Here is a 56,387-nt window from a genome sequence, read left to right on the forward strand (position 1 = left end):
GGCCATGCCGTGAATCTCGCCGGAGGTCACGGTCAGCCCCTGGCTGAGCACGGTCTTCGCCAGCAGGGTGGTGGCGGTCAGGGTGCCCTGGCCGCCGACGCCGGTCATGAATATGCGGATTTTCTTGGTATCGCCCATGATTAGCTGCCTCTCTTCTTGGCTTTGATGTGTCCGCAGACCTGGAGGCAGAGCATACAGCCGTTGCACAGGATGGGGTTGACCGCGGCCTTGCCGCCTTCCTTGTACATGGCCGGGCACGCCAGCTTGTCCAGGCAATCGAAACGGCCGGTGCAGGATTCGGACACGTAGGCCACCTGCGGAGCGACCTTCTTGTAGACCCGGCGGGTGTAGAGCGGACAGGGCTCCTTGGCGATGAGCACGCGCACGCCGGACATTTCCTTGAGTTCTTCCATGGCGGCCATGGTCTTCTTCTGGTTGAACGGATTGACCGTGCGGACTTCGGTGACGCCCAGGCCGCGCACAGCGGACTCGATGTCCAGCGGATGGTCGTTGTCGCCGAGAACGGTGCGGTCCACGCCGGGGTTCGGCTGGTGGCCGGTCATGGCCGTGGTCCGGTTGTCCAGAATGACGATGAGCACGTCATGGGAGTTGAAGACGGCGTTGGCTATGCCGGTCAGGCCGGAATGGAAGAAGGTGGAGTCGCCGATGAATGCGACCACGGTCTGTCCTGAGGCCTTGGCCAGTCCGCCGCCCGCCGAGATGGAGGAACCCATGCACACCAGGAAGTCGGCGGTCTGCAACGGGGGCAGCAGGCCGAGGGTGTAGCAGCCGATGTCCGAGGAATAGACCGCCTCGTCGCCGAAGACCTTGCGGGCGGCGAAGTAGGTGCCGCGGTGCGGGCAGCCCGCGCACAGGTTCGGCGGACGGCCGGGCAGATCGGGCAGACCGCATTCACAGGTGGGCACTGGCGCTTCGCCGAGGGCCTCGCGGATGACGTTCTCCACCATGGTGACGGTGAATTCGCCGTTGCGGGGCAGGACGTCCTTGCCCTTGATCTCGACGGACAGCCCGTTCTTCTGGGCCAGGACGCGGAGATCGTTCTCCAGGACCGGCTCCAGTTCCTCGACCACCAGGACCGTTTTCACGGACTTGAGGAAGTCGAGACACAGGCGTTCGGGCAGGGGGTTGGTGAACCCGAGCTCCAGGACCTTGACCTTGTCGGCCAGGCCGGAATTCTCCAGGGCGTCGGCCACGTAGGCGCGGCTGATGCCGGAGCAGACGATGCCGAAGCCGCCGGTGCCGGTCACGGTGTTGTACGGGGAGTTCTCGGCTTCCTCGCGCAGTGCTTCCATGCGTTCCATGAGGCGGATGTGCATGGGCCGGGAAAAGGCCGGAATGGGCACGAAATGGGACGGGTTGCGCTTGAAGCCCTCGGGCTTGGCCGGGGCCGGGGCCGGGCCGAATTCCACCGGGCCGCGCAGATGGTTCACGCGGGTGGTGGTGCGCAGAAGCAGCGGCGCGCCGTGCTTTTTGGAAATGCGCAGGCCGTCGCGGGCCATGTCCTTGGCTTCCTGCGCCGAAGCGGGCTCCAGCACCGGCATACCGCCCAGCCGGGCGTAGATGCGGTTGTCCTGCTCGTTCTGGCTGGAGTGGCAGCCGGGATCGTCGGCGGACAGAAGCATGAGGCCGCCGGGCGCGCCGACGTAGCACAGGGTCATGAGGGGGTCGGCGGCCACGTTTACGCCCACGTGCTTCATGGTGCACATGGTCATGGCTCCGGCCAGAGTCGCGCCGCCCGCGACTTCCAGGGCGACCTTCTCGTTGACCGAGTATTCGAAGTAGTAGTTGCCGTCGGGCGAAATGCGATAGAACGTGTCGGGCACTTCACTGGAGGGGGTGCCGGGGTAGCAGGTCACCACCTGGATGCCCGCTTCCACGGCGCCGCGCACGATGGCTTCGTTGCCGAGGAGCAGATGGGTGTCGCCGGGGGTGTCACCCAAGAGCGGATTTGCCATTTTGCCTCTCCTGCGGCCGGACGCTTGCGCGCTCGGCCTCTTTGTTGATTGAAGATTGGTTATTCGTTTTCCAGCTGGGAAATCTTGTACTCGATGAACGGCTTGTCGCCGATGTTCTCGGCGTCCAGCTTCTTGTAGGCGGCCAGGGCTTCGGCCTTGTCTCCGGCGGCCTCGGCGGCCAGGGCGAGCTGGCGGTAGACCGGGACGGTGTAGGCTTCGGTGGCCTCCTGGGCCAATCCCTTCATTTCCTTGAGGGCGTCGGCGCCGTGTCCGGCCAGGGTCATGGCCTTGGCCTTGCCGAGGCGGGCGACGAAGCGCATCTCGCCGTCGGTCATGCCGATCAGGTCGTTCCAGTAGCCTTCGGCCTTGGCGTAGTCGCCTACGGTCATGGCGGTCTGGGCCGCTTCAAGGGTGACGGCGGGCAGAACGGAGGACGGAACGCCGCCGAGCATGGCTTCGAGTTTGGCCAGTCTGTCGGCTCCGGTGGAGGAAACCATGATGTCGCCGAGCTGTTCCTGGGCGGTAGCGGCGGCGCTGGAGTTGTAAGCCTTGAAGCCCGCGTAGGCGACGGTCACGACCAGGATGACGCAGACCGCGGCGATGAGCTGCTTGCGGTACTTGAATGCGGCTTCGAGAACGGGGTGCAGGGATACGGGCGTGCGCGCCTCGATATCGGCCAGCACGTCGGGTTGGACGGGATTGGTTGCAGCCATGTTTTTTTCATGCCTCCATGAGGGTGATTTTCTAGATGGGCGGGCCGGGAGTCTAGGCCCGGCAACGCAGAGGGCTTGATAAGCAAAATTGTAAAAAAGGTCAAAGCCTATTTTGGAAATAGGACGGAATTACGCCAAATAACAGGTAGTGGAAACGGACCGTTTTCGTAAAAAATAACAAAAAATGTAAATTGATCTGGCGTAGTCGAACCAAAGCGTATTCGGCGCATGAAGACGGGAATTGACTTTGGCCCCCGGGCGAGGTTAGCAAAATGAGCCTGCCGGTGCTGAATTTCATTCGTCGGCGGACGTATTTTTCAAGGAGATCAACATGGACATTCGCGAACAGATGGTGGAGATGGGCAAGCGCGCCAAGGCGGCGTCGCGCAAGCTTTCCGCGTCCTCGGGCAAGGCCCGGCAGGACGCCTTGCTGATTCTGGCCGACCTGCTGGAATCCGAGGCCCCGGCCATCGGTGAGGCCAACCGGCTCGATCTCGACGCGGCGGCGGAGCGCGGACTGGACAAGGCGCGCGTACAGCGGCTGACCATTTCCGAGAAGGTCCTCAATTCCATGATAAAGGGATGCCGCGACGTGGCGGCCATGGCGGACCCCGTGGGCGAGATCGAGTCCATGGTCAAGCGGCCCAACGGAATGCTCGTGGGCCGTATGCGCGTGCCCCTCGGCGTGGTGGCCATGATCTACGAATCCCGGCCCAACGCCACGGTTGACGCGGGCATCCTCTGCCTCAAAGCGGGCAACGCGGTCATCCTGCGCGGCGGTTCCGAGGCCTTCCACTCCAACACCTGCCTCGCCGGGCTCATGCATCGCGCCTTGGAGCAGGCCGGACTGCCTCGCGACGCGGTTCAGGTGCCGTCCACCACGGATCGCGAGGCCGTGACCGAATTGCTCAAACTGGAAGAGTACATCGACGTGGTCATCCCGCGCGGCGGCGAAGGGCTCATCCGCGCCGTGACCAGCCAGGCGACCATGCCGGTTCTCAAGCACTACAAGGGCGTGTGCCACATATTTGCCGATGCCGGGTGCGACGTGGCCAAGGCCGTGCCCATTGTCGAGAACGCCAAGATGCAGTACCCGAGCGGCTGCAACGCCCTGGAATGCCTGCTCGTCCACAAGGACGCGGCCGGGGAGTTGCTGCCCAGGGTGGCCGAGGCCATCGGCCCCAAGGGCGTGAAGTTCAAGGCGTGTCCCGGTTCACTGCCCCTGCTCGGGAAATACGCCGAGCCCGCGGTGGATGCGGATTGGGGTTTCGAGTTCCTGGATCTGGTTTTGGCGGTCAAGATCGTGGACGGACTGGACGAGGCCATGGACCACATCGCCCGGTACGGCTCCAACCACACGGAAGCCATCCTGTCCGAGGACTACGCCCACTGTATGCGTTTCATCCGCGAGGTGGACGCCTCCCTGGTAGTGGCCAACGCGACCACCAGGTTCAACGACGGAGCCCAGCTCGGCCTCGGCGCGGAGATCGGCATTTCCACTTCCAAGCTCCACGCCTATGGTCCCATGGGCATCAAGGAGCTGACCAGCGCCAAGTTCGTTCTGCTGGGCGAAGGGCAAATCCGCGAATAGCCGGACCGACACATATTGTTGCATTGAACGGGCCGTCCTCGGGGGCGGCCCGTTTTTGTGCGCCCGCTGCGCCGCGCGGCGTATTCCCGGCTTCGGCTTGCGGGCTCGGCCCATCAGGGCTATCGTTATGTCATAAAGGAGACAGGCAGTGAAGATCGGCATACTCGGCGGCAGTTTCAACCCGGTGCATACCGGCCATGTGCGCATGGCGGTGGAGGTTCACGAGCAGCTCGGCCTGGACCGGGTCGAGTTGGTTCCGGCCGCCGAACCGCCCCATAAGCCAAGCGGGGGGCTGCTGCCCTTCGAGCTGCGGCTGGATTTGGTGCGCCGGGCCATCGAAGGCATTCCCGGGTTGGGAGCCAATCCGCTGGAGGCGGAGCGGTCCGGCCCGTCGTTCACCTGCGACACCCTGACATGCTACCGCACCGAGCGGCCTGACAATGAGCTGTATTTCATCCTGGGCGCGTCCACCTTTCTGGAGCTGCGCAATTGGCGTCGCGGGTTGGAAATACCGACTCTGGCGTCACTCGTGGTGGTCAACCGATGGGAGGCCGCGGAGGCGGTGGCCGGATTCGTGGCCGAGCAGTGGCCCGAGGCGACGCTTGAGGGCGAGGGCGTTTGGCGGATGCCCGGGGGCAACGAGATCAGGTTGCTGGACATACCCCGTCTGGACATCAAGGGCGGGCATATCCGACGCCGCTGGTTGGACCGCCGCAACTTGAGCCTGCTTGTCCCGGATGGCGTGCGGGCGTTGCTTGAGGACCGTGCCGAAGAAATCGCGCGATGCTGGGGAGAACGCCGGACGATCTGACCGTCCGCCGAACCGTCCCGTTTCCTTCCTTTTGCGGGCGATGCCCCGCTTTTATCGAAGATATTTGCCGAGCGAGGCGTGGACCGCGTCGAAGACCGACTCCGGCGTGGTTTGGGTCATGCACTCGAAGCCCCTGGGGCATTGCCTGGCCCCGTGCAGGGAGCAGGGGCGGCAGGGCAGCTCCCGTTCCAGGACGACGTCCTCGGGTCCGGCCGGGTAGAATCCCCAGACTTTGGCCGTGGGACCGAAAATGGCGACAACCGGCGTGGATACGCCGCAGGCCAGGTGCATGGGGCCGGAATCGCCCGTGACCAGCAGATCGGCCTCGTGAAGCAGCCCGCAGGTCTCGCGCAGGTTCGTGGCGTTTGTCAGGTCGCGGTCGTGCCCTTTGCGGAGCGGATTTTCGCTTCTGCCCACCACGAACCAGTTGACGTCCGCTGCGTCGAGCAGGGCGCACAGCCGCAGCCAGTTCTCGGCGGGCCACTGTTTGGCCGGGTGGGTGGCGTAAGGGTGCAGGGCGACCAGAGGTCTGTTCTTCGCGATGGGGGCGAGCCGCCGGGCCGCGTCTGACTTTTCGGTCTCGGTCAGGTAAATGCGCGGGAGCAGGGCTTCGCGCGGGGGCGCGGTTTCGTCCAGCGCCAGGGCGTATCTCTGGGGGACGTTGAGGGCTTCGAGCCTGCGCCGGAACCGTTCGGCGCGGGTGCGCTCGAACAGGCGGCGGGTCAGGCTGAATTTGGGGTAGCGGCGCACCTCTCCATGCCAGCGCAGGGCGAGCAGGCGGGAACGCAATGTGCCGTGCAGGTCCACAAGGACGTTTCCGGCATATTGCCGGGCCAGTTCGCCGGTGCGGCGAAACCACCCCGCGTCGGTCAGGTCGGCTTTGGAAAGGCCCACGGTTCCGGCCACGGCGGGATGGTTTTCCAGCAGGGGCAGGTTGGCCTCCCTGGTCACGAAAATGAAGGAGGTTCCGGCCGTTTCATGCCAGTGGGCCAGGACGCCCGTGGCCAGCGCCACGTCGCCCATGTGCCCGAGGCGGAAGGCCACGGCGGGTTGCTCTGCTGCGCGTGAATCCATGCCCGTCCTGTTCGCCTCAATCGTCTTGGAAGTCAAGCCTGTTGCGTGTTGCGCAGGTCCGTGGCATCTGGTACATCCATCGGTAAGGTACAGTGTTCGATCCTCTCTTTTCCAGGAAGTGACAAGATCCATGGTTGAACTAATTCTCGCCGTCGGCGTGGCCGTCTTCGTGTCTGCGTTTTGTTCCGTGGCCGAAGCGGCTCTTTACTCCATGAGTTGGGCCGACATTCAGAAGCTCAAGGACAGCGGCCGCAAGTCCGCGCTTTTGCTTCATAGTCTCCGTTCGAAAATCGATGAGCCCATCACGGCCATCCTGACGCTGAACACCTGCGCGCACACCGCGGGAGCCGCCGTGGCCGGGTGGGCCTGGGCCAAATTGTACGGCGACGACACGCTTTGGCTCTTTACACTTTGCTTTACAGTAATTATTCTCATCTTCACGGAGATCATGCCGAAGACCATCGGTGTGCTCTATTCGGATGTGATCGCTCCCATTTTGGCTCGTCCCCTCAAGGGGATGGTCTGGGTGTTCAAGCCGATCATCGCGGTCATGGGGCTGTTGTCCAAGGCCGTGAAGCATCGGGAGTCCAAGCCGGACCACACCGAGGACGACATCAGGGCCATCGTCAGCCTGACGCGGCGTTCCGGGGTGATAAAGCCGTATGAGGAGACGTCCATTCGGAACATCCTCTCCCTGGACTGCAAGACGGTCCGGCAGATCATGACCCCGAGGACCGTGGTTTTTTCCCTGTCGTCGGACATGACCGTGGCCCAGGCCCGGGAGGAACATCCGAACTGGCCCCACAGCCGCATCCCGGTCTTTGACGAGGACCCGGAGGACATTGTGGGCGTGGTCTATCGGCGGGTGGTGCTCGAAGCCCTCGCCGACGACAAGGACGAGCTCAAGCTGGCCGACATCATGCGTCCGGTGCGGTTCGTTCTGGAGACCGTCACCCTGGACAAGCTCCTGGTGCAGTTTCTGGGCAGCCGGATGCATCTGGCCGTGGTCCTGGACGAATACGGCGGGGTGGCCGGGGTGGTCACGCTGGAAGATGTCCTCGAAGAGATCCTCGGCAGCGAAATTGTTGACGAGACCGACCAGGTGGTGGATATGCGGGAACTTGCCCGCACGCAGCGCGACGAATTGACCCGCGCCCGCAACGGTTCGGCGGATAAGAAATAGCATCAGCCGCGCTCCGCGCAAGGAAACATATGGCCAAGAGTTCCAACAAGATCGTGTACGCCGTCGCCCTGGCGCTGTTCCTGGGCGGCCTTTCCTATCTCATCTTCTCGGGCCTGACCCAGGATTCGGTGTATTTTCTCAACGTGACCGAGGCCCTGGCGCAGGATCGGGCCGAGATCGGCAACGCACGCCTGTTCGGCAAGGTGTCGCCCGCCGGGCTGTCCATCGCCGACGGCAAGCTCGGAGCCGATTTCGATCTGGTGGACAAGATGCAGGGAGACAAGGCGTTGCGGGTGCAGTACAAGGGCGCCTTGCCGGACACCTTCAAGGCGGATGTCGAGGTCATCGTGGAGGGGAAGTTCTCCCCGGACGGCCGTGTCTTCGTGGCCAGGACCCTTGTGACCAAGTGCCCTTCAAAGTATGAAGAACAGAGCAAAGAGATGGAGATGCAGAAGGGGCAGGCTGGTTAGTGAAATCTTTTTCACATGATTGCGTCCCGGTTTATTCCTCTCTATTCCCGTTGAACTCTCCGAAGGAAGCCGAGGGCCGGAGGGGTGTCCTTCCCTCGGCTCGCTTGTCGAACTTGTCGTAAGGAGCCTCTATGCATCTGACCGGATACGTCGGTTTACTCTTTTCCCTGCTCGCCTTTCTCTTTCTCGCCGGGTTTTCCGGTTTCGCCGCTTGGTCCAGAAAAGAGGGAGCCCTGAACGTCATCGAGCGGGGCCAGTTCATCGCCGCCTGCGGCGTCATCTTTTCCACGCTTATCCTGCTGGTGGCCCTGACCTCCAGGGACTACTCCTTCCGCTACGTCTACAACAACGTGGATAATGCGCTGTCCTTCGTCTACACCCTGACGGCTTTGTGGGGCGGGCGTGAAGGATCGCTTCTGAGCTGGGAGCTGATTATCGCCATATCCGGCATGATTTTCGTGGCGACGCCCGGCTACAAGTCGTTCAGCTCCGAAACCAAGCTCTATTTCTGGATGTTCTTCCTGACCGTGCAGGGCTTCTTCCTGCTCCTGCTCACCGGCTGGTCCAATCCGTTCATCGAGATCATTCCGGCTCCCGGCGACGGGCGCGGCCTCAACCCGCTCCTGCGCAACCCCGGTATGATCTTCCATCCGCCGCTTCTGTTCATGGGCTTCGCCCTCTACACCATTCCCGCCTGCGCGGCGTTGGCCTCGTCCATAGCCAGCGAGAAAAAATCGTGGATCAAGGTGGTCCGCAATTGGAACATCCTTTCCTGGGTCTTCCTGACTGCGGGCATCATCCTGGGCGGCTGGTGGTCCTACATGGAACTCGGATGGGGCGGCTACTGGGCCTGGGACCCGGTCGAAAACGCCTCCCTGATCCCCTGGTTCGCTGGAACCGCCGTGCTGCATACGGCCATCATCGAGTCCAGGCGCAACGCCTTGCAGCGGACAAACGTCTTCCTGATGTCCCTGACCTTCATCCTGTGCATCTTTTCCACCTATCTGACCCGGTCCGGAGTCATCGACTCGCTGCACACCTTCGGCGAGTCAGGCGTGGCCCAGCCCCTGTTCTGGTCCATGATCTTCTTCCTGGTCCTTACCCTGATGGTCGTCTTCCTGTCCGAGCGTCTGACCCACCGCTCCCTGTCCGACTTTGTCAGCCGTCAGGGGATGCTGGTCATTGCGGCCTGGTTCCTGCTCGCGCTTGGCATGGTTGTCGCCCTGGGAACCATGTGGCCTGTCATCAGCAGGTTGTGGACCTCGTCGCCCATGGGGCTCGACGCCCATTTCTACAACCGCGTCTGCCTGCCGTTCATGGGGCTGCTGGTGCTCATCTTCTGCTTCTGCCCCTGGCTGGGCTGGAAGGGCGGCGTCCGCAACATGAAGGGGCTTGGCGCGGTGGGCGCGGTGCTTGTCGCCGCCTTTGCCGGGTTCTACTTCTCGGGCATGACCAACGTGCTGGCGGCCCTGACCGCCGCCGCCTCTGTGGCCGCCGTCGTCGGCATCGTCCTGCTCTTCATCCTGTATCCGACCATGCGCGCCTCGCGCCACGCCTGGGGCGCTTACGGCGTCCACCTCGGCCTGGTGCTTCTTGCGCTCGGCGTGGCCTTCTCCGGGCCGTACAAGACCGAGCGCGAGGTTGTTCTGGCGCAGGGCGAGTCCGTGGAAATAGGCGATTTCACCGTGACCTATTCCGGTCTGCACGAGGACCGCAACGTGGGCGATATCCTGGCCCGGGCCACGGCGACACTCGCCGTGTCCAAGGACGGCCGGGAGATCGGCGTGCTCAAGCCCGACAAGCGCATCTACAAGAACTTCACCAACCAGCAGTTCGCCGAGGCGTCCATCATTCCGAGTTTCGGCGATGAGCTGTACGCCACGCTGCTCGGCCTCACCGAGGACGACAAGGCCAGCTTCAAGATCAGCGTCAACCCGCTGGTCAACTGGATCTGGATCGGCGGCACCCTCATGTGTCTGCTTGGTTTCCTTCTGCTCCGGCGTATTCCCCGACCCGGCGAGGTCAGCTAGATGAGCGATTCGGGCAAGTCGCTGCTCGCAGTGAAGCGGGCGGCAAAGTTCTACGGAAACAAGCTCGTCTTCAAGGAGGTCTCCTTCGAGGTCCTGCCCGGCAGGATTCTCCTGGTGGCCGGTCCCAACGGGGCGGGCAAATCCACGCTCATGCGCATCATGGCCGGGTTGAGCAAGCCGTCGGCGGGCGAGGTGACGCTCAATCTCGAACCCGAGGATGTGGCCTATCTCGGTCACGCCACCTTCATCTATCCCGGCCTGACCGCGCTGGAGAACCTGCGGTTTTGGGGAGCCATGTACGGCCTGACGCCTTCCCGCGACGAACTCATGGCCCTGCTGGCGAGGGTCGGGCTTGAACGGGCGGCAGAGGAAAAGGCCGGATCGTTCTCGCGCGGCATGGCTCAGCGGCTCAATCTGGCGCGCATCTATCAGGCCGACCCCAAGCTCATCTTTCTCGATGAACCGGGCACCGGCCTCGACCCGGCCTCCCTGCGAAGACTGCGCCAGGAGATAACCTCCCTGCGCGACCGGGGCGTGTCCGTGGTCTGGATCAGCCACCATGTGACCGAGGACGCGGCCCTGGCCGACGACGTCCTCGCCCTCGGCGGGCGCAAGGTGGAATATTTCGGCCCGGCTTCGGGCTTCACTCCGGAGGGCGCATGTTGAGGCGTACGGTTCTCATCGCGAAGAAGGACCTTCGGCTTTCCCTGTCCGGAGGGCAGGGGTTGGTCCAGGCGGTCCTGCTCGGCCTGTTGCTTATCTTTCTGTTTTCCCTCTCCAAGCCGCTCGACGGAGCCATTTCGCCTCAGGCAGCGGGCGCGATTTTCTGGCTGGCCTCGGCTTTCGGACTGGTCCTGGTCTTCAACGACCTGTTCGCCATCGAGGAGGCCAACGGGGCGCGCATCGGCATTCTGGCCTCGCCAGCGCCGGTGCACTCCGTCTGGTTGGGCAAGGGATTGGCCGGTTTCGGCCTTCTGTTCGTTTCCCAGCTCGTGTTTCTTCCGGCCACGGCGGCCTTTCTCGGCCAGTCGGTCCACGGGCCGTGGTGGCTGCTGGCGGTCACGCTGCTCGGCGCCGATCTCGGGCTGGTCATCATAGGGGCGCTGCTCGGGGCGTTGTCCCAGGGGCAGGCGGCCCGGGAGTCCCTGCTCTCGGTCATCGTGTTCCCGCTTCTGCTGCCCGTGCTTCTGGCCGGGATAACCCTGTTCGGCCTGTGTTTCTCGCCTGAGCACACCATGGGGTACGACAAGTGGCTCGACCTGATATTCGCCTTTGACTGCCTGTTCGGCGGGGCCGGGTTGTTTCTGTTCCCGTTCGTCTACAGTGGGGAAGAGTAGTTATGAAAGTTTCCATTTTGGCGGCCCTGGCGGGCATCGCCCTGGCCGTCCATCAGACGATGATCTGGTTCTACGCGCCCATCGCCCAATCCGGGCCTGTGCAGAAAATTTTCTACATGCACCTGCCATGTTCCTGGTGGGCGCTGGTCTCCTTTTTCGTGGTATTCGCGTCTTCCATTCTCTACCTGTTCACCCGCAAGGCGGCGTATGACCGGGTGGCCGGCGGGGCCGCCGAGCTCGGCGTGCTGCTCGCCACCCTGACCTTGATTTCCGGGTCCACGTGGGCCAGGGCCGAGTGGGGCCATTGGTGGCTGTGGGACCCGAAGCTGACCACCGCCCTTATCATGTGGTATGTCTACGCGGGCTATCTGGTCCTGCGGAACACGCCCATGGGCCGCGACCGCAAGGCGCTCGTCTGCGCCGTGCTCGGCATCGTGGCTTTCCTGGACGTCCCGCTGGTCTTTTTCGCGGCCAAGCTCTGGGGCAGTGCGCACCCCGACGGGTTGGCGCGTCAGGGATCGGGCATGGAGGCGCGCATGTGGCACACGGTCTTCGCCGGGCTATTCGCCTTCGGCCTGCTCTGGGGGGCCATGCTCATGGCCCGCATCCGTCAGCTCGGCCAGCAGGCGCGGCTCGAAGCCATGCTCGTTTGGGACGAGGAATAACCAACACGCAACCAGCCTGAGGATACAGCATGTCTGCAACCACCTACATTTTCATCGCCAACGTGGCCATCTGGCTCGGCGTGGCCGGATATCTGGTCTTTCTGGCCTCGCGCTCGGCCGATCTGGAAAAGCGCATCCGTCAACTGGAACTCCTGGGAGGCGACCATGACGGATAACCGCGTCCCGTTTGGCAGGAAAGCCGTCATCCTGGCTGTGTTCCTGTCTCTGGCGGCCATGTTCGCCACCAGTTTCGTCTATCGCCTGAATCACCCCAACCTGTTCGTGAAGTCGCAGGCTTCGCGCAACGTCGCGCCCGACGATCACGGGGAGGCCGGTCCCGGTCCCATGGGCGGAGCCATGAGCGGGGCCATGTCCCGCGTCAAGGAGTTCATGGACAGGGTGGACAAGAACCCCGAGGACGTGGACGCCCTTGTCGGGTTGGGCAATTCGTTTTTGATGATGCGCGCCTGGGACCGCGCCCTGGAGCCCCTGGAAAAGGCCCGGCAGATCAAGCCGGAAGACGCCAATGTGCTCAAGGCCGTGGGCATCGCCTATTTCAACAAACAGGAATACGACAAGGCGAGCGCCGCCTATGAAGAGATTCTCAAGATCGACCCCGAAGACACCCTGGCGCTGTTCAATCAGGGAGTGATTTACAAGCATTTTCTCAACAAACCCGACGAGTCCCGGGCCTATTTCGAAAAGGTCCTTGCTCTGGAAAAAGGGGATGCGGAAATGCTGAAGCTGGCCCGCGAGGAGCTTGCTAAATAGATTGGGCAATGATTATGGGGTGTTGATGGCATCTCCCCCCGGGCGGATAAGATTGACAAGAGCCTGAAAATAACTACAATATCACATTCCGTGGCTTTATCCGCCGAAGACGGCGTTTTCGGCGGGCGTCTGTAGTTTTATACATTGAATGGTAACGAACCCTTATACATCTTGAGGAGAGGAAGCATGAGAGTCAAACTGAGTCTGATTGCCCTGTGTTTCGTCCTGGCTGCCATGCTGGCTGCTTGCGGCGGCGAAGCGAAGAAGGATGAGAAGAAAGATGCCAAGGCCGATGTCGAGACCGGCGAAGTCGCCGCTCCCACCAAGATTGTCCTCGGCGTGGCCGGCGCCCATTCCGGCGACCTGGCTTCCTACGGTCTGCCCAGCGCCAACGCAGCCAAACTTGTTGCCAAGAAAATCAACGCCGCCGGCGGCGTGAACGGCGCCATGGTCGAAGTGGTTCCCCAGGACGACCAGTGCAAGCCCGAACTGGCCACCAACGTCGCCACCAAGCTGCTCTCCGACGGCGTGAAGATTGTGCTCGGCCACATCTGCTCCGGCGCCACCAAGGCCGCGCTGCCCATCTACGTGGACGGCAAGATCGTGGTCATGTCCCCCTCCGCCACCAACCCGCCTCTGACCCAGTCCGGCGAGTACCCGAATTTCTTCCGGACCATCGCGCCGGATGATGCCCAGGCCGCTTTGGAAGTCGCTTTCGCCAAGAGCCTCGGCCTGAAGAAAATCGCCATCATTCACGACAAGGGCGACTACGGCAAGGGCTTCGCCTCCTTCTGCCAGCAGTTCATCGATGCCGATCCCGAGATCGAAGTGGTCCTCTTCGAGGGCGTGACCCCCGGCGCGGTCGACTATTCCGCCGTGGTCCAGAAGATCAAGAGCTCCGGCGCGGAAGGCGTCATCTTCGGCGGCTACCACCCCGAAGCTTCCAAGATCGTTACCGGTATGCGCAAGAAGGATATGAACATCCCGTTCATGTCCGATGACGGCGTGAAGGACGATACCTTCATCAAGGTCGCCGGCAAGTACGCCGAAGGCGTCTACGCCACCGGTCCCATGGATTTCTCCAGCAATCCCCTCTACACCGAGGCGGTCGAGGCTCACAGGGCTGAGTTCGGGAGCGATCCCGGTCCGTTCTTCCCCGAAGCGTATTCCGCCGCCCTTGCTCTGCTGAACGCGGTCAAGGTCGCGGGCGGCACCGATTACAACAAGCTGATCGACGCCCTGCACAGCTCCTACGTCGACACCCCGGTCGGCAAGATCAAGTTCGATGCCAAGGGTGACGCCGAGGGCGTCGGCTTCGCCGTCTACCAGGTGAAAGACGGCAAGTACATGGAAGTTAAGTAATTGTAAGCTTCCGAAAGGATTAGACCAGGGGACGGGCCAAAGCCCGTCCCCTGGATTTATTTAATGAACAGGAATCACGACAATGGAATATTTCCTTGAGCTGTTCATGGGTGGCCTCACCCGGGGCAGCATCTATGCTCTGATCGCCCTCGGCTACACCATGGTCTACGGCATCATCGAGCTGATCAACTTTGCCCACGGCGAAATCTACATGATCGGCGCCTTCACGGGGCTCATCGTGGCCGGCTTGCTGACCATGCTCGGGTTCCCCGGTCCCGCCATCCTGGTCATCGCCATCGTTTGCGCGATCATCTGGGCGGCCGCATACGGATTCACCATAGAAAAAATGGCCTACAAGCCGCTGCGGAACGCTCCCCGGCTGTCTCCGCTCATTTCCGCCATCGGAATGTCCATTTTCCTGCAGAACTATGTCATGCTCGCCCAGACCTCGGACTTTTTGCCTTTCCCCGAGCTGATTCCGCATTTCGCCTTCATTGACAACATGGGCAGCATTTTGAGCTCGGCCGAACTGGTCATCATCCTGGCGACCGTCGCTTCCTGCGTCGGCCTGACGCTGTTCATCAAATTCACCAAGCTGGGCAAGGCCATGCGGGCCACCGCCCAGAACCGCAAGATGGCCATGCTGGTGGGCGTCAACGTCGACATGGTCATTTCGGCCACGTTCATCATCGGCTCCAGCCTCGCGGCCGTGGGCGGCGTGCTGATCGCTTCGCACATCGGCCAGATCAACTACTACATAGGCTTCATCGCGGGCATCAAGGCGTTCACCGCCGCGGTGCTCGGCGGCATCGGTTCCCTTCCCGGGGCCATGCTCGGAGGTCTGGTCCTCGGTCTGACCGAGGCGTTCGCCACCGGATACGTTTCCTCGGATTACGAGGACGTGTTCGCCTTCCTGCTGCTCGTCCTCATCCTGATTTTCAGGCCGTCGGGCATCATGGGCAGGGAAAAGACCCAGAAGGTCTAACAGAGATCATCGCGGCCCCCGTGGCCGCCCACCGCGCAAGGAATATATCGTGAGCAACGAAAGCAACACCATGAACCAGAGCTTCATCAGGTTCTTCATGACCGCCGGGTGCGACAATTTCGCCCATGCGGTCCGGAAGTCCTTTCTGGCGGCGCTGTGGTTCGTCTTCCTTACCTTTCCGATCATGGTCATCCGGGTGAATACCATCGAGAAGACCGTGGTCTGGAACTGGCACAGAATCGGCTACGTGGCCCTGGCCGTGTTTTTCGGTTCCTTCGTCTGGCGCTGGCTGCTGGCGCGCAAGGAACTCAAGAAGGACGACTCCCGAAACGAGAGCAGGGTGGAATCCCTGCTGACCAAGTTGCAGTCCCATCCGGTCATGAAGTATGCCGCCCTCGGACTGCTGGCCCTGGCCGCTATCGCCTATCCCCAGGTCTTCGACCTGTATCAGACCAACATCATGATTTCCTGCCTGGTCTATATCGTGCTCGGCCTCGGGCTGAACATCGTGGTCGGCCTGGCCGGTCTGCTCGATCTGGGCTATGTCGCCTTCTACGCCGTGGGCGCATACGCCTACGCGCTGTGCAACATGCATTGGGACATCGGCTTCTGGTACATGCTGCCCATAGGCGCGGTTCTCGGCGCGGTTCTCGGCATTCTCCTCGGTTTTCCGGTCCTGCGGCTGCGGGGCGACTACCTGGCCATCGTCACCCTGGGCTTCGGTGAAATCATCCGTCTCGTGCTTGAGAACTGGGGCGATGTCACCATGGGCCCGTCCGGCATTTCCTCGATCGCCAGGCCCGGCCTGTTCGGCATCAAGCTCGGCGTCGTCGGCTCCACCCAATACATGTATTACATCATGTTCGGCGTGCTGGTCTTGACCATTTTCTGCGTCAACCGGCTTCAGAACTCCCGCATCGGTCGCGCATGGCTGGCCCTGCGCGAGGACGAGATAGCCTGTCAGGCCATGGGCATCGACAAGATGAAGACCAAGCTCATGGCCTTCGCCCTGGGCGCGACCTGGGCCGGTATGGCTGGCGTGGTCTTCGCGGCCAAGACGACCTTCATCAACCCGGCTTCCTTCACCTTCTGGGAATCGGCCATCATCCTGTCCATCGTGGTCATCGGCGGCATGGGTTCCATACGCGGCGTCATAGCCGGAGCCATCATCCTCATCCTGGTGCCCGAATACCTGCGCGAGTTCGCGCAGTTCAGGATGCTTCTGTTCGGGGCCATCATGGTCCTGGTGATGGTCTTCAGGCCCCAGGGCCTGATAAGCGCCAAGCGCAAGGTCTACGAATACAAGGTTGCCGCGACGGGGGCCGCCAATGACTAATCCAGTTTTGAACGTCAGCGCCGTGAGCAAGGACTTCGGGGGCATCCGCGCCCTGGACGATGTCGATCTCGTGGTCAACGACAGGGAAATCGTGGCCCTCATCGGCCCCAACGGCGCAGGGAAGACCACCTTCTTCAACTGCATCACCGGCATTTACACGCCCACGTCCGGAGACGTCATCATCGATCCCGTCGCGGACGGCCATTCCCGCCGGATCAACGGCAAAAAACCCAATATCGTGACTGAGCTGGGCATGGCCCGGACCTTTCAGAACATCCGTCTGTTCCCGTCCATGACCGCGCTCGAAAACGTCATGATCGGCACCCATTGCCGGACCAAGTCCTCCATATGGGGTGCCATTTCGCGCAACCGGGCGACACGCCGCGAGGAGCAGGCCGTCATCCAGAAGGCTTACGAATTGCTGGAACTGGTCGGCCTGGCCGAGTTCGTCAACGAGCTGGCCATGAATATGCCCTACGGCAAGCAGCGTCGTCTGGAAATCGCCCGGGCGCTGGCCACTGACCCGTTCCTCCTGCTTCTCGACGAGCCCGCCGCGGGCATGAACCCGCAGGAGACCCGGGACCTGGAAGAACTCATCGTCGGCATACGCGAGCAGTTCAACATCTCCATCATGCTCATCGAGCACGACATGAAGATGGTCATGTCCATGTCCGACCGCATTTACGTCCTGGATTACGGGCGGATGATCGCGGACGGCACGCCCCGGGAGATCGCGGCGAATCCGGAGGTCATCAAGGCCTACCTCGGGGAGGAACACGATGACTAGGATGCTGGAACTCAAAAAGGTCAACAGTTTTTACGGCAACATTCAGGCCTTGTACGACGTCGATCTTCACGTCGACAGGGGCGAGATAATCACCCTGATCGGGGCCAACGGCGCGGGCAAGTCCACCACCCTGATGACCATTTGCGGCGTGGTTCAGGCCCGTAGCGGACAGGTCCTGTATCAGGACGACGACATCACCAGGCTCGCGCCCAACGCCATCGTCAGCCAGGGCATATGCCAGGTGCCGGAAGGCCGCCTGATTTTTCCCGAGCTGACCGTCCAGGAAAATCTCGACATGGGCGCGTTCATGCGCAACAACAAGGCCGAGATCAAACGGGACATCGAATACTGCTTCGATCTTTTCCCGATCCTGGCCCGGCGGCGCAGGCAGCAGGGCGGCACCCTGTCCGGGGGCGAGCAGCAGATGCTTGCCATCGGCCGCGCTCTTATGGCACGTCCCGCGCTGCTGCTCCTGGACGAACCGTCCATGGGGTTGGCCCCGTTGGTGGTCAAGCAGATCTTCGAGATCATCAAGAAGGTCAACAGCGAGAACAATACGACCATCTTCCTGGTGGAGCAGAACGCAAACCTGGCTCTGAAAATAGGCCATCGGGGGTATGTAATGGAAAACGGGAGAGTAGTGCTCTCGGACACCTGCGACAAGCTCCTCGCGAACGAGCAGGTGAAACGGGCTTACCTGGGTCTATAATGGATCACACCGGGGCCGGGCGATACGCTCGGCCTTGTCATATACAGTCATTAAAACGCTCTGGAGGAATGACATGAGCAAAATACTAGATAAAGCATTAACCTTTGACGATGTCCTGTTGTTGCCGGGATATTCCAATGTCCTGCCCAACGCGGTGGACGTTACCTCCTACCTCACGCCAGAGATCAAACTGAACATTCCGCTGATCTCCGCGGCAATGGATACCGTCACCGAGTCCCGCATGGCCATCTCCATGGCCCGTCACGGCGGCGCGGGTGTCATCCACAAGAACATGTCCGTGCGCGAACAGGCCCGCGAAATCGACCGGGTCAAGAAGTCCGAGTCCGGCATGATCTCCGACCCCATCACCGTCCATCCCGACGACGATCTGGGCAAGGTCAAGGCCATCATGACCGAGTACCGCATTTCCGGCCTGCCTGTCGTCAAGGGCGACCACCTCGTGGGTATCATCACCAACCGCGACATCCGTTTCGTCCAGGACGACAAGCCGCTGGTTTCCGAACTGATGACGTCCCGCAACCTGGTCACCGTGCCCGAAGGCATCGACAAGGAAGAGGCCAAGCGCAAGCTGCACCAGCACCGCATCGAGAAGCTGCTTGTCGTGGACGAGGAGAATCGCCTGAAAGGTCTCATCACCATCAAGGACATCGACAAGCACAACAAGTACCCCGACGCTGTCAAGGACGGCCGCGGGCGGCTGCTCGTCGGCGCGGCCATCGGCGTCGGCAAGGAATGCCTGACCCGCTCCGAGGCCCTGCTGCACGCGGGCGCCGACTTCCTGGTCCTCGATTCGGCTCACGGCCACTCCGAGAATATCCTCAAGTCCGCACGCGAGCTCCGCGCCGCCTTCCCCGAGCTGCAGCTTGTGGGCGGCAACGTCGCCACCTACGAGGGAGCCAAAGCCCTCATCGAGGCGGGCGTCGACACCGTCAAGGTGGGCATCGGCCCCGGCTCCATCTGCACCACCCGCATCGTCGCCGGTGTGGGCGTGCCGCAGATCACCGCGGTCATGGAGGCCAGCAGGGCCGCCCGCGAGGCCGGAAAGTGCATCATCGCCGACGGCGGCATCAAGTATTCCGGCGACGTGGTCAAGGCGTTGGCCGTGGGCGCCAACTCCTGCATGATGGGTTCCGTCCTGGCCGGCACCGAGGAGTCCCCGGGCGAAACCATTCTGTACCAGGGCCGCACCTACAAGCAGTACCGTGGCATGGGCTCCATCGACGCCATGAAGAAGGGCAGCTCCGACCGTTACTTCCAGGAGAAGTCCAAGAAGCTCGTGCCCGAGGGCATCGTCGGGCGGGTTCCCTATCGCGGCAAGGTGGGCGAGTCCCTGTACCAGTTCATCGGCGGCCTGCGTTCCGGCATGGGTTACACCGGATCGGCCAATATCGACGAACTGTTCGAGAAGGCGCAGTTGGTCCAGATATCCTCGGCCGGTCTGCGCGAGTCCCACGTCCACGACGTGACCATCACCAAGGAATCTCCGAACTACCGGGGCGACGGCTAACCGCCGCCCCCCGGCGGTGGAGCGTTAATTCGCCTTTTCATTTTTCCCATTGTGAATTAGAGAGAAACTCATGCACGACAATAGAGTACTTATCCTTGATTTTGGCAGTCAGTTCACTCAGCTGATCGCGCGCCGAGTGCGCGAAGCCGGGGTGTATTCCGAGATTCACCCCTGCAACGTGGACCCCGAGCGGGTCAAGGCCTTCAAGCCCTCGGCGTTGATCCTGTCCGGCGGCCCGTCCAGTGTTCTGGAAGGCGGCTGCCCCGATCTGAACATGGAATATCTCCAGATGGGCATTCCCGTGCTGGGCATCTGCTATGGAATGCAGCTTTTGGCCCACAAGCTCGGCGGCAAGGTGGTTGCGTCCACCGACCGCGAGTACGGCCGCGCCCAGTTTACCGCCCAGAACGATTGCGTCCTGTTCGACGGTGTCGACGAGAAGGACGATCTGACCGTCTGGATGTCCCACGGTGACCGGGTCGAGGCCCTGCCCGAGGGCTTCCTGCCCATGGGCAAGACCGATTCCATCGAGTTCGCCGCCATGGGCGATCCCGCGCGGAAATATTACGCCCTTCAGTTCCACCCCGAAGTGGCCCATACCACGGACGGCGCTCTGATCATTCAGAACTTCCTGTTCAAGGTCGCCGGTCTCAAGGCCACCTGGTCCATGGCGTCCTTCGTCGACACGACCATCGAGGCCCTCAAGGAGCAGGTCGGCGACGCCAAGGTCGTGCTCGGCCTGTCCGGCGGCATCGATTCCACCGTGGCCGCCGTCATGCTGCACAGGGCCATCGGCAAGAATCTGCACTGCATTTTCGTGGACAACGGGCTGCTGCGCATGGGCGAACGAGAGGAAGTCATCGGCTTCCTGGCAGAGCATTTCGACCTCAACGTCAAGATGGTCGACGCCTCCGACGAATTCCTCGCCGACCTCAAGGGCGTGGAAGACCCGGAAAAGAAGCGCAAGCTCATCGGCTACAAGTTTATCGAGGTCTTCGACCGCGAGGCCAAGGCCATCGAAGGCGTTGAATTCCTGGGACAGGGCACCTTGTACCCGGATGTCATCGAGTCCGAATCCTTCAAGGGCCCCTCGGCGGTCATCAAGTCCCACCACAACGTGGGCGGCCTTCCCGAGAAGATGAACCTCAAGCTGGTGGAGCCGCTGCGCGAGCTGTTCAAGGACGAAGTGCGCCGCGCCGCCTACGAGCTGGGGCTGCCCGAACATATCATCTGGCGTCAGCCTTTCCCCGGTCCGGGTCTGTCCATCCGCATCATCGGCGAAGTCAACGAGGAGCGGCTGCAAATCCTCCGTCTGGCCGACAAGATCGTCCAGAACGAGATGCTGGCCTCCGACTGGTACCGCAAGGTCTGGCAAGGTTTCGCCGTGCTCCTGCCGCTCAAGACCGTGGGCGTCATGGGCGATGACCGCACCTACGAAAACGTCATCGCGCTGCGCATCGTCGATTCCCTCGACGCCATGACCGCGGATTGGTCCCGGCTTCCCTCGGAGCTGCTGGCCCGCATGTCCAACCGGATCATCCGTGAGGTCAAGGGCGTGAACCGGGTGGTGCTGGACATCTCCTCCAAGCCGCCGAGCACCATTGAGTGGGAATAATCCGAGAGACTAAACCGAATATTCAGGTGAGCATATGTTTGGAATAGGCGGACCAGAGTTATTGATTATCTGCGTGGTGGCGCTCATCGTCATCGGCCCCCAGAAGTTGCCCGAGCTGCTTAGGTCGCTGGGCAAGGGCGTGGCGGAGTTCAAGCGCGTCGGCAACGAAGTCAAGTCGACCCTGGATGACGAAGTCACCAAGGCCGAGGCTGAGGCCCGCAAGAAGGAAGTTGACGCCGAGTTGGCTCGCAGAAAGGCCGCAAAGGCCAAGGAAGAGGCTGCTCCCGTAGAAGCCGAAACGACCGCCGAGGCCGAGTCGGCTCCCGCTTCCGACGCCGAGTCCGCAGAGAAAAAGGCCTAAAGTCGAATGCGTTCCGATAAAGACGACGTCAAAGGCCCTGAAGAGGAGTCTCTTGTCGAGACCCCTGTGGAACCCGACGAGGACCCCTCTCTGACGGATGAGGAGCTTGTCGGTTCCGCCGAGGAGGGCGCAGGCGATTCCGGGCAGGACGCTGGTGCGTCCGGCTCTCTGGACGACCGGCCGGAAGCCTCCGGAGAAGGCGCGGACGAGGAAGAATCCTCCTCCGCCGAGCCTTCCGAAGGGACCGGTGACGTGCCTGAAGTCTCCGACGAAGAGGGCGCGGCCGTTCCCGACGCGGACGGCGCTGGCGGTGGCGACGGCACGGACGGCCCGGCCGACGGCACGGCTCCGGCCGTGCCCGACGAAGAGCCCGACGATGAGCCCGACGATGAGCCTGAAGAAGCGGCTGATGAAGACGGTGAGGATACCGAGGACGAGGCGCTTGAGGATGGTGAAGGGGCGCAGATGTCCCTTCTCGACCACCTCGGCGAGCTTCGCGCGCGTCTGACCCGAGCCTTTATCGCCGTGGGCGTTGGGATGCTCGCCTGTTACTCTTTTGCCGGGCAGATGTTCGACATCCTCATGCAGCCGATGGTCGACGTCTTCCAGAAACAGGCCGCGGCCAACCCGTTGCTCACTCCCGAGTTCTATCGGGATTTCGGCATGGTCTTCCAGAAGATGCTGACGGACAACGGCTTCAATCATCCCGAGCAGATGCAGATATTCATGGCCGCCCTGCAAAAGGCGCTCATGGCGGTGGCCACGGAAGGACACTTCCAGTACACCTATCCGGCCGAAGCGTTCTTCGCGCATATCAAGATATCCATTGTGGCGGGTCTGTTCCTGGTCAGCCCCTACGTGTTCGCGCAGATTTGGGGCTTCATCGCGCCCGGTCTGTATTCCCACGAGCGTAAATGGATGGTGCCCATGGCCCTGTTCTCGGGGCTGTTCTTCACGGGCGGCGCGCTGTTCGGGTACTTCCAGGTCTTCCCCTATGCTTTCGACTTCTTTGCAGGATTCTCCAACGAAGGCATTCAATTTGTGCCTAAGCTCAATGAATATTTGAGTTTTTGTCTCAAGTTGCTATTCGCCTTCGGCTTGGTTTTCGAGCTGCCGCTGTTCATCTTCTTCCTGGCCAGGATGGGGCTGGTGTCTTCCACCGGATTGCGCAAGAAGCGCAAGTACGCCATCCTGTGCGCTTTTATCGTATCGGCCGTCCTGACACCGCCCGATCCCTTCACGCAGTGCCTCATGGCCGGGCCGCTGATCGTCCTCTACGAGGTCGGCATCTGGGTGGCCTTCTTCTTCGGCAAGAAGGAGAAACGTCATCTCCAGAAGCAGGCCGAGGCCGAAGCGAAGGCTCAGGCCGAGCTGGACGCGGCTGCCGAGGGAGAAGGGAAGGAGTCGGCGTAATTGCCCAACCCGGGGCGGGCATCGTTAAAGCCGGTGCCTGCCCTGTTTCTTTTTCTAGTCTTTTCCTCTATGTATGGGGATGACGCTTACGTTCTACAGGAAAGGAGTGCGCCATGCGCCAGGCCACCGTGGCTCGGACCACCAAGGAAACGGACATAACGCTGACCCTGAATCTTGACGGCGAGGGGCTGGTCAAGGTCGATACCGGCATCGGTTTCGCCGATCACATGCTGACCCTGTGCGCCTTCTGGGCGGGGTTCGATCTGGAATTGACCTGCAAGGGCGATTTGGAGATCGACACCCATCACAGCCTCGAAGATATCGCCCTCTGTCTGGGACAGGCGCTTAATGAGGCCTTGGGTGACAAGCGGGGCATCAACCGCGTGGCTTCGGTCAAGGTTCCCATGGACGAGGCGCTGGCCGAAGTGGTCGTCGATCTTTCCGGCCGTCCGTATATCGTCTACGACGACGCGCTTCTGCCCCCCATCATCGCGGGCGACGAGAAGGACGTCTGGCGTGAATTCCTGAAGTCCCTGGCATTCAAGGCAGGCATGAACCTGCACGTCAAATTTGAGTATGGCCAAAACGGCCACCATCTGCTGGAAGCGGCTTTCAAGGCCTTGGGGCTCGCTTTGGCTCATGCGACCACCATCGGCCGCAAGGGCGTCTCCAGCACCAAAGGGAGTCTCGACTGATGAAACGTTCCGCTGTCTTTACCGTCCTGGCGCTGCTCTGTCTTGCGTTGTTGACCGTGGCCGGTTGCGGCAAGTCGACGCGTACCGCTGCCGTGCCCCGTCCCGAGGGCAAGCTGGCCGTGGCCGGGTTCACCAATCCCACCTACAATTGGGAGCTCTTGGCGGGCTATCTTGAGGAAGAGGGCAAGCCTGCTCCCTCCGGGACCATCGATACGCTGAACGTGATCCTGGCCGATACCCTGCACAAGCATCAGGTCTTCGATTACATTACGCCGGACGCCGTCAAGCAGTGCGAGGACGTCGTCGCCTTCGAGGATTCCGGCAAGCCCAAGGTCTCCGCCTGGAAGTATTGGCTCGGCGTGGGCAAGTGCATCCAGGCCGACTACCTGCTCGTTCCCCAACTGACCACCTGGCATGAACGGGTGGGCAGCGATATGGGCGTCGAGGTTCCGGCATCGGTGGCCATCGATTTTTATCTTATCGACGTCAACCAGGAACGGATGATTCGCTCGCGTTACGAGGAGACCCAGCAATCCCTGTTGGAAAACCTGTACAACGCCAAGAAGTACGCTGCCCGGGGCGGCAAGTGGGTGACCGCCACCCGACTGGCCCAGGACGGCATGGACGAAAAACTCATGGAACTCGGATTATGATTCTTTTTCCCGCTGTCGACATCAAGAATGGTGAATGTGTCCGCCTTGCACAGGGCAAGGAGGACGAAGTCACCGTCTTCGCCTCCGACCCCGTCGCCCAGGCGCGCTATTGGGAAGACCTCGGCGCGCGCTACCTCCACGTGGTTGACCTGGACGGGGCCTTTTCGGGCGTGCCCAAGAATTTCGAACTCATCAAGGCCATCTGCTCCGAGATAGATATTCCGGTCCAGCTCGGGGGCGGCATCCGCGATATCGCCACGGCCCGAAAATATATCGAAGCGGGCGTGCATCGCCTGATTATCGGGACCATGGCCCTTGAGGACCCGAAGCTTTTTTCCGACCTTTGCAAGGCGTTGCCCGGCCGCATCGGCGTCTCCCTCGACGCGGTGGACGGCAAGCTCAAGACCAAGGGTTGGGTGGAAGACGCCGGATTGACCATCGACGACGTTCTGCCTCGGCTCGAGGCCGAAGGAATCTGCTTCATCGTCTATACGGATATCGCCCGCGACGGGATGCAGACCGGCGTCAACTTCGATGCCCTGTCCGCGCTCTGCTCCAAGACCTCCGTTCCCGTCATCGCCGCCGGGGGCGTACATACGCTCGACGACATCAAGAATCTCTACCCGTTGTCAGGGAAGGGGCTCGAAGGGGCCATTTCGGGCCGTGCGATTTACGTTGGCACCCTCGACGTCAAGGAAGCCAACGCCTGGATCGACGCCCAGTAGCGCGACAAGATTATCAATGAAAAAGGCTCCCGCTTGCGGGAGCCTTTTTTTGTAGAAACCACCATATTCCCCTCCCGACCTTCGCGGCATACCCCCTTGGAGCCGGAAAAGCCCGCGCCAAAGGCGCTCGCATGGGATGCAAGGGTGCGAGCCCTTGCCCGCCGGAGGCGAAATCATTCGGCTATTGCCGCAAAGCGGCTTTCAACACCTGATTTTCCCCTCTCCATGGGGCGAAACGGATAGTTGCTTTTTTAGAAACCACCATATTCCCCTACCGACCTTCGCGGCATACCCCCTCGGAGCAAGAAAAGCCCGCGCCGAAGGCGCTCGTATGGGATGCAAGGGTGCGAGCCCTTGCCCGCCGGAGGCGAAATCATCCGGCTATTGCCGCAAAGCGGCTTTCAACACCTGATTTTCCCCTTTGGGCATCCAAGGTGTTTGTCCGGTTGTCTTTGCAACAAGAAGCCCCGGCTCGTTTCCGAGCCGGGGCCATTTGCGAATCTCTGCGAGAGAACGGTTGTTCCGCGTCTATTCCTTGCCAACGGGGAACATATGGACGTCCTGCTGGGGGAAGGGAATGGAGATGCCTTCCTGGTCGAAGACGAGCTTTACCTTTTCAGTCAGGGCGAAGTAGACGCCCCAGTAGTCGGAGGTCTTGCACCACGGACGGACCACGAAGTTGACCGAGGAGTCGGCCAGTTCGGATACTTCGATGGTCGGCGCGGGATCGGTCAGGACCCGAGGTTCCTCGGATACGATGCGCTCCAGGGTCTTCTTGGCCTTGAGCAGGTCGTCGCCGTAACCGATGCCGAACACCATGTCCACCCGGCGGGTGTCGTTGGCCGTGACGTTGGTGATGGTTCCGCCGAGGATGGAGGAGTTGGGCACGGTGATGACCATGTTGTCCGGAGTGGTCAGCACGGTGTTGAAGATGTTGATGGCGGTAACGGTTCCGGACACGCCGCCCGCAGTGACATAGTCGCCCTTGCGGAAGAACTTGAGCAGGATGAGCATGACGCCCGCCGCGAAGTTGGACAGGGAGTCCTTGAGCGCCAGGCCGACGGCCAGGCCTGCGGCGCCGAGTACGGCCAGGAAGCTCGTCACGTTGATGCCCGCCTGTCCGAGGGCCGCGATGACCACCGCCGCGATCAGGGCGTAGTAGATGATGTTTCTCAGGAACGAGGCGAGGGTTTCATCGACCTTGGCCTTGAGCATGACGCGTTGCGACCCGTTGGCGACGCCCTTGGCGATGATTCGTCCGATGACGAATATGAGCAGGGCGACGAGTATGCGCAGACCATACTGGGTTATGTAATTGGTCAAGGTCGCGGTGATTTGGGCAATATCAAATTCCATGATTCCTCCAAAAGACAGGGTGTGATTTCTTCTTGGGAATGATTAGCACAAAGGGAAAAATATCGGAACAATTTTATTGAAGAAGGGGGATGAAATTTCGCTTATCCGTCGCCCCATTTTTTGGTCTCTTCCACGCGGATGTATTTCTGGAAGGTGTAGTAGAATCCGGCCAGCGCATTGCATAATCCGGCTGTGCCGTCCAGAAAGCCGAGCTTGAGCAGGTAGAGCTTGATGAACCGCATCTTGGCATGGAGCAGCGCTCGCCAGACCCCTCCCTTTCTTCCCTTCTCGCGGAGGGCGGCAGCCCCTTCCTCGGCGTAGTAGTTGATCTTGTCCATGTGTTGGCGGAAGGACTCGTAAGGGTAATGGAGGATGTCGCCGGACAGCTTACGGCTCTCGCCGCGCGGTTCGAAATGATAATGCGCGCCAGAGGCCGTGACTTCCATCTCGCCGGATCGGAATACGCGGAACAGGTAGTCGGGATACCACCCGGAATGCTTCATGAATCTATTGAAATAGAAAGAGCTTCTGGGAACGAAATAACCGGCCAGCCGTTCTTTTTTATCGAGGTTTTTCAAAATGTTGCGGCGAAGCTCTTCGGTTAGGTATTCGTCCTGGTCCAGGGATATGACCCAGGCCGTGCCGATCTCGCCGAGCGCGAAGTTGAACTGGTCCACCGGGCCGGGCCACGGCCGGACGATGACCCGCGCGCCGCATTGTTCCGCAATTTCGCGGGTGCGGTCCGTGGACTGGGAATCCACCACCAGCAGCTCGTCGCAGAAATCGAGGGACTTGAGGCATTTTTCGAGCAGCCGCTCGCCGTTGTAGGTCAGGACCAGTCCGGTCACCGTCTCGCGCATGGGTCATTCCTCCTGAGTTTTGCATGATAGCCGCTAACCTACGCATGGTCCATCGGAAAAGATGTGGCAACGGATACCGTAGGGAACTTGTTTGTAGCTTCCTGAAGGCGAAAATCAGGTGTTGAAAGCCGCTTTGCGGCAATAGTCGGCTGATTTCGCCTCCGGCGGGCAAGGGGTCGCACCCTTGCATCCCCTGTGTGCGCTATTGGCGCGGGCGTTTTTCCGCTCTGCGGTGTCCTGCCGTGAAAGCGGGGGGGATAGATAGGTCCCATACCGTATGATTATCCCGGAGAGGGCGGAAAGGCGCGTCCGGGAATCCGGGCCTAAGTTCCGGGCATGAAAAAGCCCGGCCACCGCGAGCGCGGAGGCCGGGCGATGTGTTCGGATTCGTATTACAGTTCGGCGGGGTCGTTTTCCTCGTTGCAGTCCTTGCAGGGGAGGATGAGGTTGAGGACCACACCCGCGATGGCACCCAGGCCGATGCCCTTGAGGTCGGTGATGCCGATGTTCAGGACCATTCCGCCGAGACCGAAGACCATGATGATGGCCACGATGATCATGTTGCGCGGCAGGAGCAGGTCGAGCTGGGAACGGACCAGGGTGTTCAGGCCGATGACGGTGATGGCGCCGAAGAGGAGCAGCATGATGCCGCCCATGACCGGCATGGGGATGGTGTTGAGGAAACCGCCGAGTTTGCCCACGAAGGCGAGCAGGATGGCGGTGATGGCCGCCCAGGTCATGATCGCGGGGTTGAAGGCGCGGGTCAGGGCCACTGCGCCGGAAACCTCGGAGTAGGTGGTGTTCGGCGGGCCGCCGAGCATACAGGCCAGAGAGGTGGCCAGGCCGTCGCCGAGCATGGTGTTCTGGATGCCCGGGTCTTTCACGTAGTCCTTGCCGGAGATGGAGCCGATGGCCAGGACGTCGCCGAAGTGTTCGATTGCGGGAGCGATGGCGATGGGCACCACGTAGAGGACGGCTTCCCAGCTCCAGGTGGGCATGGAGAAGTTGGGCATGGCGAAGAGCTTCGCGTTCTGCACGGGAGCCAGGGATATCAGGGTGCCGTCCATCCACGGAGCCAGACCCATGCCGCCGACTTTTCCGTCGACGGCCGTGGCCACGAAGGCATCGTACATGGAGGCGGTCATGCCGGTGGCGTCAAGGATCAGGGAACAGACGTAGCCCGCGACGATGCCGCACAGGATGGGAACGAGTTTGAGCCATCCCCTGCCGAGCAGGGAAATCAGGATGGTGGTCAGCAGCGCGACACCCGCCACGATCATGGAGGGGATTTGCGGCTCAAGCCAGACCTGGCCGTTGTGTCCGAGGGCCATGTTCACTGCCACGGGAGCGAGGATCAGGCCGATGAGCATGATGACCGGGCCGGTGACGATGGGGGGCAGCAGCTTGTGCAGGAAGCCCGCGCCGAAGAAGCGGATGCACAGACTGATGACCACATACAGGACGCCTGCGGCCACCAGGCCGCACATGATTTCGGGATAGGTGAACTCGCCTTGCTGGGCCGCGAACAGCGGCGGAAGGAAGGCGAAGGACGATGCCAGAAATACCGGCACCTTGCCTTTGGTGACCACCTGGAACAGCAGGGTGCCTATGCCCGCCGTGAACAGGGCCACGTTGGAATCGATGCCCGTCAGGATCGGCACCAGAACCAGCGCGCCGAAGGCCACGAAGAGCATCTGCGCCCCCAGCAGCGCGTCCTTCGGTCTGAAATTGTACTCGGTGGAATGAACGTCACTCATTGTTGCCAACTCCTCTCTCTTGGTTGCGGAGCCCCCCGACTCCTGTGTTGCCCAACGGTCTCAAAAAAAGGCACGCTTCTTAGCGTGCCCTTTGCCTACTTGGTGCCGAATATCTTGTCCCCCGCGTCTCCGAGACCGGGGATGATATATCCTACGTCGTTGAGTCGGTCATCCAACGCCGCCGTGTAGATGTCCACGTCGGGATGCTCGGACAGAATCCGCTCCACGCCCTCGGGTGCGGCGCACAGGAACAGGCCGCGGATGGACTGGCAGCCCGCTTCCTTGAGCAGCTTGATGGTGGCGTTCAGGGTGCCGCCGGTGGCCAGCATGGGGTCCAGGATGAGGGCCATGCGCTGGTCGATGTTCTTGGCGAGCTTGACGTAATACTGGACGGGTTCCAGGGTTTCCTCGTTGCGGTAGAAACCGACCACGGACGCCTTGGCGCCGGGGATCATGTCGAATACGCCGTCCATCATGCCCAGGCCTGCGCGCAGGATGGGTACCACGGTGACCTTCTTGCCCTTGATGCGGTCGATTTCGACGTTGCCTGCCCAGCCCTTGATGGTGGCCTTCTCGGTTTCGAAATCCTTGGTAGCCTCGTAGGTCAGCAGCCGGGTGATCTCGTTGGCCAGAGTACGGAAGTGGCTGGTGGAAATGTCGTGCCTACGGAGCAGACCTACCTTGTGCCGGATCAGCGGGTGGTCAACCAGGTGTAAGGCCATAATCGCCTCTCTTTGGTAAATGGGTTCTTATAATATCTAAGGAAAGTTTCAATTGCGCAAATTTCTTTTTTCTACGCAGATGGAGAAGTTGGGTCAAGGGCGAATTTTTAGACAGATTAGCGTATAAACCAAAATTGAATTTTGCTTTCCAATGATTCCCGGTATATCAAGGACACCATGACGCAAGAAAAAATCGAACAGCAATGGGAACGGACCGTTTCGCTCGCCGATGCGGGCATCCGGCTGGACAAGTTTTGGGGCCGCGAACTGGCGGAAGAGGGTATTTCCCGGGGGCGGATCACGAGCTGGATCGAGTCCGGCCTGGCTTTTGTCGACGGCGAAGCCGCTTCCAAGGGAAAACAGAAGCTGGCCGTAGGTCAGACCGTGACCATCGGGGCAGCCGGTCCTGAACCTGGCGAGGTCCGGCCCGAGCCGGTCCGGGGCGATATCGAGGCCGTTTTCGAGGACGAGGACATGCTCGTGGTCTGCAAGCCCGCCGGACTGACCACCCATCCCGCGCCCGGCGAGCCGGGGCCCACCCTGGTCAACCACCTGCTGCACCGCTGGCCCGACATCGCGGCGGAAAACAGCGGCATGGACGGACAGCGGCCCGGCATTGTCCATCGGCTGGACAAGGACACCTCCGGGCTCATGGCCGTGGCCAGGAACGAGGCGGCCCGGCTGAAGCTGTCCGAGGATTTCGCCGGACGGAACGTCTTCAAGGTTTACCTGGCCCTTGTTCACGGGCGTCCGGAGCCTGCGGAAGGGTTCATCGACGCGCCCATGGGACGCCATCCCAGCCGCAAGACCCTGATGGCCGTCGTGCCCAAGGGCGGACGCGAGGCGCGCAGCGAGTACCGTGTGCTCTGGACCGGTCCGCGCGGCCTGGCCTCCCTGGCGGCCGTGCGCATCCATACGGGCCGAACCCATCAGATTCGCGTCCACATGGCCCACATCGGGCATCCGCTTCTGGGCGACGCGGCCTACGGCCCGCGCGAAAACGCCGAATGGTCCCGCCGGTCCGACCGGCTGGCCGGACTGGCGCCGCGCCAGATGCTCCACGCCTTCTATCTTTCGGTTCCCCATCCGGTAACGGGCGAGCCCGTCACCCGTTGGCAGGAGCCGCCCGAGGACTTTTGCGCCCTGTTGGCAGGGCTGCCGCGCGAATGCCTGCGGGTGGGCATCGTCGGGATGCCGGGCGGCGGCAAGTCCGCTCTGCTCAGGGCGTTGCGCGACATGGGACGGCCCTGCTTCTCCGCCGACGATTGCGTGGGCGAGTTGTATGGGCCGGGCGGCGACGGCGCGGCCATGATCCGGCAGCGGTACGGCGGCCGCTACACCCTGGACGGCGGCGGAGTGGACAAACCGGGACTTTTCACGGCCATGCGGGAATCCGAGGCCGTGCGCCGGGAAGTCATGGACATGGTGCACCCCATGGTCCAGCACCGGTGCGAGGAGTTCTTCAAGGCCCATCGAGACGAACCCGTGGCCTATGCCGAGGTTCCCCTGCTTCTGGAAGGCGGCTGGCACAAGTCCGGCATGGTGGATCTCGTGGCCGGAGTACGGTGCCCCGAGTCCAAGCGAACGGGTGAATTGCGCGAGTTGCGGCGTCTTTCGCCCGAGACCCTGGCCGTGTTCGACTCCTGGCAGTGGCCCGAGGCCGACAAGCTCGCCGCCTGCGGCCATGTGGTGGACAACGACAAGGGGCTGGCCGAGCTGGCCGACGGGGCTCGCCGTCTGGACGAGGCCGCTTCGGCCGCCTGGGACCGGCGCAACCGTGAGTTTGCCGACTGGATGAGCGGCCTCTGGCCGGGACTGGCCGCCGAGCTGGACGCCGGGAGGGGCAAGGCGTGATTCCCATTCGCGACAATGTGCCGCGCGTGACACGGCCCTACGCCGTGGCGGCCATTATCGCGGTGAACGCCCTGGTGTTTCTTTTCGTCGCGAATCTGCCGCCGCAGTCCCTGGCCCGGGTCTATCATCTTTTCGGAGTGGTCCCCGCGCGGTTCTTCGAGCCGGGCTGGGCGGCCTGGGCAGGCTATCCGGACACCATGGGATGGCCGTTTCTGACCTACATGTTCCTGCACGGGGGCTGGCTGCACGTCATCCTCAACATGTGGATGCTGTGGATATTCGGGGACAACATCGAGGATGTCACCGGCCACGGCTGGTTCGTGCTTTTCTATGTGCTTTGCGGACTGGCGGCCGTGGCCATGCACATGGCCTTCGAGCGGACCTCGCCCATGCCCGTGGTGGGGGCTTCGGGGGCCGTTGCCGGTATTATGGGGGCGTATATAGTGCTATATCCGCACGGACGGGTTCTGACGCTGGTTCCCGTCTTTTTCTTCCCTTTCATCTTCCGTATTCCGGCGTCGCTGTTCCTGGGATTCTGGTTCGTCACGCAACTTCTTTCCGGAGTGTACGCAACAGCGGCGGGCACCGAGGAAGTGGCCTGGTGGGCGCACGTGGGTGGATTCGTCACCGGCATCATCCTCATCCGCTGGTTCCGCAGGCCCGGTCATTGCCGATACTGCTACAACCGCGATACCAAGGACTACGACCCTGAGAATGAGACTCCGCCTTCCGCATAGGGGCGGTCACATTCCTCTCAGCCGCTCGGCGAGATGCCATTTCTTCACCAGGTACGCGACCGCCGGAGGCACCATGGAGCGCCATTCCAGGCCGTCGCGGATGGCCGCGCGCACGTCCGTGCCGCTGATTCCCTTTTCGCTTTCCTTCCTCTCCCACATGACGTGCGTGGTCAGGCCCAGGCTTTGGAACCGCCGCAGTTTTTCCCTGCCCCAGTCGTCGTAGATGGTCAGGTAGTACACCGCATCGCGCGGGGCGCGGTCCTTGAGCAGGTCCGGGCAGTTGATGGGAAAGGGAACCACGGAGAATTCGTGGCGGTTCACCCCGGCCTCCACCAGGGCCGCTTCGATCATGGCCTTGCGCTCTTCGTAAGTGAGCGGATTGTTCTCCCGGGCCGACCGGTCGGGGTCGGTGGCCTCGTCTCGCGTGGTGGCCGCGTCCGGGTTGGTCACGCCGATTATCAGCCTGGCGCACAGTTTTTTCCCGGCCAGCAGGTAGGCCAGGTGGTCGTTGTGCAGGACCTGGAAACGTCCGTGAATGAAACCGAGCGGGTGCATGGTCACTCCTGGGGATCAAGGGTGAACGGTGGGTGATCGCCCGGCCAGTATTCAACGGGATCGGGCGTGTCGTGGATACCGGCCAGGCGGGCGCGGTCGAGATGGTTGAGGACCGTGAACAGGAATTCGCGTCCCCGCATACAGCCTAGCGCGCCTCCGGCCACGGCTATTTCGTCGAACGCGGAGGTCGCGTCCCGGCGTACGCCTTCCCCCGCGAACATGAGCGGCACCGGCTCGCCCGAATGGATGAGCGCGCCGCTGCTCGGGGTGGAGTGGTCGGCGGTCACCGCCAGGAGCAGGCGCGGATCGGCGAGGATGTCGTCCGCCACCTCGGCGAGGCCTCGATCCAGGGATTCGATGACCCGCACCTTGGCTTCCGGAGACTTGCCGTGTGCGGCCTGGTCCGGGGTCTTGGTGTGCACGTGGATGAAGTCGTAGTCGCCCGCCCGCTCCAGGGCGAGCCGCACCCGGGCGGCCAGGTCCGCGCCCGGATCACCGGTGTCGTCGGCCTTGAGAAAATCCATGCCCGTGAACCGGGCCAGCCCGGCGTACATGACTCCTGTGGCGATGGACAGTCCCCGAAGCCCGTATCGTTCGCGCAGGGTTGGGCACGGCTTGAGCCTCCCGGCCCGCTGTGTGACGAGGCCGTTGGCCGGAATACCCCCCGAGCGTTCGCGTTCTCGGTTGAGAGGGAGTTCTGCGAGGATGCGGTGTGCACGGGACAGGTACGCGGTCAGGAATTCGGCCGTGCGCCGGGCCGCCGGGTCGTCGGCGTGGTCCCGGAGCGGCAGGGGGCGGGGCAGCGGACGTCCATCCTCCATGGGGTTGGTGTCCGTGACGAAGGGCGAAACCACGCCGCGCAGGACAAGGACGCCGAAGAGTCCGCCCACGGGATGGAGGGTGGCGGTCACGCCGTCGCGCTCGAAGGGAGGCAGGGCGGCGAAGAGAGTTTCCGCTTCGTCCTGGGCCATGGGCGATTTGTCGTGGAGCAGGATGAGATTGTTGTGGGCGTCCGGCCCGACATGGGCGAAATGGGCGAGCAGGGCCACGTCGTCCGGGCCGAGGTCGATGCCCGCGCCCAGCGCCTCCAGCGCGCCGCGGCCGGGAAATTCGTCGGGCAGCCCGCCGAACAGGGCGAAGTGGGCGTTCTCAGAGGGAAGGGGCTGGCCGAAAAGGGTGGCGTGGTACAGGCCGGTGGCCGACAGGGAAGCCAGCCGGTCCATGCAGGGCGTGGCCGCTGCCTGGAGCGGGGTGCGGTTGCCGAGGGCCGGGTGGGAACGGTCGCCCAGTCCGTCGAGCAGGATGAGGATGCAGGCGTCAGGCATGAACGGCCCCGGTCCTGCAATCGAGATGCCCGATGGAAACGATGTGTCTCATTAATATAATCTCATTGTCATGGCGGATTGCGGGTGTAGTATGTTCTATATGCTGATAGACCTTCATGTCCACTCCACCTGTTCGCCGTGCAGCGTCCTCAAGCCGTCCGAGATTCTTGCCCATGCCAGGGCGAAGGGACTCGATGGCGTGTGTATCACCGATCACGACACCATGTCCATTCTGACGCAATGCCGGGAGGGGTTTCAGCCCGATGGGCTGCTTGTGATCGTGGGAATGGAGTACACCACGGACCAGGGCGATTACCTCGTATTCGGAGATGTTCGGACGCTGCCCGCCGGACTGTCCGCGGAAAGGCTGCTCCCCCGGGTGCGCGAGCTGGGCGGCGCGGCCGTTGCGGCCCATCCGTGCCGCGTTTGGCGTCCGGCGGACCCGGCCGTCTTCGAGCGGAGGCTGTGCGGTATCGCCGAGGTCAGGAACGGGCGCAACTCCGACGCGGAGAATGAAAAGGCCCTGCAACTGGCCTCGGGGCACGACATGATCGCTGTGGCCGGTTCCGACGCCCACACCCTCGCCGAGTTGGGCCGGTGCCCGACGCGTTTCACCGTGCCGGTCAACTCCGCCCGCGACCTGGTCGACGCCCTCAATCGGGGCCAGTGCCGTCCCGCCGCTTCGCATCGTTCGGCAGCCTGACCTCTTTTCGCCGGTCTCCCGGCCGGGCCATCTTCCGCCCCTATTTCGAGGGGATCAGGAAGGATGTGACCTTGCGCACGCCTTGCACGGACTTGGCCACCTTCACGGCCAGGGCCGCGTCCGCCTTGGTCCTGACCATGCCGATCAGGACTACTTCGCCGTTCATGACTTCCTGTTCGATTTGCGTGGAGCTCAAGTCGCCGTTGGCGATGAGCGCCGAGCGTACCTTGGCCGTCAGCTCCAGGTCGGCCGATGTGGTGTCCGTCTCGGCCACGAAGTGTTGGGTGACTTTCTTCACCCCGGATGTGCCCTTCGCCGTCTTTGCGGCAAAACTCCGGAATCCCTTGTCGTTGATCGCGCCGACCAGATAAACCTGCCCCAGGAAACAGTAGACGTGGACCTTGAGGGCCAGGGCCGAGTCCTTGTCCGCCAGGGCCGTTTTAATGGTCAGGGAAATTTGTTTGTCCGCGGCCTGGTCGCCGACGCTGCGTTCATCGCGCGCGCTTCCGTAGATGGCCCCCCAGGGTGTCCAGGCGATGGATGAGAGAGCCAGGCATAGAATCAGCGCGCAATGAGCGGACGGTGTGGATCGACGCATGGTTTTCTCCTATAAATGTTTGTGGATAACTCTGTGGAAAATAGTCTTTTTGTCGTCGTTGCGGTCTTGACACCCCGCAAAGGCATATTACCTTAGGTAGGCGTTGGAGAAATTATAAATAGTCAGCACCAAGGGATAAAATTCTAATGGAATATAGAGATTATTACAAACTCCTCGGAGTGCCGCGTTCCGCTTCCAAGGAAGAGATCAGCAAGGCTTTCAAGAAGCTGGCCCGAAAGTACCATCCCGATCTCAATCCGAACGACAAGGAAGCCGAGAACAAATTCAAGGAGATCAACGAAGCCTACGAAGTCCTCAAGGACGAAAAGAAGCGTAAGCTTTACGACCAGTTCGGCTCGAACTGGGAGCATGGCCAGAACTTCCAGCCGCCGCCGGGCTATGAGAATGTCCACTTCAGCTCAGGCGGAGGGTTCGGAGGCGGGGGAGCAGGCTTCTCCGACTTCTTCGAGACCATCTTCGGCGGCGGTGGGGGCGGCGGTTTTCGCGGCGGCTTCCATCAGGGCGGCTTCTCGCAGGGCGATTTCGGCGGCGGCTACCAGCCCCGTCCGCGCAGGGGCGCGGATTCCGAGGCGTCCTATGAACTGTCTCTTGAAGAGGCGTACCGGGGCGGCAAGAAGTCCATTTCCCTGCAGGAGCAGACCGCCGGGCCGGACGGATACCCGCGCATGACCACCAAGACGCTGGAAGTCACGGTGCCCGCGGGCATCAAGGACGGCCAGAAGATTCGTCTGGCGGGCCAGGGCAATCCCGGCATGAACGGCGGCCCCAAGGGCGACCTGTATTTGAAGATACGGCTTATGCCGCATCACATGTTCAAGGTGTCGGAATCCGACGTCATCCTCGATCTGCCCCTTGCTCCCTGGGAGGCGGCGCTCGGTACCACCGCGCGCATCCCCACCCTGGACGGGGCCGTGGAGATGAAGATTCCGCCGGGCATCGGCTCGGGCAAGAAGCTGCGCATCAAGGGCAGGGGCCTTGGTTCGGGCGCCAAGAAGGGCGACCAGTACGTGCGTATCATGATCCAGGTCCCCGAGCGGCTTACCGCCGAGGAGCGCGACCTGTTCGAACAGTTGCAGAAGACTTCGGCCTTCAAGCCGAGAAGTTTTTAGAGGTACGATGATGACCACGAAAAGATTGCAGGAAATGATGATGCATCTGCCGGGCCTTAATCTGCCCGAACGCAGTGAGTACGTGGCCTGGGCGCAGTTGGTCCAGTTGACCGCCATCCAGCCCGCCGAAGTGAGCGAGCTGGTCGATCTCGGCTGGATCAGCCCCAAGAAGACCGGGGCCGAGGAATACCTGTTCCGGCTCAAGGACGTGTATCGCATCCACAAGCTCATGCGTCTGGTCCGCGACCTTGAAGTCTCGGTCTATGGCGGGTCCATCATCGTCGATCTGCTCGAACGGGTTGAAGAGCTCGAAACCGAAGTCGAGGAATTGAGAAGGTTCGTCTGACCGATATATTTCGCGAGGAGGTAATCATATGGATATCAACACGTTTACTCGTAAAACACAGGAAGCCGTGTCCGAAGCCCAGAATCTGGCCATTCGGAGCGGGAACCAGCAAATAGACTGCGAACATCTCATGCACGCCCTGGTGGCGCAGGAGAACGGCCTTGCGGGCCAGATCCTGCGCAAGCTCGGCGTGGCCCCGGACGCCTATCTCGGCGCCGTGGATGCCGAGATCGCAAGGATGCCGTCAGTGAGCGGCCCGGGCGCGCGCCCGGATCAGATCATGGTCACGCCGCGTATGCAGAAGGCCCTTGTGGCCGCCGACGACATGCGCAAACGCATGAAGGACGAGTATGTCTCCGTGGAGCACGTTTTCGTGGTCCTCATGGACGAGCCGTCCAGCACCGGCGTGGGCAAGGTCAACAAGCAGTTCGGCCTGGACAAGAACAAGGTCCTGACCGCGCTTGAGGAAGTGCGCGGCAAGCAGCGCGTGACCTCGGACAACCCCGAGGCTACCTACGAATCGCTCAAGAAGTACGGCCGCGACCTGGTGGAGGAGGCCCGTTCGGGCAAGCTCGATCCGGTCATCGGCCGCGACAGCGAGATTCGCCGCGTCATCCGCATCCTTTCCCGAAGGACCAAGAACAATCCGGTGCTCATCGGTGAGGCGGGCGTCGGCAAGACCGCCATCGCCGAAGGCTTGGCCCAGCGTATCGTCAAGGGCGACGTGCCCGAGGGATTGAAGGACAAGACCGTCTTCTCCCTCGATATGTCCGCGTTGATCGCCGGAGCCAAGTACCGCGGCGAGTTCGAGGAGCGGCTCAAGGCCGTGCTCAAGGAAGTGGCCGAGTCCGCCGGACAGATCATCATGTTCATTGATGAGCTGCATACCATCGTGGGCGCGGGCAAGACCGACGGGGCCATGGACGCGAGCAACATCCTGAAGCCCATGCTGGCGCGCGGCGAGCTGCACTGCATCGGCGCGACCACGTTGGACGAATACCGCAAGTACATCGAGAAGGACCCGGCGCTCGAACGCCGTTTCCAGACCGTGCTTGTAGAGGAGCCGTCCGTCGAGGACACCATCTCCATCCTGCGCGGACTGCGCGAGCGGTTCGAAGTGCACCACGGCGTGCGCATCGCCGACGGAGCCATCGTGGAGGCGGCCGTTCTGTCCAGCCGGTACATCACCGACAGGCAGCTTCCGGACAAGGCCATCGACCTTATCGACGAAGCCGCCGCCCTGATTCGGACGGAGATCGATTCCCAGCCCTTCGAGCTGGACACGGTCAATCGGCAGGTCATGCAGCTTGAGATCGAGCGCGAGGCCCTGAAGCGGGAGTCCGACAAGGCGTCCCGCGAGCGGCTGGCCGATCTGGAGAAGAAGCTGGCCGAACTCAAGGAATCCCAGGCCGCCATGCTTGCCCAGTGGGAGAACGAGAAGTCTTCCATCGAGCGGTTGCGCGCCATCAAGGGCGAGATCGAGGCCACCCGCCGCGAGATCGACGAAGCCAAGCGGATTCCGGATTACAACCGGGCCGCCGAGCTGGAATACGGCAAGCTGCCCCAGTTGGAGAAGGAACTGGCCGACCGCAACGAGTCCCTGGCCGAGGGCGACGCCCCGCGCATGGTCAAGGAAGAGGTCGGCCCGGACGATATCGCCCTGGTTATCTCCAAGTGGACCGGCATCCCGGTCACGAGGCTTATGGAAGGGGAGCGCGAGAAGCTGCTTCGGCTGGCCGACACCCTGCACGAGCGGGTCATAGGCCAGGACCAGGCCGTCCAGGCCGTTGCCGACGCCGTGCTCCGCGCCCGCGCCGGGCTCAAGGACCCGACCAGGCCCATCGGCTCGTTCATCTTCCTCGGCCCCACGGGCGTGGGCAAGACCGAGCTTTGCAAGACCCTGGCCGCGGCTTTGTTCGATACCGAGGACAACATGATCCGTATCGACATGTCCGAGTACATGGAGAAGCATACCGTGGCGCGGCTCATCGGCGCGCCTCCGGGCTATGTGGGCTATGACGAGGGCGGCCAATTGACCGAGGCCGTGCGCCGCAAGCCGTACTCGGTCATCCTGTTCGACGAAATCGAGAAGGCGCACCATGACGTGTTCAACGTGCTCCTCCAGATTCTGGACGACGGGCGGCTGACGGATTCCCATGGCCGGACCGTGGACTTCAAGAACACCATCGTCATCATGACCTCCAACCTCGGGGCCGAGTTCATGCTCGACGGCATCGACGATTCCGGCGAATTCAAGCCCGGGGTGGAAGACCAGGTGCGTGAGGTGTTGCGCCGCCACTTCAGGCCCGAGTTCCTGAACCGTGTCGACGAGACCGTGCTCTTCCGGCCGTTGACCCAGGATCAGCTCATCGGCATCATCGACCTGCTCGTGAGCGGCCTGCGTTCCAGGCTTGAGGACCGCAACATAGGGCTGGCCCTGACCGACCGGGCCAAGGCGTTCATCGCCGAGTCGGCCTACGACCCGTCCTTCGGCGCGCGGCCTCTGCACCGCTACCTGAAGCACAACCTGGAGACGCCTCTGGCCAAGCGGCTCATCGCGGGCGATCTGTCCGACGGCGATACCGTCACCGTGGACGAGAGCGGCGGGGAGCTTGTCTTCGCATAGTTGGAATTAACCGACGCTACAGGCCGGTGTCCGGGAACGGACGCCGGCCCTTTTTTTGGAACTTTCCTTCAACTTTTTGAAGAGGTAAATCAGGCGTTGAAAGCCGAGTTGCGGCAATCCTCGGGTGATTTCACCTCCGGCGGGGCAAGGGGGCGCACCCGTGCATTCCTTGTATGCGCCTTGGTCGCGGCCATTTTTAGCTTCGCAACGTCCTGCCGCGAAAGCGGGGAGTAGTAGGTTTCTTTTTGGGGCAGGCCGCCCGGGGCTGTCGCAAATGTCGCTTGACATCCCGGGCATGTTCTTAGAAAGTTGCGCCTTCAACTTTCTATTGGGGAGCACATGCCGAACCTGATTCTGTTGTCTTTGCTGGCGGCCTTTCCGCCGCTGTCCACCGATATGTATCTGCCCGCCATTCCCACATTGCAGGCATTGTGGGGCATCACCTATGCCACGGCCAACCTGTCCATGGTCCTGTTCATGGGCGTGTTCAGCATCTTCCTGCTCATACACGGCCCCCTGTCCGACCGTTTCGGGCGCAAGCCCGTGCTCGTCGGCGGGCTGCTCCTGTTCATAGTTGCCTCCTTCGGCTGCGCCCTGGCTCCCTCCATCGGCTTTCTGCTCGCGTTCCGCTGTTTGCAGGCCGCAGGCGCGGCGGCGGGGGCGTCTCTGGCCCTGGCCTTGTCCAAGGATCTCTACGACGGAGCGCAGCGGCAGAAGATTCTGGCCTATATTGGGGTAATCATGGCCCTGGCCCCCATGATGGCTCCGTCCATCGGCGGGCTGATGCTCAAATTCGCTTCCTGGCGTTGGATTTTCATTGTTCAGGTCGGTATGGCCCTGATCGGCCTGTACGGGGTGCTTCGTCTCAAGGAGCCGCTCACCGAGTTTACGCGCGGCGGTTTTCTGGCCGTGGCCGGACGGTATCGCCTGGTGTTGCGGAACCTGCCGTTCACGGTCCTGGCGACCGGGTTCGCCCTCATGTCCCTGCCCCATTTCGCCTTCATCGGCGGTTCGGCGGACATGTACATCAACGAGCTGGGGTTGTCGGAGCAGGCATTCGGCATCTATTTCGGGGCCAACGCCGTGGGCTTCATGCTCGGGTCCTTCATCTGCACCCGGCTGGTCGGCACTTACAAGCCGTTGAGTATGCTCTACGCGACCTTCGCTTTTCTTTTCGCGTCCACCGTCCTGATGTTCGTCCTCGGCGGGCGCACTCCCTTGACCCTGGCCCTGCCCATGTTCTGCATGTCCCTCAGCGTGGGGTTTTCCCGGCCCATCTCCAACTCCATGATTCTCGACCAGGTGGATACGGACGTCGGCGCGGCCTCGGGAATCCTGACTTTCGAGATATTTTTCATCGCGGCCCTGTCCATGCAGTTCATTTCCATGGATTGGAGCCACAAGCCATACGTGCTCGGCGTACTCGGCGTGTTCGGCACCCTGATCCCGTTGGCGGCCCTGGTGGCCGTCAGGAAGCGGTGCCGATTTAATTAGGCGCACCTCTTAAAACGATGAAAGCCCGAGCACAGGTCTGTGCGCGGGCTTTTTTCGTTGATGGCGGGGCGGCGTCAGGCCGGAATTTCGCTCAGGAACGCTTTGGCCCGTCGCTCGGACCAATACACGTTTTCCCTGTTTTTGGAGACGAAACCGACGTGTCCACCGTGGAGGGGTATTTCCAGGAACAGGTGCGGGTTGGACATGGCTTCGGTCACCGGGAAACAGGACGGCGTCAGGAACGGGTCGTTTTGGGCGTTGACCAGCAGGGTCGGCACCCGGATGGACCGCAGGAATTGAAGGGAGGACGCCTTGGCGTAATAGTCGTCCGCGTCCTCGAAGCCGCCGAGAGGTGCGGTGAACCTGTCGTCGAAGTCGCGCAGGGTGCGGACGCCTTTGAGTTTGGACGCGTCCACCAGCTCCGGGAACCGTTCTCCCTTTTCGCGCATCTTGCGGCGCAGGCCGCGCATGAAATATTCGAAATAGACGTGGTGGGCCGAAATGACCCGCTCGGCTCCGCTCAGGTCGCAGGGCGTGGACACGGCCATGGCCCCGGCGATTTCCCGGGGCACCCGGCCGGGGTTCTCGCCCAGGTATTTGAGGGTCTGGTTGCCGCCCATGGAAAAACCGATGAGGACCACCTTGTCGTATTTGCCCGTGGACAGGCAGTGGAGGATGATCTCATGCAGGTCGCCGGTCTCGCCTGAGTGGTAGGAGCGAGGCAGCCGGTTGGGCTCCTCGCCGCAGCCGCGTTGGGTCCAGCAGGCGGCGTCCCAGCCCGCCTTGTTGGCCATGACCGCCATGCCGAGGACGTATTTGCGCCGGGAGTCGCCTTCAAGGCCGTGGCTGACGATGACCAGCCTGTTGCTCTCGCCGGTGCGAGAGCGGTGCCAGTCCAGGTCCAGGAAGTCCGAGTCCGCCAGCTCTACGCGCTCGGTTTCGGGCGCGGTCAGGGGCGCGAGCCGGAAGAGCGGCGGGTACAGGGTGGCCAGATGGCCCGAGGCGAACGGGAAGGGCGGCCGATAATCGGGGATGGGCAGTACGGGCATGGGTCCGGTGTACGACCACCCTGTCGCGAAGTAAAGCGGCGCGGGCGCGTTCGTCGTGAAAACGGTTGCCCCGGCAGCCCCGGATTGGCTATCCTTGCGCACCGCCCGATTCGCGGCGCGAACCAGAGGAGCCCGTGTGCCGCTGTACGATCAGACCGACATGGAGAATTACGCCGAGGTCCTTACCTGGGCCTTGAACGAATCCAGGGAAAGTCCCCTGCGCAACAGCGAGGCGGTTCTCATTCGCTACGACATCCCGGGACTGGCCCTGGCCGAGGCGGTCTATTCGCGGCTCATGGACATGCACCTCATGCCGGTGGCCATGGCCCAGCCCACCCCGTACATGGAGATGGAGCGGTATCTCAATTCCAGCTTCGGCCAGCTTCTCTTCCAGCAGCCCGGCCTGGCCGAGTTGTATTCCCAAATCGGCGGGGTCATCAATATCATCGCCCCGGAGGAGTTGACCTATCTCCAGACGGTGGACCCGCGCACCATCGCGGAGGCGAGGCGGGCCGATGCGCTTCATCGGCGCATCCTGCAACGGCGCAGGCAGTCCGGAAGCATGGGGTGGACCACCTGCCTCTATCCCACCGAAGCCCTGGCCGCAGGAGCGGGCATGACGCTGGATGAGTACGCATACGCCTTGAAACGCGCCTGCTGGCTGAACATGCCCGATCCCGTCGCCGAATGGCGGCGGTTGAAACGGGAGGCTGGCGAGGTCTGCGCCTGGCTCGACGCCATGGCCATCCGCAGCGTCAAAGTCGAGTCCGAGGACGTCGATCTCTCCGTGGGCATCGGCGACAACCGCCGTTTCGTGGGCGTGAACGGCGCAAACATCCCGGGCTACGAAATCTACGTGGCCCCGGACGCGCGCAAGGTGGACGGAACCTATTACGCGGACCAGCCTACTTTGCGCTACGGGCACCTGGTCGCGGGCATGGCCCTGGACTTCTCCGGGGGCGTCGCCTCCCGCGTGGAGGCCGGACGCGGACAGGTGTTCGTCCAGCAGCAGCTCTATTCGGACGCCGGCGCGCGCAGGGTGGGGGAGTTTTCCCTGACCGACAGGCGCTTCTCCCGCGTGGACAGGTTCATGGCCCACACACTTTTGGACGAGAATTTCGGAGGGGAGCACGGCAACTGCCATATCGCACTGGGCGGTTCGGTGCTGGAGAGTTTCTCTGGGCCGCCCGAACTGCTCACGCCGGAGCTGGAGTACGAGCTCGGCTTCAATTCCTCGGACATGCATTGGGACCTGGTCAACACTCAGCCCAAGCGCGTCACCGCCTGGCTCGCGGACGGCAGCCCCAGGCTGATCTACGAGAACGGAGAGTTCCGCATCTGATCTTCAGCCGCGCAAGCGCCCGGAACTTTTTTTCTTGTCATCCCGGTTATTGACAACCTTATCCCCATGCTTATTTTCCCCTCAGGTCTCGCTCCCCGCGAGCCTTTTCATTACATAATCCGCTTCTCAAGGAATTGATTTCATGGCTAAAAACAAAAACGAAGTGCCCATTAACGGTCTGTATGACGATGAGGGCCGGATATTCGAGGAACAGGACCCCGAGGAGCAGGCTCCCAATGGCCGGGTTGAGAACGAGCCCGCCGAGGAGCAGGCGGAGGTGTCTCTGAGCAAGGAAGAGCTGACCGCGCTGTGCAAGGAGTCGGTTTGTCCTGAATGTGACGTGTTCAAGGAGGCCGAAGCCATCCGGCTGCGCGCCCTGGCCGACTCCGAGAACGTCAAGAAGAGGCTGTTCCGGGAGGCCGAGGAACTCAGAAAGTACGCGGGCGAGTCCATTCTGGCCGACCTGCTGCCCGTCCTCGACAACCTGGACCTGGCTCTGGCCCACACCGACAACCTTTCTCCCGAGTGCAGGAATTTCATGGTCGGCGTGGACATGACCCGCAAGCTCTTTTTGGGCGCGGTCAAGAACCACGGTCTGGAGGCCGTGCAGGCGGGCGTCGGCATCGAGTTCGACCCCGAAATCCACGAGGCCGTCGGCACCGTGGAAGAGCCTTCGCTGGCCGACAACCAGGTCGCACAGGTGGTCCAGAACGGCTATCGCCTGAAAGGACGCCTGCTTCGCCCGGCCAAGGTCATGGTCAACAAGGTGTAGATTTTTTGACGCCTCGGCCTTTACAAGGGCTGACGCGTGATTATTGAAGAAAGTAACGAAAATTTACGTCGAATACGACTTTCATATCTAGGAGGACATAATATGGGTAAGATCATAGGGATCGACCTCGGAACCACCAACTCCTGTGTTTACGTCATGGAGGGCAAGGACCCGAAATGCATCACCAACCCCGAAGGCGGCCGGACTACTCCGTCCGTAGTGGGTTTCACCGATAAAGAACGGCTTGTGGGCGACATCGCCAAGCGTCAGGCCGTGACCAACCCCGAAAAGACGGTCTTCGCCATCAAGCGGCTCATGGGCCGCTCCTCGGATGCTCCCGAGGTGAACAAGTGGCGCGAGCATTGCCCCTACAAGATCGTCGCGGGCAACGGCAACGATGCATGGGTCGAGATCGGCGGCAAGAAGTATTCTCCGCCCGAAGTCTCCGCCATGATCCTGCAGAAGCTGAAAAAGGATGCCGAAACCTACCTTGGCGAGCCCGTCACCGAGGCCGTCATCACCGTTCCGGCGTACTTCAACGATTCGCAGCGCCAGGCCACCAAGGACGCGGGCAAGATCGCCGGTCTTGAGGTCAAGCGCATCATCAACGAGCCCACCGCCGCGTCGCTGGCCTACGGCTTCGACAAGAAGGCCAACGAGAAGATCGCGGTCTTCGACCTCGGCGGCGGCACGTTCGATATCTCCATCCTGGAAGTGGGCGACAACGTCGTCGAAGTGCGCGCCACCAACGGCGACACCTTCCTGGGCGGCGAGGACTTCGACCATCGGATTATCGAGTACCTGGTGGACGAGTTCAAGAAGGAAAACGGCATCGATCTGTCCAAGGACCGTATGGCCCTGCAACGCTTGAAGGAAGCCGCGGAGAAGGCCAAGCACGAGCTGTCCTCCTCCGTCGAGACCGAGGTCAACCTGCCGTTCATCACGGCCGACCAGAACGGCCCCAAGCACATGATGGTCAAGATCAGCCGCGGCAAGCTCGAAAAGCTCGTCGAGGACCTGGTCGACCGGACCGTCGGACCGTGCAGGAAGGCCCTCAAGGACGCCGGTCTGTCCGCCGCCGACATCGACGAGGTCATCCTCGTGGGCGGCATGACCCGTATGCCTCTGGTCCAGGAGAAGGTTAAGTCCTTCTTCGGCAAGGAGCCCAACCGCTCCGTGAACCCGGACGAGGTCGTCGCCATGGGCGCGGCCATTCAGGGCGGCATCCTGGCGGGCGACGTCAAGGACGTCCTGCTCCTCGATGTGACCCCGCTGTCTCTGGGTATTGAAACCATGGGCGGCGTGATGACGCACCTGATCGAGCGCAACACGACCATCCCGACCAAGAAGTCTCAGGTGTTCACCACCGCGGCCGACAATCAGCCGTCCGTGTCCATCCGGGTCTTCCAGGGCGAGCGGCCCATGTGCGCCGACAACAAGCTGCTCGGCAACTTCGAGCTGACCGGCATTCCGCCGGCGCCTCGCGGCGTGCCGCAGATCGAGGTCTCCTTCGACATCGACGCCAACGGCATCGTGCACGTCGGAGCCAAGGATCTTGGCACCGGCCATGAGCAGTCCATCCAGATCACGGCCAGCTCGGGTCTGTCCGAGGACGAGATCAACCAGATGGTCAAGGACGCCGAGGCCCATGCCGACGAGGACAAGAAGAAGCAGCAGCTCATCGAGGCGCGCAACCAGGCCGATACCCTGGTCTACACCTCCGAGAAGTCCCTGCGCGACCTCGGCGACAAGGTCGACCCGGCCCTGAAGGCGGACATCGAAGGCAAGATCGAGGCCGTCAAGAAGGCTCTCGAAGCCGACGACGCCGATCAGATCAAGGCCAGGGCCGACGAACTGGCCCAGGCCTCGCACAAGCTGGCCGAACAGCTCTACGCCCAGCAGAACGCCGCCAACGCCAATCCCGGCGCTGCGGCAGGCGCGGCCGGAGCCGAAGCCGGTTCCTCGGCCAAGGATGACGACGACGTCGTGGACGCCGACTACACCGAAGTCAAGTAGTTCGGCTTGCCTTCACAGGCCAAGCGAAGTATAGCATTACCCGGTCCGCAGTATTGCGGGCCGGGTTTTTTTATCTGGCCCCGGTCTATGTCGGGAGCCGAACCGCCAAGCCACCAAGCCGTCCCCATGAAACATACCGCATATACCGTCAAGATACTTGCCGCCCTGTTGTTGATCGCGCTTCTCGCCTGGGGCTGCGCGCCCATGACGCCGCCCGTCAAGAGCGCCGACATGCTGTCCACGCCCAATCTCCTGGTGGAAGCCGACGCCGCATGGCGGGGCGAACGCTGGGAAGCCGTCGAGCTGTACTACGCCGCCGCGCTTGAGCGGAAGGACCTGGTCCGCAGCGAACTGCCCACGGTCTACTCCCGCCTGGCCGAGGCCGCTTCGCGCAACAATCATTACCATCAGGCGCGCATCGCCCTGGAGCAATGGGCCAACCTGGACACCACGGCTCTGGAGCGCGCGGACTGGGAGCGGCTCTATCTCGACTCCATGGCCGCCCTGGGCAAGACCGAGCGGCTGAACAATCATTTGCAGTGGGTGCTCGGCAGCTCCACCGTGCCGTGGGAGACCCGGCAGGTGGTGGCGTTGTGGTACGGTGAATATTTCCGGAGCCATGACAACTCCGAACAGGCCATGGACGTGCTGGGCAGGTTCTATGCCCAGGCCCCCGACGATCACGCCCGGTCGCAGTTCGAGCAGGAATTTTCCCGGCGGCTGTCCGACATGGACGATGTTGAGCTGGGCCGTCTGGCCACGGCTGTCACCCCGGCCAACCAGTGGCGGTTCCCCTATGCCCTGACGGCATTCGAGCTGGGCGCGCGCAAGGCGTCCGAGCCCGGAGCGTGGTCCGCGTCCTGGCGCACCCTGCGCGATCTGGCCGCTTCCGGCGAACTGGCCGACCTCGCCCCGTTGCAGGACAGGCTGGCCGACCTGGAGGCCCGCTTCGGACTGCCGCGCATCGGGCTGGCCCTTGCCCTGCCCGTGACCGGGCCTTACGCCAAGGTGGGCGTCAAAATTTTGCGCGGCGCCGGGCTGGCCCAGTGGCAACTGGCCCAGGAAGGCGTGGACGTGGAACTCAAGGTCATCAATACCGAGGCTCCCGGCTGGGAGACGCGGCTTGCCAACCTGCCCTCCCATTTTACCGTGGTCGGCGGCCCTTTGCGCGTCGATGCCTTCAAGCGTTTCTACGCCCCCGAGTCCCCGGCCGCGGGGGTGCTTAAGCGGCGGGCCGTGTTCGCCTTCCTGTCCTCCCTGGGCGATCTGACCGAGGGAAAGGACGCCTGGCGGTTCTTCACCAGTCATAATGACGAGGTCCGCAGCCTGGTCCGGCTGACCGTGGACAGACTCGGCATCACCGATCTCGCCATTTTCTACCCCGAAGAGAAATTCGGCCGTACCATGGCCCAGACCTTCTACCAGGAGGCCGCGCCTCTCGGCGGGCAGATCAAGGGGATGCAGTCCTATCCGCCGCGCGAACTCAAGCAGTGGACCGGTCGCGTGGGCAAGCTGCTGAACGTGCCCTCCAATTTCAGCAACAACAAGGACGTTCCCTTGCCCATGCCGGATTTCGGGGCAGTGTTCATCCCCGACGGCTGGCAGCAGGCCCAGACGCTGTTGCCGAACTTCTTTTTCTACGAGGGCGACCAACTGGTCTTCCTCGGCCCCGGCCTGTGGAGCCGCGTCCTCGATGAGGCCAAGGACGTGGACGAGCACTACTATCGGCTGGCGGTTTGCCCCGGCGCGTGGTGGGGCGACTCCGATGGCGGCAAGGCTTTGCAGACGGCCCTGACCGAGGAAGGACTCGGACAGGCCGACTTTTGGGTCGCCTTGGGTTACGACTTCCTGCGCTTTGCCGGCCGACTCGGTTCCCTGCCCGCTTCCTGGGACAGCGATCTGGTCAACGGCCGCATCGGCAAGGCCGCCGACATGGAGTTCAGCATGGCTCCCATGACCTGGGACGGGAACGGCATGGCCAGCCAGGATTTGTACCTGTTCACCCCGGCCAGCAACGGCAAGCGGATAGTGGAACCAGACAAGCTCGCCGAGCGCATCGCCAGGGCCCAGGCCCGTCGCGAGAAGCGCATGGAAAATTACGAAAAGCGGTTGATGGAAGAGGGCAAAGCCGTCTCCAATCCCGACCGCTAGCCGACCCGCCGGTCGGCTTGACCCATAAAGGAGAATCCCATGAAGATCAGTCCCCAAGAAGTGGCCAAGGTCGCCCGCCTCTCCCGGCTCGACCTGCCCGAGGACAAGCTTGAACTGTTCGCCGGACAACTCGGCGACATCCTCGCCTACATGGACAAGCTGGGCGAGCTCGACACTGACGCGGTGGAGCCCCTGTACAGCCCGGTCAATCACACCACGGTGCTGCGCCGGGACGAGGTGCGCAAGGACTACGCGCGCGAGGAAATCCTGGCCAATGCCCCCAAGCAGGACGGCCAGTTCTTCATTGTTCCTCGCATTGTTTAATATTTTGATATCATTCAGGATTGATTAATGTCTGAACTGTATACGAAGACCCTCTCCGAGATTGCTGCGCTGCTTCAGTCCGGTGAAATCAAGGTTGTCGAGGTGGTCAAGCACTGCCTGGACCGCATCGAGGCGACCGAGCCCAAGGTCAAGGCGCTCATCACGGTCATGGGCGAAGAGGCGATGAAGGAGGCCGAGGCCATGGACGCGGCCGGTCCCGACGCGTCCAAGCCGTTGTGGGGCGTGCCCGTCGTGCTCAAGGACCTGCTGGCCTCCAAGGGAGTGAAGACCACCTGCGGGTCCAGGATTCTCGAAAATTTCGTGCCTTTCTATGACGCCACGGCCGTCGCCAAGCTCAAGGAAGCCGGGGCCGTCTTCATAGGCAAGGCCAACATGGACGAGTTCGCCATGGGCTCTTCCACGGAAAACTCGGCCTTCTTCGCAACCGCCAACCCGTGGGACGTCTCGCGGGTGCCCGGCGGCTCGTCCGGCGGCTCGGGTGCCACGGTGGCGGCGGGGCAGTGCTTCGGCGCGCTCGGCACGGACACCGGCGGTTCCATCCGCACTCCGTCGTCCTTCTGCGGCATCGTGGGATTGAAGCCCACCTACGGGCGCATTTCCCGTTTCGGGCTTATCGCCTACGGCTCGTCCCTCGACCAGATCGGTCCCATGACCCGGTCGGTGGAGGACGCCGCCCGCCTGCTCCAGGTCATGGCCGGGCACGATCCCAAGGACTCCACCTCGGTGGATGTCGAGGTTCCCGACTATCTCGCGGCATTGGGCCGCGACGACCTGAAGGGCGTGAGGATCGGCCTGCCGGAGGAATACTGGGGCGAGGGGCTGGACGACGAGGTCAAGGAGGCGTGCGCGAACGCCGTGGCCGAAATGGAGAAGCTCGGGGCCGAGACCGTGCCGGTCAAGCTGGCCCTGACCGAGTACGCCATCGCCACCTATTACATCATCGCCATGGCCGAGGCCTCGTCCAACCTGTCGCGGTTCGACGGCGTGCGCTTCGGCCATCGCAACAAGAAGGCCGAGGAGCTCATCGACATGTACACCTCCAGCCGCACCGAAGGGTTCGGCGACGAGGTGCAGCGGCGTATCATCATGGGGACCTACGTGCTTTCCAGCGGCTACTACGACGCTTACTACAACAAGGCCGCCAAGGTCCGCCGCCTCCTGCGCGGGGACTTTGAAAAGGCGTTCACCCAGTGCGATTTCATCGCCGGACCGGTCTGCCCGACCACGGCCTTCACCAAGGGCGACAAGGCCGATCCGTTGCAGATGTACCTCATGGACATCTTCACCATTTCCGCCAACCTCGCCGGTATCCCGGCCATGTCGCTGCCCGTCGGGCTGGGCAGGGATTCCGCCATGCCCGTTGGGCTCCAGCTCATGGGCCCGGCCTTCAGCGAGGCGGACATGCTTTCGGTGGCCGAACGGTTGGAGCGGGCGCTGCCGCCCCTGTCCATGCCGGAGCTGTAGCCGACAGTTGATTGACGCGAAGCCGGTCGCGGGCGGTTGCCCGCGACCGGCTTTTTTCCGTATTGCTTCTATGGTAAGGTGGCTTGTGGTGTCGTGTGCAATCTGTGTTTTATCCGTTTTTTCCGCGCGTCTCGCGCCCGATGAAAATGGGCGGGAAGAGGGGATGCGGCCTTTGAGACGGGCGAAGGGCCTATTCCGTGCAGGGAATTGTCCTTTCCGTTCCCATCGGCCGTCGGAGGCTGCCGTATGACCATAGCCGTGGCCGTATCGGGAGGCATGGACAGCCTGTTGGCGCTCGTTCTGCTCAAGGAGCGGGGCGAGGACATCATGGCCGTGCACGGGCATTTTCTTCCGCCGAATCCGGGCTGGGAACGGGTCGTGGCCGGGATGACCGGGGCCTGCGCCGCGCTCGGTGTGCCCTTCCACGCCCTTGACCTGCACGAATCTTTTGATAATCGGGTCATTAAGCCCTTCGTGGCCGAGTACAAGGCCGGACTGACGCCCAACCCGTGCGCCATGTGCAATCCGCGCATGAAGTTCGGGGTGCTTTTCGACGCCGCGCGCAACTTCGGGGCGGCGCGGCTGGCGACCGGGCATTATGTGCGGATGGAGGAACGGGAGCAGGGGCGGATGCTGGTGCGCGGCGAGGATGCTTCCAAGGACCAGAGCTATTTCCTGTCCATGGTTCCGGCGGAGAAGCTGCGGCTGGCTGAGTTTCCGCTTGCCAGGACCTTCAAGCGGGATGTGCCCGCCATTCTCGCCGCCCATGGGCTGACCCCGCCGTTGCCGTCCGAGAGCCAGGAAATCTGCTTCGTGCCGGACGACGACTATCAACATTTTCTGACCTCCCGTTGCGACATGCCCGGCCCTGGCCCGGCTGCGTTGCCGGACGGGCGGATAATCGGCGAGCATCAGGGCCTGTGGCGGCATACCCAGGGCCAGCGGCGCGGGCTGGGCATAGCCTGGTCGGAGCCGCTCTACGTGCTGGACAAGCATGTCGCCTCCAACACGCTGATCGTCGGGCCCGGGGAGCATCTGGCCGCGAGGGGATGCGTGGCCGGGCAGGTCAACCTCATGTGCCCGGTGGAGACCTGGCCCGAAACGGTGATGGTCCAGACCCGTTACCGGCAGAAGGCCAAGCCCGCCACGGCCAAGCTGACCGGCGGCAGGTTGTTCTTCGATTTTCTGGAGACGCACACCCGGCCCACGCCGGGCCAGGTGGCGGCGGTTTACGATGAGGCCGGGACCGTCCTGGGCGGCGGCATCATCGAGGAGGCGTTGTAGCTACCAGGTGTCGCGGTTCCTATCCAGCCGTTCCCTGAGGTCCCAGTCGAACCCCTCGCGCCGTTCCTTGTTCATGGTCTTGTGGATTTTTTCGGCGGTCAGTTCCGGCTTCTTCTCCAGGTAGGCGGCCATGCGCTGCACCGCGCTGGTGGCGCGATAGTAGAGGGGTTCCCTGTAGGTCTTGAGCAGGCCGAAACCGGCTTCGCGCTGTCCCTGATAGATGAGCGTCAGGCCGAGGTAGTAGGTGGAGTCGGGCAGGTCGGGGTATTTTTCGAGCGTGTCCGTGAATATTTTTTGGGCCGCATCGAAATTTCCGTCGTTCAACTGCTTGATTCCCGCCTTGTTGTTGAGATAGGCCTCGTTCGGGCCGTTGTTCAGGAAATCGCCGTAGGAGTTCAGGGAAACGCCGAATCCGCCCGTGCCGACTCCCACGGAGGTCGCGCCCGCGCCCACGCCGACACCCACGCGTGTCCCGCTGCCGCCGCCCACGCCCACTCCTACGCCGAATGAGGAACCAAGGCATCCCGAAAGGAGCAGGGCGCCCAGAAGCGCGGCCAGGGCTTTCAAGGCCCGGAATGTGGTGCCTGAACGGGAGATAGCGGTATTCGTTTGCCTCATCGGTTCCACCTCGGCTAACATTGATGAACTTTTTTACAAACCGGACAACCGAATCCTAGCATGACAACCTTTCACACCGCCACCCTGGGGTGCAAAATCAACCAGTACGAGACCCGCTCCATCGCCGAAGCATGGGCCGGACAGGAGGCCCGCGAGGTGGATGATCCGCGCGAGGCCGACCTTATTCTCGTCAACTCCTGCGCCGTGACCGCCAACGCCGTGGCCGACCTGCGTCAGGCCGTGCGCCGTTTTCATCGGGACAACCCCGAGGCCGGGATCATCATCACCGGGTGCGCGGCCCAGGTCCTGCCCGACGAACTTGCCAAGCTTCCCGGCGTGATCCGCGTGGTGGCCCAGGCGGACAAGCCCCAGCTCCTGGACGGGCCGGAAGGCGGGGAGAGCGGCCTGGAAAAGCCCCGGTTCGCCCCTTTTTCCATCAAGGGCTACGACCGTGCCAGGGCCGTGGTCAAGGTGCAGGACGGTTGCTCCCATTTCTGCACGTATTGCATTGTGCCCCTGACGCGCGGACGTTCCGTGAGCCGTCCGGCGGGCGAGGTGGAGGACGAGGTCGGCAGGCTGCTGGCGGCTGGGTTCCGCGAATTGATACTGAGCGGCATCAATCTGCGCCATTACGGACGCGATCTGGACGGGAAACCGGACTTCTGGGACTTGGTGGCCCGTCTTGAATCGGCCTTTGCCCTCGATTGGGCCGGACGGGCGCGCTTGCGCATCTCCTCCGTGGAGCCGGGGCAACTCACCGACAAGGCGCTGGATGTGCTCGGGCGTTCGCGGTTGGTCTGCCCGCAGCTTCATCTTTCCCTCCAGAGCGGCGATCCCGATGTGCTCAAGGCCATGGGGCGCGGTCATTACTCCCCGCATTCCGCCGTTGAATTCATGGAGCGGCTGAGGGCGTTCTGGCCCGTCATGGGACTGGGCGCGGACCTCATTACCGGATTTCCCGGCGAAACCGAGGCGCAGTTCCAGAATACCATGGAGCTGTGCCGTGCGCTGCCGCTGACCTACGGCCATGTTTTTCCCTACTCCGAGCGGCCCGGCACCCGGGCGGCGGCGCTGCCCGGTGCGGTGGACGTGCCGGTGCGCAAGGAGCGGGCGGCCCGGTTGCGCAAGCTGGTGAGCGGGAAGAAGTCCGCTTTCCTGAAGCGTCTCCTGGAGCTGGAGCATTTGGACATCCTGGTGCAGGACGCGAGCGGACGCGGCGTTTCCGAGTTTTACGCGGCCTGCCGTTTCGCGGAGCCGCCGGGAGCGGAGCCGCGTTCGCTGGTCCGCGCGAAGCCCTTGCGTGTGGACAGGGGCGTGGTGGTGGTCGAGAAGCTTGTCGGGGGTGATGACGCATGAGCACGCCCAGGATTCCGGAACCCGGCCTGTTGGTGATTTCCGTGCTGAGCGCGGACTGGGACGCCTTTTGGCCCCGGGTCAGCGTCGAGCTCGAAGGGCGGTTTGGCCCGTTCGACGCCTCGGAGGCGTTCGCCTTCACCGAGACCGAGTATTATGACGCCGAATTGGGCGCGCCCATCACGCGGCGGTTGCTTGCCTTCGACGAACTGCGCCCCCTGGACGAACTGGCGGACGTCAAGCTCTGGACCAACTCCGTGGAGCAGCGGTTTGCCCGCGGCGGCTGGAGGCTGTTCAACCTGGACCCCGGCTTCATTACCCAGCAAAGCCTGGTCCTGGCCACGGGCAAGAATTTTTCGCACCGCATCTATCTGAAGGACGGCATATGGGCCGACCTGACCCTCATGTGGCAGCGCAAACACTGGGTGGATTTTCCCTGGACCTTCCCGGATTACGCGGGAGAGGCCATGAAAACGCGGCTGACAAAGCTGCGCCTGTCGTATAAAAACAAGCTGAGCAAGCCGCAAAAGTGATAGATTCGCGTAACTCGCGGCTTCCAACCATAAGGAAAAGAATATGCCTGTAAGCATGACTGGCTTCGGCCGGTTCGAGACCAATGAGCACGCCTGGACCCACGTCTGGGAGATCAAAAGCGTCAACGGCCGGTTTCTGGATGTGAAATGGAGGATGCCCGGCTCCCTGCGCTCCCTGGAGAACGGCTGGGAACGGGTGGTCCGCACCTACGCCTCGCGCGGCCGCGTGGACGTTTCCCTCAACCTGGAGGTCCTGGACGCCGAAGTGCTTGGCGTGTCCTTCAACGAGACCATGGCAGCGGCCATGTTCCGCCAGATGGAGAAGCTGGCCGCCAGCCGGGGTGAAACGTTCTCGCCGGACTACAACCGTGTCCTGGCCATGCCGTCCCTTTGGCGCGACAATGGGAACGAGCCCGATCCGGGACTGGCCGAGAGCCTGAACCGGGGGCTGGAAGCGGCCCTGCGCGCTTGGGTTGATTCCCGCGCCGTGGAGGGCGACGCGCTGGTGGCCGACCTCACGGCCCGTTTCGCCACCCTGCGCGAGCTGGCCGGGAAGGTGCGCGATCGCGTGCCGGATATCCTTGAGGCCAAGAAAGCCGGCCTGCGGCAGCGCATCATCGACATGCTGGAATCGGCCAACGCCGAGTTCTCCGAAGATCGGATGCTCCAGGAAGTGGCCTACCTCACGGACAAGCTCGACGTGTCCGAGGAGCTGACCCGTCTGGACGCCCATCTGGACCGCCTCGCCGAGGTGCTGGCCGAGAAGGACGATGTGGGCAAGAAGCTCGACTTCCTGGTCCAGGAGACCTTCCGCGAGATCAACACTTGCGGCAACAAGGCGCAGGACACCGAGGTCAGCCGGTTGGTGGTCGATTTTAAGGCGGAGCTGGAACGTTGCCGCGAACAGGTGCAAAACATCGAGTAGGTGGCCATGCAGAAACAGGGATTACTTAACGTCGGTTTCGGAAATTTCGTGGTGCTGGATCGGGTCATCTCCATCGTCAACCCGACCAGCGCGCCCATGCGGCGGTTGCGTGAGGACGCCCGTGCCGAAGGACGGCTCATCGACGCCACCCAGGGCCGAAAGACCCGGGCGATCATCGTCACCGATTCAAATCACGTTGTCCTCTCCGCCATCCAGGCCGAGACCATCGGGCAGCGATTCAGCGCGGACGAGGGGGACTAGGTGGTTCTGGACGATCCCAAATTCAGGCTGGGACAGGTCCTTGTGGTGTGCGCGCCCAGCGGCACAGGCAAGAGCACGCTCATTTCCATGCTCCGCAAGGAGTATCCGGACTTCGGGTTCTCGGTCTCCTATACCACCCGCGCTCCGCGCGGCGAGGAGCAGGACGGCCGTGAGTACCACTTCGTCTCCCGCGACACCTTCGTGGCCATGCGCAGCCGGGGCGCGTTCTGCGAGTGGGCCGAGGTTCACGGCAACTTCTACGGCACGGCCACCAAGCCGGTGGAGGAGATGCTCCACCAGGGCCAGGACGTGCTCTTCGACATCGACGTGCAGGGCGCGAAACAGCTCCGGAAGACCTTTTACAAGGGCACTTTCGTCTTTCTGCTGCCCCCGTCCCGCGAGGAGCTGGTCCGCCGGTTGAAGGGACGCGGCACCGATTCGGAGGAGTCCATCGCCAAGCGGCTGGCCAATGCCGCCGGCGAACTGGCCCAGGCGGAGTGGTTTGACTACTGGGTGGTCAACGAGAGCCTTGAAGAGGCTTATGACGAACTCAAGGCCGTCTATCTGGCCGGAAAATGCAAGCCGTCGCTTCGGCCCGGCATTCTCGACAACATCATGAAGACCTGGGAAAACAATGGCTGAGCTTGTCGTCGCCCTGGATTTCAGGGATGCTGATTCGGCCCTGTCCATGGCCCGGGCCCTGCGGGGCGCAGCGCCATGGATGAAGGTCGGGCTGGAGTTGTTCACGGCCGAAGGCCCCAAGGTGGTCTCCGGCCTCAAGGAGTTGGGGTTCAAGGTCTTCCTCGATCTGAAGTTCTTCGACATCCCCAATACCGTTCAGGGGGCGGTGCGCTCGGCGGTTCGGCTGGGCGCGGACATGGTCAACATTCACGCCCTGGGCGGGGAGCGTATGGCCAGGGCGGCCATGGAGGGCTGCGCCGAGGGCGTGGTCCACGGACAGACGCCTCCCCTGGTCCTGGCCGTGACCATGCTGACCAGCATGGCGGCGGGCGACCTGCCCGTCGAGAACGCTCCCGACCCTTCCGAGATGGCCCTTGACCTGGCTGTGAAAGCCAAGCAATATGGGTTAAATGGAGTGGTCTGCTCCGGTTTGGAAGTGGAGCGGATCAAGGCGGCCTGCGGGAGTTCGTTCGCCTGCCTCACCCCCGGCATTCGCCCGGCTTCGGCCGAGGCCGGGGATCAGCGGCGGGTGGTCACTCCGGAGCGGGCAGTGCGCAGCGGGTCGGATTTCCTGGTGGTGGGCAGGCCCGTCACCAGGGCGGAGCGGCCCGAAGAAGCGGCTCGGGCTATCATCGAGGAGATGAGCCGGGCGCGATAGGAGCGAGGAATGGCCGATCGGGAGCAGGATGCCGGAACGCGGCACGAGATAGTGCGCGACGGTGCGGAGAGGATCAAGGGCG

56 protein-coding genes (2 of these 56 cut by a window edge) are annotated in these 56,387 nt (G+C 62.5%); 43 read left to right on the forward strand and 13 right to left on the reverse strand.

Going from position 1 to position 56,387, the window contains the following annotated elements:
- The 3 genes in view from PSN43_RS09540 to PSN43_RS09550 are tightly spaced (at most 59 nt apart) and all read right to left on the reverse strand, a layout consistent with a single transcriptional unit that may run on beyond the window.
- A protein-coding gene (locus tag PSN43_RS09540; protein ID WP_272700489.1) for an indolepyruvate oxidoreductase subunit beta crosses the window boundary here: on the reverse strand, positions 1-138 show its 5' end (the start). Its footprint begins 459 nt before the window's first position; the window shows 138 of its 597 coding nt (coding positions 1-138); it begins with the start codon at positions 136-138; its stop codon lies beyond the left edge, outside the window.
- Positions 139-140: 2 nt separating this feature from the next.
- Positions 141-1,976: an indolepyruvate ferredoxin oxidoreductase subunit alpha gene (iorA, locus tag PSN43_RS09545; protein ID WP_272700490.1), complete on the reverse strand. Its 1,836-nt coding sequence runs from the start codon at positions 1,974-1,976 to the stop codon at positions 141-143.
- Positions 1,977-2,035: 59 nt separating this feature from the next.
- Positions 2,036-2,689 carry a tetratricopeptide repeat protein gene (locus tag PSN43_RS09550; RefSeq protein WP_272700491.1) on the reverse strand — a complete coding sequence of 218 codons (654 nt, stop codon included), beginning with the start codon at positions 2,687-2,689 and terminating at the stop codon, positions 2,036-2,038.
- Positions 2,690-3,020: 331 nt separating this feature from the next.
- Here PSN43_RS09550 and PSN43_RS09555 point away from each other — a divergent pair, with 331 nt between their 5' ends.
- Both PSN43_RS09555 and nadD read left to right on the forward strand, forming a co-directional pair.
- Positions 3,021-4,280, forward strand: a complete 1,260-nt coding sequence (locus PSN43_RS09555) for a glutamate-5-semialdehyde dehydrogenase (RefSeq protein ID WP_272700492.1) — start codon at positions 3,021-3,023, stop codon at positions 4,278-4,280.
- A gap of 148 nt (positions 4,281-4,428) precedes the next feature.
- Positions 4,429-5,091: a nicotinate (nicotinamide) nucleotide adenylyltransferase gene (gene nadD, locus PSN43_RS09560; RefSeq protein WP_272700493.1), complete on the forward strand. Its 663-nt coding sequence runs from the start codon at positions 4,429-4,431 to the stop codon at positions 5,089-5,091.
- 51 nt (positions 5,092-5,142) lie between these two features.
- On the opposite strand, the gene PSN43_RS09565 is transcribed toward nadD, so the two are convergent.
- Positions 5,143-6,165: a glycosyltransferase family 9 protein gene (locus PSN43_RS09565; RefSeq protein ID WP_272700494.1), complete on the reverse strand. Its 1,023-nt coding sequence runs from the start codon at positions 6,163-6,165 to the stop codon at positions 5,143-5,145.
- 130 nt (positions 6,166-6,295) lie between these two features.
- On the opposite strand from PSN43_RS09565, the gene PSN43_RS09570 reads away from it, so the two are divergent.
- The 20 genes from PSN43_RS09570 to hisA all read left to right on the forward strand — a co-directional run bounded on the left by PSN43_RS09570 (position 6,296) and on the right by hisA (position 24,790).
- Entirely contained in the window at positions 6,296-7,348 is a 1,053-nt protein-coding gene (locus PSN43_RS09570; RefSeq protein ID WP_272700495.1) for a hemolysin family protein, read from the forward strand.
- Positions 7,349-7,377: 29 nt separating this feature from the next.
- The gene (locus PSN43_RS09575) at positions 7,378-7,818 is read left to right on the forward strand and encodes a cytochrome c maturation protein CcmE (protein ID WP_272700496.1); all 441 of its coding nucleotides are present in this window, start codon (positions 7,378-7,380) and stop codon (positions 7,816-7,818) included.
- Positions 7,819-7,949: 131 nt separating this feature from the next.
- The gene (locus PSN43_RS09580) at positions 7,950-9,848 is read left to right on the forward strand and encodes a heme lyase CcmF/NrfE family subunit (protein ID WP_272700497.1); all 1,899 of its coding nucleotides are present in this window, start codon (positions 7,950-7,952) and stop codon (positions 9,846-9,848) included.
- Entirely contained in the window at positions 9,849-10,514 is a 666-nt protein-coding gene (gene ccmA, locus PSN43_RS09585) for a heme ABC exporter ATP-binding protein CcmA (protein ID WP_272700498.1), read from the forward strand. It begins immediately after the preceding gene.
- On the forward strand, positions 10,508-11,185 hold the full coding sequence (locus PSN43_RS09590) for a heme exporter protein CcmB (protein WP_272700499.1): 678 nt from the start codon (positions 10,508-10,510) through the stop codon (positions 11,183-11,185). Before ccmA ends, PSN43_RS09590 begins: the two co-directional genes overlap by 7 nt.
- Before the next feature lie 2 nt (positions 11,186-11,187).
- Positions 11,188-11,850 (forward strand): cytochrome c biogenesis protein, encoded by a 663-nt coding sequence (locus PSN43_RS09595; RefSeq protein ID WP_272700500.1) that lies wholly within the window; start codon positions 11,188-11,190, stop codon positions 11,848-11,850.
- A gap of 29 nt (positions 11,851-11,879) precedes the next feature.
- Complete coding sequence (locus PSN43_RS09600) at positions 11,880-12,026, forward strand: CcmD family protein (RefSeq protein ID WP_272700501.1); 147 nt, start codon at positions 11,880-11,882, stop codon at positions 12,024-12,026.
- Positions 12,016-12,621 carry a tetratricopeptide repeat protein gene (locus PSN43_RS09605; RefSeq protein WP_272700502.1) on the forward strand — a complete coding sequence of 202 codons (606 nt, stop codon included), beginning with the start codon at positions 12,016-12,018 and terminating at the stop codon, positions 12,619-12,621. Before PSN43_RS09600 ends, PSN43_RS09605 begins: the two co-directional genes overlap by 11 nt.
- 186 nt (positions 12,622-12,807) lie before the next feature.
- Complete coding sequence (locus PSN43_RS09610; RefSeq protein ID WP_272700503.1) at positions 12,808-13,983, forward strand: branched-chain amino acid ABC transporter substrate-binding protein; 1,176 nt, start codon at positions 12,808-12,810, stop codon at positions 13,981-13,983.
- A gap of 82 nt (positions 13,984-14,065) precedes the next feature.
- On the forward strand, positions 14,066-14,968 hold the full coding sequence (locus PSN43_RS09615; protein WP_272700504.1) for a branched-chain amino acid ABC transporter permease: 903 nt from the start codon (positions 14,066-14,068) through the stop codon (positions 14,966-14,968).
- A 97-nt stretch (positions 14,969-15,065) separates the two neighbouring features.
- Positions 15,066-16,304 carry an ABC transporter permease subunit gene (locus PSN43_RS09620; protein ID WP_272700610.1) on the forward strand — a complete coding sequence of 413 codons (1,239 nt, stop codon included), beginning with the start codon at positions 15,066-15,068 and terminating at the stop codon, positions 16,302-16,304.
- Entirely contained in the window at positions 16,297-17,091 is a 795-nt protein-coding gene (locus PSN43_RS09625) for an ABC transporter ATP-binding protein (RefSeq protein ID WP_272700505.1), read from the forward strand. Before PSN43_RS09620 ends, PSN43_RS09625 begins: the two co-directional genes overlap by 8 nt.
- A 1-nt stretch (position 17,092) precedes the next feature.
- Positions 17,093-17,800 (forward strand): ABC transporter ATP-binding protein, encoded by a 708-nt coding sequence (locus PSN43_RS09630; RefSeq protein WP_272700611.1) that lies wholly within the window; start codon positions 17,093-17,095, stop codon positions 17,798-17,800.
- A 73-nt stretch (positions 17,801-17,873) separates the two neighbouring features.
- The gene (gene guaB / locus PSN43_RS09635) at positions 17,874-19,328 is read left to right on the forward strand and encodes an IMP dehydrogenase (protein WP_272700506.1); all 1,455 of its coding nucleotides are present in this window, start codon (positions 17,874-17,876) and stop codon (positions 19,326-19,328) included.
- 70 nt (positions 19,329-19,398) lie between these two features.
- On the forward strand, positions 19,399-20,943 hold the full coding sequence (gene guaA / locus PSN43_RS09640) for a glutamine-hydrolyzing GMP synthase (protein ID WP_272700507.1): 1,545 nt from the start codon (positions 19,399-19,401) through the stop codon (positions 20,941-20,943).
- Between the two features lie 34 nt (positions 20,944-20,977).
- Entirely contained in the window at positions 20,978-21,304 is a 327-nt protein-coding gene (gene tatB / locus PSN43_RS09645; RefSeq protein ID WP_272700508.1) for a Sec-independent protein translocase protein TatB, read from the forward strand.
- A 6-nt stretch (positions 21,305-21,310) separates the two neighbouring features.
- The gene (tatC, locus tag PSN43_RS09650) at positions 21,311-22,717 is read left to right on the forward strand and encodes a twin-arginine translocase subunit TatC (protein ID WP_272700509.1); all 1,407 of its coding nucleotides are present in this window, start codon (positions 21,311-21,313) and stop codon (positions 22,715-22,717) included.
- A 113-nt stretch (positions 22,718-22,830) separates the two neighbouring features.
- Positions 22,831-23,412 carry an imidazoleglycerol-phosphate dehydratase HisB gene (hisB, locus tag PSN43_RS09655; RefSeq protein WP_272700510.1) on the forward strand — a complete coding sequence of 194 codons (582 nt, stop codon included), beginning with the start codon at positions 22,831-22,833 and terminating at the stop codon, positions 23,410-23,412.
- Positions 23,412-24,065: a hypothetical protein gene (locus tag PSN43_RS09660; RefSeq protein WP_272700511.1), complete on the forward strand. Its 654-nt coding sequence runs from the start codon at positions 23,412-23,414 to the stop codon at positions 24,063-24,065. The genes hisB and PSN43_RS09660 overlap by 1 nt, the downstream gene beginning before the upstream one ends.
- Positions 24,062-24,790, forward strand: coding sequence for a 1-(5-phosphoribosyl)-5-[(5-phosphoribosylamino)methylideneamino]imidazole-4-carboxamide isomerase (gene hisA / locus PSN43_RS09665; RefSeq protein WP_272700512.1), 729 nt, complete (start codon positions 24,062-24,064; stop codon positions 24,788-24,790). The genes PSN43_RS09660 and hisA overlap by 4 nt, the downstream gene beginning before the upstream one ends.
- A 528-nt stretch (positions 24,791-25,318) precedes the next feature.
- Here the strand turns inward: hisA and PSN43_RS09670 are convergent.
- From PSN43_RS09670 to upp, 4 genes are all read right to left on the reverse strand, one after another.
- A complete protein-coding gene (locus PSN43_RS09670) occupies positions 25,319-26,146 on the reverse strand; it encodes a mechanosensitive ion channel family protein (protein WP_272700513.1) in 828 nt (275 codons plus the stop codon).
- Positions 26,147-26,247: 101 nt separating this feature from the next.
- Positions 26,248-27,006: a glycosyltransferase family 2 protein gene (locus PSN43_RS09675; protein ID WP_272700514.1), complete on the reverse strand. Its 759-nt coding sequence runs from the start codon at positions 27,004-27,006 to the stop codon at positions 26,248-26,250.
- Between the two features lie 392 nt (positions 27,007-27,398).
- Positions 27,399-28,763 (reverse strand): uracil-xanthine permease family protein, encoded by a 1,365-nt coding sequence (locus PSN43_RS09680; protein WP_272700515.1) that lies wholly within the window; start codon positions 28,761-28,763, stop codon positions 27,399-27,401.
- Positions 28,764-28,858: 95 nt separating this feature from the next.
- Complete coding sequence (gene upp, locus PSN43_RS09685) at positions 28,859-29,485, reverse strand: uracil phosphoribosyltransferase (RefSeq protein ID WP_272700516.1); 627 nt, start codon at positions 29,483-29,485, stop codon at positions 28,859-28,861.
- A 177-nt stretch (positions 29,486-29,662) separates the two neighbouring features.
- On the opposite strand from upp, the gene PSN43_RS09690 reads away from it, so the two are divergent.
- Both PSN43_RS09690 and PSN43_RS09695 read left to right on the forward strand, forming a co-directional pair.
- Positions 29,663-31,339, forward strand: a complete 1,677-nt coding sequence (locus PSN43_RS09690) for a dephospho-CoA kinase (protein ID WP_272700517.1) — start codon at positions 29,663-29,665, stop codon at positions 31,337-31,339.
- Entirely contained in the window at positions 31,336-32,076 is a 741-nt protein-coding gene (locus PSN43_RS09695; protein WP_272700518.1) for a rhomboid family intramembrane serine protease, read from the forward strand. The genes PSN43_RS09690 and PSN43_RS09695 overlap by 4 nt, the downstream gene beginning before the upstream one ends.
- A 6-nt stretch (positions 32,077-32,082) precedes the next feature.
- On the opposite strand, the gene PSN43_RS09700 is transcribed toward PSN43_RS09695, so the two are convergent.
- Both PSN43_RS09700 and PSN43_RS09705 read right to left on the reverse strand, forming a co-directional pair.
- Positions 32,083-32,631, reverse strand: coding sequence for a nicotinate-nucleotide adenylyltransferase (locus PSN43_RS09700; protein ID WP_272700519.1), 549 nt, complete (start codon positions 32,629-32,631; stop codon positions 32,083-32,085).
- A 2-nt stretch (positions 32,632-32,633) separates the two neighbouring features.
- Entirely contained in the window at positions 32,634-33,956 is a 1,323-nt protein-coding gene (locus tag PSN43_RS09705; protein WP_272700520.1) for an alkaline phosphatase family protein, read from the reverse strand.
- A 100-nt stretch (positions 33,957-34,056) separates the two neighbouring features.
- Here PSN43_RS09705 and PSN43_RS09710 point away from each other — a divergent pair, with 100 nt between their 5' ends.
- The gene (locus PSN43_RS09710; protein WP_272700521.1) at positions 34,057-34,659 is read left to right on the forward strand and encodes a PHP domain-containing protein; all 603 of its coding nucleotides are present in this window, start codon (positions 34,057-34,059) and stop codon (positions 34,657-34,659) included.
- A gap of 40 nt (positions 34,660-34,699) precedes the next feature.
- Here PSN43_RS09710 and PSN43_RS09715 read toward each other — a convergent pair whose 3' ends face one another.
- A complete protein-coding gene (locus PSN43_RS09715) occupies positions 34,700-35,257 on the reverse strand; it encodes a BON domain-containing protein (protein WP_272700522.1) in 558 nt (185 codons plus the stop codon).
- A gap of 146 nt (positions 35,258-35,403) precedes the next feature.
- On the opposite strand from PSN43_RS09715, the gene PSN43_RS09720 reads away from it, so the two are divergent.
- From PSN43_RS09720 to PSN43_RS09735, 4 genes are all read left to right on the forward strand, one after another.
- Positions 35,404-36,387 (forward strand): DnaJ C-terminal domain-containing protein, encoded by a 984-nt coding sequence (locus PSN43_RS09720; RefSeq protein WP_272700523.1) that lies wholly within the window; start codon positions 35,404-35,406, stop codon positions 36,385-36,387.
- Between the two features lie 10 nt (positions 36,388-36,397).
- Positions 36,398-36,733 (forward strand): chaperone modulator CbpM, encoded by a 336-nt coding sequence (locus PSN43_RS09725; RefSeq protein ID WP_272700612.1) that lies wholly within the window; start codon positions 36,398-36,400, stop codon positions 36,731-36,733.
- 28 nt (positions 36,734-36,761) lie between these two features.
- The gene (gene clpB / locus PSN43_RS09730) at positions 36,762-39,359 is read left to right on the forward strand and encodes an ATP-dependent chaperone ClpB (protein WP_272700524.1); all 2,598 of its coding nucleotides are present in this window, start codon (positions 36,762-36,764) and stop codon (positions 39,357-39,359) included.
- Positions 39,360-39,698: 339 nt separating this feature from the next.
- Positions 39,699-40,853, forward strand: a complete 1,155-nt coding sequence (locus PSN43_RS09735; protein WP_272700525.1) for a multidrug effflux MFS transporter — start codon at positions 39,699-39,701, stop codon at positions 40,851-40,853.
- Between the two features lie 74 nt (positions 40,854-40,927).
- On the opposite strand, the gene PSN43_RS09740 is transcribed toward PSN43_RS09735, so the two are convergent.
- Positions 40,928-41,902 carry a YheT family hydrolase gene (locus tag PSN43_RS09740; protein WP_272700526.1) on the reverse strand — a complete coding sequence of 325 codons (975 nt, stop codon included), beginning with the start codon at positions 41,900-41,902 and terminating at the stop codon, positions 40,928-40,930.
- 136 nt (positions 41,903-42,038) lie between these two features.
- Here PSN43_RS09740 and PSN43_RS09745 point away from each other — a divergent pair, with 136 nt between their 5' ends.
- From PSN43_RS09745 to mnmA, 7 genes are all read left to right on the forward strand, one after another.
- A complete protein-coding gene (locus tag PSN43_RS09745) occupies positions 42,039-43,244 on the forward strand; it encodes an aminopeptidase (protein ID WP_272700527.1) in 1,206 nt (401 codons plus the stop codon).
- A gap of 142 nt (positions 43,245-43,386) precedes the next feature.
- A complete protein-coding gene (locus PSN43_RS09750) occupies positions 43,387-44,016 on the forward strand; it encodes a nucleotide exchange factor GrpE (protein WP_272700528.1) in 630 nt (209 codons plus the stop codon).
- A gap of 102 nt (positions 44,017-44,118) precedes the next feature.
- Positions 44,119-46,032 (forward strand): molecular chaperone DnaK, encoded by a 1,914-nt coding sequence (gene dnaK / locus PSN43_RS09755; RefSeq protein WP_272700529.1) that lies wholly within the window; start codon positions 44,119-44,121, stop codon positions 46,030-46,032.
- Positions 46,033-46,158: 126 nt separating this feature from the next.
- A complete protein-coding gene (locus tag PSN43_RS09760) occupies positions 46,159-48,183 on the forward strand; it encodes a hypothetical protein (protein ID WP_272700530.1) in 2,025 nt (674 codons plus the stop codon).
- Between the two features lie 39 nt (positions 48,184-48,222).
- A complete protein-coding gene (gene gatC / locus PSN43_RS09765; RefSeq protein WP_272700531.1) occupies positions 48,223-48,507 on the forward strand; it encodes an Asp-tRNA(Asn)/Glu-tRNA(Gln) amidotransferase subunit GatC in 285 nt (94 codons plus the stop codon).
- Between the two features lie 27 nt (positions 48,508-48,534).
- Positions 48,535-49,992, forward strand: a complete 1,458-nt coding sequence (gene gatA, locus PSN43_RS09770; RefSeq protein ID WP_272700532.1) for an Asp-tRNA(Asn)/Glu-tRNA(Gln) amidotransferase subunit GatA — start codon at positions 48,535-48,537, stop codon at positions 49,990-49,992.
- Positions 49,993-50,238: 246 nt separating this feature from the next.
- A complete protein-coding gene (mnmA, locus tag PSN43_RS09775) occupies positions 50,239-51,276 on the forward strand; it encodes a tRNA 2-thiouridine(34) synthase MnmA (protein WP_272700533.1) in 1,038 nt (345 codons plus the stop codon).
- On the opposite strand, the gene PSN43_RS09780 is transcribed toward mnmA, so the two are convergent.
- Positions 51,277-51,894 carry a tetratricopeptide repeat protein gene (locus PSN43_RS09780; protein ID WP_272700534.1) on the reverse strand — a complete coding sequence of 206 codons (618 nt, stop codon included), beginning with the start codon at positions 51,892-51,894 and terminating at the stop codon, positions 51,277-51,279.
- 60 nt (positions 51,895-51,954) lie between these two features.
- On the opposite strand from PSN43_RS09780, the gene PSN43_RS09785 reads away from it, so the two are divergent.
- The 7 genes in view from PSN43_RS09785 to PSN43_RS09815 are tightly spaced (at most 43 nt apart) and all read left to right on the forward strand, a layout consistent with a single transcriptional unit that may run on beyond the window.
- On the forward strand, positions 51,955-53,250 hold the full coding sequence (locus tag PSN43_RS09785; protein WP_272700535.1) for a MiaB/RimO family radical SAM methylthiotransferase: 1,296 nt from the start codon (positions 51,955-51,957) through the stop codon (positions 53,248-53,250).
- Positions 53,247-53,780, forward strand: a complete 534-nt coding sequence (locus tag PSN43_RS09790) for a DUF4416 family protein (RefSeq protein ID WP_272700536.1) — start codon at positions 53,247-53,249, stop codon at positions 53,778-53,780. Before PSN43_RS09785 ends, PSN43_RS09790 begins: the two co-directional genes overlap by 4 nt.
- Before the next feature lie 43 nt (positions 53,781-53,823).
- A complete protein-coding gene (locus tag PSN43_RS09795; protein WP_272700537.1) occupies positions 53,824-54,705 on the forward strand; it encodes a YicC/YloC family endoribonuclease in 882 nt (293 codons plus the stop codon).
- A gap of 6 nt (positions 54,706-54,711) precedes the next feature.
- Entirely contained in the window at positions 54,712-54,966 is a 255-nt protein-coding gene (locus tag PSN43_RS09800) for a DUF370 domain-containing protein (protein ID WP_272700538.1), read from the forward strand.
- Entirely contained in the window at positions 54,967-55,608 is a 642-nt protein-coding gene (gene gmk / locus PSN43_RS09805; RefSeq protein WP_272700539.1) for a guanylate kinase, read from the forward strand. It abuts the gene before it with no gap.
- A complete protein-coding gene (gene pyrF / locus PSN43_RS09810; RefSeq protein ID WP_272700540.1) occupies positions 55,601-56,305 on the forward strand; it encodes an orotidine-5'-phosphate decarboxylase in 705 nt (234 codons plus the stop codon). The genes gmk and pyrF overlap by 8 nt, the downstream gene beginning before the upstream one ends.
- Before the next feature lie 9 nt (positions 56,306-56,314).
- A protein-coding gene (locus tag PSN43_RS09815; RefSeq protein ID WP_272700541.1) for a tetratricopeptide repeat protein crosses the window boundary here: on the forward strand, positions 56,315-56,387 show its beginning. It continues 821 nt past the right edge of the window; 73 of the gene's 894 nt are visible here — the first part of the coding sequence; its start codon is at positions 56,315-56,317; its stop codon lies beyond the right edge, outside the window.

It is taken from the genome of Desulfovibrio sp. Fe33, from assembly GCF_028532725.1.
Lineage (GTDB): Bacteria > Desulfobacterota > Desulfovibrionia > Desulfovibrionales > Desulfovibrionaceae > Pseudodesulfovibrio.

Coding starts and splice junctions, on each gene's coding strand:
- iorA (WP_272700490.1), bottom strand. CDS start 1,976: ATGGCAAATCCGCTCTTGGGTGACACCCCCGGCGACACCCATCTGCTC.
- PSN43_RS09550 (WP_272700491.1), bottom strand. CDS start 2,689: ATGGCTGCAACCAATCCCGTCCAACCCGACGTGCTGGCCGATATCGAG.
- PSN43_RS09555 (WP_272700492.1), top strand. CDS start 3,021: ATGGACATTCGCGAACAGATGGTGGAGATGGGCAAGCGCGCCAAGGCG.
- PSN43_RS09565 (WP_272700494.1), bottom strand. CDS start 6,165: ATGGATTCACGCGCAGCAGAGCAACCCGCCGTGGCCTTCCGCCTCGGG.
- PSN43_RS09570 (WP_272700495.1), top strand. CDS start 6,296: ATGGTTGAACTAATTCTCGCCGTCGGCGTGGCCGTCTTCGTGTCTGCG.
- PSN43_RS09575 (WP_272700496.1), top strand. CDS start 7,378: ATGGCCAAGAGTTCCAACAAGATCGTGTACGCCGTCGCCCTGGCGCTG.
- PSN43_RS09580 (WP_272700497.1), top strand. CDS start 7,950: ATGCATCTGACCGGATACGTCGGTTTACTCTTTTCCCTGCTCGCCTTT.
- ccmA (WP_272700498.1), top strand. CDS start 9,849: ATGAGCGATTCGGGCAAGTCGCTGCTCGCAGTGAAGCGGGCGGCAAAG.
- PSN43_RS09590 (WP_272700499.1), top strand. CDS start 10,508: ATGTTGAGGCGTACGGTTCTCATCGCGAAGAAGGACCTTCGGCTTTCC.
- PSN43_RS09595 (WP_272700500.1), top strand. CDS start 11,188: ATGAAAGTTTCCATTTTGGCGGCCCTGGCGGGCATCGCCCTGGCCGTC.
- PSN43_RS09600 (WP_272700501.1), top strand. CDS start 11,880: ATGTCTGCAACCACCTACATTTTCATCGCCAACGTGGCCATCTGGCTC.
- PSN43_RS09605 (WP_272700502.1), top strand. CDS start 12,016: ATGACGGATAACCGCGTCCCGTTTGGCAGGAAAGCCGTCATCCTGGCT.
- PSN43_RS09610 (WP_272700503.1), top strand. CDS start 12,808: ATGAGAGTCAAACTGAGTCTGATTGCCCTGTGTTTCGTCCTGGCTGCC.
- PSN43_RS09615 (WP_272700504.1), top strand. CDS start 14,066: ATGGAATATTTCCTTGAGCTGTTCATGGGTGGCCTCACCCGGGGCAGC.
- PSN43_RS09620 (WP_272700610.1), top strand. CDS start 15,066: ATGACCGCCGGGTGCGACAATTTCGCCCATGCGGTCCGGAAGTCCTTT.
- PSN43_RS09625 (WP_272700505.1), top strand. CDS start 16,297: ATGACTAATCCAGTTTTGAACGTCAGCGCCGTGAGCAAGGACTTCGGG.
- PSN43_RS09630 (WP_272700611.1), top strand. CDS start 17,093: ATGCTGGAACTCAAAAAGGTCAACAGTTTTTACGGCAACATTCAGGCC.
- guaB (WP_272700506.1), top strand. CDS start 17,874: ATGAGCAAAATACTAGATAAAGCATTAACCTTTGACGATGTCCTGTTG.
- guaA (WP_272700507.1), top strand. CDS start 19,399: ATGCACGACAATAGAGTACTTATCCTTGATTTTGGCAGTCAGTTCACT.
- tatB (WP_272700508.1), top strand. CDS start 20,978: ATGTTTGGAATAGGCGGACCAGAGTTATTGATTATCTGCGTGGTGGCG.
- tatC (WP_272700509.1), top strand. CDS start 21,311: ATGCGTTCCGATAAAGACGACGTCAAAGGCCCTGAAGAGGAGTCTCTT.
- hisB (WP_272700510.1), top strand. CDS start 22,831: ATGCGCCAGGCCACCGTGGCTCGGACCACCAAGGAAACGGACATAACG.
- PSN43_RS09660 (WP_272700511.1), top strand. CDS start 23,412: ATGAAACGTTCCGCTGTCTTTACCGTCCTGGCGCTGCTCTGTCTTGCG.
- hisA (WP_272700512.1), top strand. CDS start 24,062: ATGATTCTTTTTCCCGCTGTCGACATCAAGAATGGTGAATGTGTCCGC.
- PSN43_RS09670 (WP_272700513.1), bottom strand. CDS start 26,146: ATGGAATTTGATATTGCCCAAATCACCGCGACCTTGACCAATTACATA.
- PSN43_RS09675 (WP_272700514.1), bottom strand. CDS start 27,006: ATGCGCGAGACGGTGACCGGACTGGTCCTGACCTACAACGGCGAGCGG.
- PSN43_RS09680 (WP_272700515.1), bottom strand. CDS start 28,763: ATGAGTGACGTTCATTCCACCGAGTACAATTTCAGACCGAAGGACGCG.
- upp (WP_272700516.1), bottom strand. CDS start 29,485: ATGGCCTTACACCTGGTTGACCACCCGCTGATCCGGCACAAGGTAGGT.
- PSN43_RS09690 (WP_272700517.1), top strand. CDS start 29,663: ATGACGCAAGAAAAAATCGAACAGCAATGGGAACGGACCGTTTCGCTC.
- PSN43_RS09700 (WP_272700519.1), bottom strand. CDS start 32,631: ATGCACCCGCTCGGTTTCATTCACGGACGTTTCCAGGTCCTGCACAAC.
- PSN43_RS09705 (WP_272700520.1), bottom strand. CDS start 33,956: ATGCCTGACGCCTGCATCCTCATCCTGCTCGACGGACTGGGCGACCGT.
- PSN43_RS09710 (WP_272700521.1), top strand. CDS start 34,057: ATGCTGATAGACCTTCATGTCCACTCCACCTGTTCGCCGTGCAGCGTC.
- PSN43_RS09715 (WP_272700522.1), bottom strand. CDS start 35,257: ATGCGTCGATCCACACCGTCCGCTCATTGCGCGCTGATTCTATGCCTG.
- PSN43_RS09720 (WP_272700523.1), top strand. CDS start 35,404: ATGGAATATAGAGATTATTACAAACTCCTCGGAGTGCCGCGTTCCGCT.
- PSN43_RS09725 (WP_272700612.1), top strand. CDS start 36,398: ATGACCACGAAAAGATTGCAGGAAATGATGATGCATCTGCCGGGCCTT.
- clpB (WP_272700524.1), top strand. CDS start 36,762: ATGGATATCAACACGTTTACTCGTAAAACACAGGAAGCCGTGTCCGAA.
- PSN43_RS09735 (WP_272700525.1), top strand. CDS start 39,699: ATGCCGAACCTGATTCTGTTGTCTTTGCTGGCGGCCTTTCCGCCGCTG.
- PSN43_RS09740 (WP_272700526.1), bottom strand. CDS start 41,902: ATGCCCGTACTGCCCATCCCCGATTATCGGCCGCCCTTCCCGTTCGCC.
- PSN43_RS09750 (WP_272700528.1), top strand. CDS start 43,387: ATGGCTAAAAACAAAAACGAAGTGCCCATTAACGGTCTGTATGACGAT.
- dnaK (WP_272700529.1), top strand. CDS start 44,119: ATGGGTAAGATCATAGGGATCGACCTCGGAACCACCAACTCCTGTGTT.
- PSN43_RS09760 (WP_272700530.1), top strand. CDS start 46,159: ATGAAACATACCGCATATACCGTCAAGATACTTGCCGCCCTGTTGTTG.
- gatC (WP_272700531.1), top strand. CDS start 48,223: ATGAAGATCAGTCCCCAAGAAGTGGCCAAGGTCGCCCGCCTCTCCCGG.
- gatA (WP_272700532.1), top strand. CDS start 48,535: ATGTCTGAACTGTATACGAAGACCCTCTCCGAGATTGCTGCGCTGCTT.
- mnmA (WP_272700533.1), top strand. CDS start 50,239: ATGACCATAGCCGTGGCCGTATCGGGAGGCATGGACAGCCTGTTGGCG.
- PSN43_RS09780 (WP_272700534.1), bottom strand. CDS start 51,894: ATGAGGCAAACGAATACCGCTATCTCCCGTTCAGGCACCACATTCCGG.
- PSN43_RS09785 (WP_272700535.1), top strand. CDS start 51,955: ATGACAACCTTTCACACCGCCACCCTGGGGTGCAAAATCAACCAGTAC.
- PSN43_RS09790 (WP_272700536.1), top strand. CDS start 53,247: ATGAGCACGCCCAGGATTCCGGAACCCGGCCTGTTGGTGATTTCCGTG.
- PSN43_RS09795 (WP_272700537.1), top strand. CDS start 53,824: ATGCCTGTAAGCATGACTGGCTTCGGCCGGTTCGAGACCAATGAGCAC.
- PSN43_RS09800 (WP_272700538.1), top strand. CDS start 54,712: ATGCAGAAACAGGGATTACTTAACGTCGGTTTCGGAAATTTCGTGGTG.
- pyrF (WP_272700540.1), top strand. CDS start 55,601: ATGGCTGAGCTTGTCGTCGCCCTGGATTTCAGGGATGCTGATTCGGCC.